The organism is Pseudomonas sp. A125 (assembly GCF_055409485.1).
Genome location: NZ_JBUZVP010000010.1, coordinates 55,096 through 112,340, shown reverse-complemented (window position 1 = coordinate 112,340; position 57,245 = coordinate 55,096). Strand labels below are relative to the sequence as shown.

Here is a 57,245-nt window from a genome sequence, read left to right as displayed (position 1 = left end):
ACTGACCCTGGCGATGCTCGCCTTGGGCCTGCTCTGCCTCGGGCTGGTATGGCGCTGGCTGGCACCGGACCAGACCGGCGTGAGCCAACTGCTGCTGGGCGTGGCCTCGTTGCTGGTGGCCGTGCCCGTGATGCGCTCGGCCTGGTACAGCCTGCGTTACCCGAGCCTGCATGGCATCACCGACCAACTGATCGCGCTGGCGATGCTGGGCGCCTGGGCCACCGGCGACCTGCTGACCGCCGCGCTGCTGCCGATCATCATGATCTTCGGCCATGTGCTGGAAGAGCGCAGCGTCATCGGTTCCCAGGAAGCGATTCACGCCCTGGGCAAACTGACCCGTAGCCACGCGCGTTTGGTGCAGGCCGACGGCACCATTCTGGAAGTCGACAATGGCATTCTGAAGACCGGCGATATCGTCGAAGTGCGCGCCGGTGACCGGGTGCCGGCCGACGGCGTGGTGCTGTCGGGCCAGGCCAGCCTCGACACCGCGCCGATCACCGGCGAATCGGTGCCGCTGGAGGCGAGTGTTGGCGTGCAGGTGTTTGGTGGCGCGATCAACCTCGACGGTCTGCTGCGCCTTGAAGTGACCCGCACCGGCAATGAATCGACCCTGGGCAAAGTCATCGCCCTGATGCAGAGCGCTGAACGCTCCAAGCCGCCGATCACTCGGCTGCTGGAACGTTACGCCGGCAGTTACATGGTGCTGGTGTTATTGCTGGCGGCGGTGACCTGGTTTGTCACCAATGACGCCCAGGCGATGCTCGCCGTGCTGGTGGCGGCCTGCCCGTGTGCGCTGGTGTTGTCGGCACCCGCCACGGCGATTGCGGGCATTGCGGTGGCCGCGCGTCACGGCATTTTGATTCGCAGCTCTGCGTTTCTCGAAGAGTTGGCAGACCTGACCTCACTGGTGGTCGACAAGACCGGCACCCTCACGTTTGGCACCCTGCGCTTGCAGTCCATCGAAACCACTGAGCCGGATCGGCAAGTGCTGCTCAACCTCGCAGCCAGCCTTGGCTCGGCCAGCAGCCACCCGGTCAGCCGGGCGTTGGCGGGGCTGGCGACTCAGGAACAAATGTTGGTGTTGTCGGATATTCGCGAGCGTCAGGGGCTCGGTGTGGTGGCGCAGACGGGGCAGGGCGAAGCCGCTCTTGGCCGACCGGAATTGTTTGAGCAACTGGGCATCGCGACCACGGCGGTCCCCAACCACGACGGCCCGATTGCCGGTCTGGCGCTGAACGGGCAATTCCTCGCCTGGCTGTTGCTGGCAGACAGCGTTAAGCCGGAAGCCCGCCAGGCGATGAAGGAGCTGCGTGAATTGGGCCTGGGTCGCCAACTGCTGCTGACCGGCGACCGACAAAGCGTGGCCGACAGCCTGGCGCTGGAAGTGGGCATCACTGACGTTGAAGCCCAGGCCTTGCCCGAAGACAAACTCAACCGCGTGCTGGGGGAAATCGGCAGCGGTTTCCGGCCGATGGTGGTGGGTGACGGGATCAACGATTCCCTGGCGCTCAAGGCCGGCGTGGTCGGTGTGGCGATGGGCGCGGGCGGGGCGGATATAGCCCTGGCGTCGGCGGACGTGGTGCTGATCGGCAGCGACCTGCGGCGCCTGGGCACCTGCGTGCGCTTGAGTCGCCAGTGCCGACACACGTTGCAGGTCAATGTGATTATCGGTTTGGGCTGGACGCTGGCCATCGTGGTGTTCGCCGCATTCGGCTGGCTGGGCGCGGCGGGGGCAATGATTGCGGCGGTGTTGCACAACCTCAGTACGCTGTTGGTGCTGGGTAATGCGGGGCGCTTGTTGCGGTTTCAGGAGCCCCTGTTGAAACTGGACGAATAAATTTCAAATTATTTTCAGTCTCGCTGTAACGCCATGAGGGCACCTCACTCTAGTGCTATGTCGAGACTGAACAATCCGTTCAGACCGGCTCCACTACCGATCATGAGGAATACACAATGAACATCAAATCCGCTGCTGCTGGTGCCGCCCTCGCTATCGCTGCTGCTGGCATGTTTGCCGGTGTTGCCACCCAGGTGCAGGCAGCAGACGCCCAGGTCCATTGCTATGGCGTCAACGCTTGCAAAGGCCAGAACGACTGCAAGACCAAAGACCACGCGTGCAAAGGCATGGGTTCTTGCAAAGGCCAGGGCTTCCTGTCGATGAGCAAATCGATGTGCGACGAGAAAGGCGGCAAAGTCGGCGAGTAACCGACCACCGAGTGCTACCGCAGCGGGCCCCCCGCCGCTGCGGACACTTTCCCCAGGAGTGTTTTTATGTCCGCCTCCCTTCCGAGCCTGGGTTACGGCCTGGGTCTACGCAGCGAGTACTACCAGCAGATCCTTGAACAATCGCCGGCCGTGGATTGGTTCGAAGTGATCTCCGAGAATTATCTGGTCCAGGGCGGCAAGGCCTTGTACTACCTGGATGCGATAGCCGAGCGTTATCCCCTGGTGATGCATGGTGTGTCCCTTTCAATCGGTGGGCCGCATGCCCTCGATGTCGACTACCTGAAACAACTCAAGCAGCTCTCCGAGCGCATCCGGCCGGCGTGGGTTTCCGATCACCTGTGCTGGAGCCGCGGCAACGCGCACCAGCTGCATGACCTGTTGCCACTGCCCTATACCGAAGAAAGCCTGTACCACGTCGCCGCTCGCGTACGGCAAGTGCAGGACGTGTTGCAGCGTCCCTTCGTGCTGGAAAATGTCTCCAGCTATGTGCGCTCCAAGGCTGACGAATTCACCGAGTGGGAGTTTCTCAACGCCCTGACGCATCTCACCGGCTGCCAACTGTTGCTGGACGTGAACAACGTATACGTCAGCTCGCGAAATCATGGGTTCGATGCTTGGGAATTTATCCGCAACCTGCCGCCCGAAAGCATCCGCCAACTGCACCTGGCCGGGCACATGGATTACGGCGATTACGTGATCGACACCCATGACCACCCGGTATGCGATCCGGTGTGGGCGCTGTATCAGCAGACCCTGGAGCACCTTGGGCCGGTCTCGACCTTGCTGGAGCGTGATGACCATTTCCCGCCGTTCCAGGAACTGCTCGACGAACTGAGCAAGGCCCGCGAGCTGGGCGCGAGCGCATTGGACAGGAGAGCGTTATGCGCCTGATCGATTGGCAACTGGCGTTTGAACAGCATTTGCTGGCCGAGGCTTCCACTGCCGAGAACGCCTTCAGCGCCACCTTGATCGGCGGCCCGACCCTGGACGTTGAGACAGGCCTGGCGATTTACCACAACGCCTATCACGCACGGTTGCAGGAAGTGCTGCGCGATGACTTCAGCGCCGTCTGGTATTGGCTGGGGGATGATGAGTTTGCGCAGTTGGGTGCGGCCTATATCCGCCTTTACCCCTCGGCCCATTACAGCCTGCGCTGGTTCGGCGAGCGTTTTCCCGGGTTTATCGTCGAGCATTACGCCGAGCAAGGTATGGCCCTGGCCGAGCTGGCGCGGCTCGAATGGGCATTCACCCTGGCCTTTGATGCGCCGCAGGGCGAGCCGTTGAGCCTGCAAGACATGGCAACCCTGCCGCCAGAAGACTGGCCCGAGCTGCAAGTGCAGTTGGCGCCCTCGGTGCAGCAGGTGCTGTGTGATTTCAACAGCCTGGGCATCTGGCGTGCGAGCAAGGGCGAGTGGGACTTTCCTGGCAGCGAGGCCTTGCCGCTGGCGCAGGTGTGCCTGGTCTGGCGGCAGCACAACGTGTGCCAATACCGCAGCCTGGAACCGGCTGAAGCGGGCGCGCTCAAGGGCATGGTCGCCAGCGGCTGGAATTTTTCCGAACTGTGCGCCGAGCTCGCAGTCACTTACCAGGAGGGCGCGCCATTGCAAGCGGTTACCTGGCTGAAACAGTGGATCCAGGACGGTTTGCTCCAGCGGCGGGCACCATAGAAAAGGGCTATTGATTCGATAGCCTGCTAATTTTTCCGTGGATGGTCTACCCTCATTTCAGACGTCTGAAACAAGGGGGGACTACTCATGCTCGCGCAACTTCCACCGGCCTTACAGAATCTCAAGCTACCGCTGCGTCTTCGACTCTGGGACGGCCATGAATTTAACCTGGGCCCGGATCCCAGTGTCACCATTGTGGTCAAGGACCCCATGATGGTTTCCAAACTCAGCCATCCGACGCTCGATTCGTTGGGCGAAGCCTTCGTCGAGGGCAAACTGGAGCTGGAAGGCTCCATTTCCGAAGTGATCAGGGTCGTTGACGAGTTGAGTCACGCCTTGGTAGATGACGACGGCGACACTCCTCCGGTGCGCTCGATCCACGACAAGGCCACTGACGCCGCCGCTATTTCCTACCATTACGACCTGTCCAACGAGTTTTACCAGCTGTGGCTGGACCGTGACATGGCCTATTCCTGCGGGTACTTCGAGACCGGCAGCGAATCCCTCGACCAAGCCCAACAAGACAAATTCCGCCACCTGTGCCGCAAGTTGCGGCTGCAGCCGGGGGAGTATCTGCTCGACGTGGGCTGCGGGTGGGGCGGGCTGGCGCGGTATGCGGCGCGGGAATTCGGGGTCAAGGTGTTTGGCATCACCCTGAGTAAGGAACAGCTCGAACTGGCTCAGGAGCGGGTAAAAGCCGAAGGCCTGGAGGACCAGGTTGAGCTGAGGCTGCTCGACTACCGTGACTTGCCCCAGGATGGCCGGTTCGACAAGGTGGTGAGCGTGGGCATGTTTGAACACGTCGGCCATGCCAATTTGGCGCAGTACTGCAAGCTTCTGTACGGGGCGGTGCGTGAAGGCGGTCTGGTGATGAACCATGGCATTACCGCCAAACATACCGATGGCCGGCCGGTGGGCCGTGGTGCCGGGGACTTTATCGAGCGCTATGTGTTTCCCAATGGCGAGCTGCCGCACCTGGCAATGATGACCGCCGAGATCAGCGAAGTCGGGTTGGAGGTGGTCGACGTCGAAAGCCTGCGCCTGCATTACGCGCGCACGCTGGACCACTGGAGTGAGCGCCTCGAAGACAACCTGGAAGCGGCGGGCAAGATGGTGCCGGAACAGGCTCTGCGCATCTGGCGGCTGTACCTGGCTGGCTGTGCGTATGCGTTTGCCCGGGGCTGGATCAACCTGCATCAGATTCTGGCGGTGAAACCGCATGCCGATGGGAGCCATGAGCTGCCGTGGACGCGGGATGACCTGTACCAGTAAACCCCGGTACCTGTAGGAGCGAGCTTGCTCGCGAAACACTTGAGGACGCCGCGTTTATCCAGAATGAACGCGTCATCGTTAACGTTCTTCGCGAGCAAGCTTGCTCCTACAGGATCGGAGAAATCAGACGCGCGACCCGCATGCCCAGTTGTTGCAGGCGGTGGGTCTGGCGGTTTTCTTCCTGGCTGATTTCATGGGCCTGGGCGAAGTCTTCCAAGAGCATCTGCTCCACCTGGCTGGCAAACGTGTCATCCACCGTCAGCAACATCACTTCGAAGTTCAGCCGGAATGAGCGGTTATCCAGGTTCGCACTGCCGATGGCGCTGATTTCACTGTCTACCAACACCACTTTCTGATGCAGGAACCCCGGCGTGTAGCGGAACACCCGTACCCCGGCACGCACGGCTTCGATCGCATACAGGCTGGAGGCGGCATAGACGATGCGGTGATCCGGCCGCGATGGCAGCAGCAGGCGCACGTCGACGCCGCGCAGCACCGCCAGCCTCAGTGCGGCAAACACCGCTTCGTCCGGAATGAAATACGGGCTGGTGATCCACACCCGCTCGGTCGCCGCGTGAATCGCTTCGACGAAAAACAGCGAGCAGGTTTCATAGGGGTCTGCCGGGCCGCTGGCCAGTAATTGGCAGAGCACGCCGTCATCCGGGTAGGTATCCGGCAGCAGGAGCGGCGGCAGCTCCCGCGCTGCCCAGAACCAGTCCTCGGCGAACGATTCCTGCAAGCACGCCACCACCGGGCCGCTGACCTGCACATGGGTATCGCGCCACGGCGCCAGGGGCGGTTTCTTGCCCAGGTATTCGTCACCGACGTTATGCCCGCCGACAAACCCGGTAATGCCATCGACCACCACGATCTTGCGGTGGTTGCGGAAGTTGACCTGGAAGCGGTTTAGCCAGCCGCTGCGCGTGGCGAATGCCTTGACCTGCACCCCGGCGTCCCGCAGCGACTGCACATAACGATGGGGCAGGGCATGGCTGCCAATACGGTCATACAGGACGAAAATCAACACGCCTTCGGCGGCTTTTTCCTTGAGCAGGGCGTGCAGTTGGCGGCCGAGTTCGTCGTCATGAATGATGAAGAACTGGAACAGTACGGCCGTCTTCGCCGAACGAATCGCCTCGAAAATCGCACTGAACGTGGCCTCGCCATTGATCAACAGGCGCACCTGATTGTTCGCCAGGCACGGCATGCGCCCCAGCTTGGGCATGGCGCGCAGCGAGGCGTAGGCCTGGGAGTTGCGCGCGGCCAGCGCCTCTTCGACCCACGGGCGCCAGTTAAGCTCGGTGATTGCCTTGTGCATTTCCTGGTTGGCCTGGCGCCGTGCCTGAATATAGGCGTCGAAAGTACTGCGCCCAAAGATCAGGTAGGGAATCAGCGTCAGGTAAGGGATAAACATCAACGACAAGGCCCAGGCAATCGAGCCTTGGGCGGTCCTGACGGTCAGCACCGCGTGGATGGCCGCGAGGGTGCCCAGAAAATGCAGAGTGGCAATGAAATAGGCGAGCAGGTGCGGGCCAAAGAAATCCATGGACAACGGTACTCCTGACAAACGAGTGCCTAACAGACCATGTTCGGCCACGAATGTCGCTATTTTATTTGCTGTGCAACACTGGCGCTTTTGCGGCGTCTAACGCCGACAATTGCCCAGGAGTTACCCGATGAATGCTCGTCTGCTTGGTTTGGCCATGGTTATTGGTTTATCGCTGCCTGTGGCGGCGCAAGCGCAGATGTTGGCGCCGGGTTTGTGGGAACTGACCACCAGCAACATGAAGGTCGATAACCAGGACCTGCCGGATTTGTCGCTGATCCTTGGTCAGCTCAAGCAACAGATGACTCCGGAACAACGCGCCATGCTTGAGAAGCAAGGCATCACCATGGCCGGTAAAGGCGTGCAGGTATGCCTGACACAAGCCCAGGTGGCGTCCGATTCCATCCCGCTGACCGACCCGCAATCTGGCTGCAAGCAGGAAGTGACCGACAAGACCGGCAACCAGTGGAAATTCCGTTTCAGTTGCCCGAAAGCCCAGGGCACCGGCGTAGCGACATTCCAGAGCCAGCAGGAATTCACCACCACGGTGAACGGCACCTTCAACGCCACCGGCGTTCAGCAAAAGGGCAGCCTGGACACCCACGCGCAGTGGTTGGGCAGCAACTGCGGCACGGTCAAACCCCGCGCTTAACTGGGAGCGCCCCGATAAAAAATGTAGGAGCTGGCTTGCCTGCGATTGCGGTGTGCCAGTCAACCTGATTGGCACTGATAAACCGCTATCGCAGGCAAGCCAGCTCCCACATTTGATTGGATTGTCAGTTCCTGATTCTCTTCAGCGCTGAAAATGCAGCGGCAAACCCTGGCAACTGTCGTGTACGCGCCCGTCGTGCCAGGCCAGGTGGCCGGAGACCAGCGTGGTGCTGACGCTGTGCCGGAAGCTGCGCCCGGCAAAAGGTGTCCAGCCGCAACGGGCCAGGACCGGCTGGCTGCTGACGGGCTTGCCGTGGGGTTCGGGTTTGATCAACACCAGGTCGGCCCAATAGCCTTCGCGCAGGTAGCCACGGTCGGGGATGGCAAACAGGTCCGCGACGCGATGGCTGGTTTTCGCCACCAGTGTGGCCAGCGGCAGCAAGCCGTCGGCGACCAGTTCCAGCAGCGCCGGCAAAGCGTGTTGTACCAGCGGCAAGCCTGACGGCGCTTCGCGATACGGCAGCTGTTTTTGCGCCCAAGTGTGCGGCGCATGGTCACTGCCGATCACATCCAGACGATCACTCAACAATGCCTGGCGCAAGGCGTTGCGGTCGGCGCGTGTCTTGATCGCGGGGTTGCATTTGATCTGGTGGCCGAGGCGCGCGTAGTCGCGGTCATCGAACAACAGATGGTGCAAACAGACTTCCGCCGTAATGCGCTTTTCCGCCAGGGGTTTGTCTTCGAACAGTACCAACTCGCGTGCGCTGGTGATGTGCAACACATGCAGGCGTGTGCCGTGCCGCTTGGCCAGATCCACCGCTAAGGAGGACGAGCGATAGCAGGCCTCGGCATCGCGAATCAGCGGGTGAGCCACGGCAGGAATGTGCTCGCCAAAGCGCTCGCGCATCCGTTGTTCGCTGGCGTGAATACTCGGCGTGTGCTCGCAGTGGGCCAGCAGAATCGTCGGCACGTCGGCGAACAGGCGCTCCAGAATCTTCGGATCATCCACCAGCATATTGCCGGTGGAGGCGCCCATGAACACTTTGACGCCGGCGACTTCGCGCGGGTCCAGCGCCGCTACGGTGTCGAGGTTGTCGTTACTTACCCCGAAGTGGAATCCATAGTTGGCCACCGAATGCAGCGCGGCGCGGCGCTTCTTGTCGGCCAGCGCGTCCAGGTTCAAGGTCGCCGGGCTGGTGTTGGGCATGTCCATGAAACTGGTAATGCCACCGGCCACCGCCGCACGGGACTCGCTGTAGAAACTGCCTTTGTCCGGCGCACCGGGCTCACGGAAATGCACCTGGTCGTCGATCATCCCCGGCAACAGCCACTGGCCCTGTGCGTCGATTTCTACCGGGGCATTGGCGTTGTCGATGCTGCTGGCGATTTTCTCGATGCGGCCATTGGCGACCAGCAGGTCAGCCTCCAATTCCTGGCCTTCGTTCACCAGGCGGGCGTTGCGGATCAGCAGGCGGCTCATGGTCAGAACTCGTTTTGCAGGGCTTTGTAACCGCGCACCAGGTCGACGTTGGTGCGCGCCACGTCTTCGGAAAATTCCGAGGCGCTGACGCTCACCGGCGGGAACTGGGACAGGTCGGTGTTAGGGCCGATGCGGGTGGTGGAGGGCACGTAGAACGCGGCGGGCAAATCGCGGCCGTCGACGACCGAGTTGTGCCGCACCACGCAGCCGTCGCCGACGACGCAGTTGAACAGCACGCTGTTGAATCCGATGAAAACCCGGTCACCCACGGTACACGGGCCGTGGACGATGGAGCGGTGGGCGATGGAGGTGAACTCGCCAACGGTCACGGCGGCGCCGGACTTGGAGTGGATCACCACGCCGTCCTGGATATTCGAATTGGCGCCAATAATGATTGGGTCCATCTCGCCATTGGCGTTGACTTCATCGGCGCGGATCACTGCGTACGGTCCGACAAATACGTTTTCGCCGATGATGACCTTGCCGCAGATGATTGCGGTTTTGTCGACGTAGGCCGATTCGGCAATCACGGGCAGATCACCGGAAGGGTTTTTGCGGATCATGGGTCTGGTTCCTTGAGAGGCGCGGTGATGATGTTTACGTAGCGGCCGTCGATGGCGTTGTAGAAACAGGTGGGCCGGCCGGTGTGGCAGGCCGGGCCTTGTTGGTCGACGATCAGCAATACAGCGTCGCCGTCGCAGTCCAGGCGCGCTTCCACCAACTGCTGCCAATGGCCGGAGGTCTCGCCTTTGCGCCACAGTTGCCGGCGCGAACGGGACCAGTAGCAGACCTGCCCGGTGGCCAACGTTTCGTCGAGGGCCTGGCGGTTCATCCAGGCCAGCATCAACACCTCGCCGCTACCGTGTTGCTGGGCGATGGCGGCAATCAGGCCATCGCTGTTCCACGCCAGGGCGTCGAGCACGCTACCGAGTGGAAAACGGCTGCCGATGGCAGCCCCCTCCAGGTCGAGCATGCTCAGGGTCATGGCTTGCTCAGGGCCGCGCACAGGGTATTGAGGTTGTATTCGAACAGGCCGGTAAAGGTGCTGGCCGGGCCTTCGGCTGCCAGCGCGTCGGAGTACAGGGTGCCGCCGATTTGCGCGCCACTTTCGTCAGCGATCTGCTGGAGCAGGCGTGAGTCCTTGATGTTTTCCATGAACACGGCCTTGACCTTGTCCTTGCGGATCTGGGTGATCAGCGTGGCAACTTCGGCAGCCGACGGTTCACGTTCGGTGGACAGACCTTGGGGCGACAGGAACTCGATACCGTAGGCCTGGCCCAGGTAACCGAAGGCGTCATGGGAAGTCACGATGCGGCGATTGCCCGGCGGCAGTGCGCCGAACTTGGCCTTGGCTTCAGCCAGCAGGCGGTAGATTTCTTTGAGGTACACCTGGCTGTTGTGCTCGTAGTCCGCCTTGTTGGCCGGGTCGGCGGCGATCAGCGCCTTGGTGATGTTGTTCACGTAGATAACGGTGTTGGCCAGGTTGTGCCAGGCGTGCGGGTCGGGAATGGTCTCGCCGTCTTCTTCCATGGTGTGGGACAGCACGCCTTTACTGGCGGTGACCACGGTGGCCTTGGTCTCGGTGCTGGTGACCAGGCGATCCAGCCACGGCTCAAGACCCAGGCCGTTCTTGATGATCACCCGGGCCTTGAGCAAGGCCTTGGCGTCGTCCGGGGTCGGTTCATAAGTGTGGGCATCGGCGTCGGGGCCGACCATATTGCTGATCTGGATATGATCGCCACCGACCTGATGGGTCATGTCGTCAAGAATACTGAAGCTGGTAACCACCTGAAGTTTGTCGGCAGCCTGGGCCGTCGCGAACGACAACGGCAGCAACACACTGAACAGCACGAGTAGAGCGCGCATCGGGAAACACCTCATTGGGATGTAAGCAAAGGCGGGCGGCGCAGCAAGCCGTGCACCGGACCGAAGACCACAGACAGCAGGTAAAAGCCGCCAGCCACCAGCACAATGGCCGGGCCGCTGGGCAGCGAGTAGTAGAACGACAACAACAAGCCAAGCCACACCGACAGGCATCCCAGCACCGCTGATATGGCGATCAACACCGGCAGGCGCCGGCTCCAGAAACGTGAAGCAATCGCCGGCAACATCATCAAGCCGACCACCATCAAGGCGCCGATGGCCTGGAAGCCGATCACCAGGTTCAGCACCACCAGTGTCAAAAACAGACCGTGGGCCAGTGGGCCGAGACGGCTGACGGTTTGCAGGAACAGCGGGTCGAGGGTGTCCAGCAGCAGTGGTTTGTAGATCACCACCATGGCGATCAGGCTGAAGCCCGAGACCCAGAGCATCCCGGTAAGGGTCGGGCCGTCTACCGCCAGCGCCGAGCCGAACAACAGGTGCAGCAGGTCCAGGCGCTTGCCGGCGAGGCCAAGGATCAGCACCCCGCTGGCCAGGGAGATCGGGTAGATAGCCGCGAGGCTCGCGTCTTCCTTCAGTCCCGTGCGGCGGGTGATCCAGGCGGCGAGGCCGGCCATGCTCAGGCCCGCGCCCAGGCCACCGATGGTCAGCGCGGGCAGGCTCAGGCCGGCAAACCAGAAGCCCAGGGCGGCGCCGGGCAGGATGCCATGGGACACCGCGTCACCGATCAGGCTCATGCGGCGCAGAATCAGGAATACCCCCAGCGGCGCAGTGCTGCACGCCAATACCAGCCCGCCGATAAGCGCGCGGCGCATAAAAACAAAGTCGAGAAACGGCATCCACAGGTGGGCAGCGAAGTGCATCAGGCCACCTGCATTTGCGGCTGCGGGCGAATCAGTTCTTTGCTTGAACCGAACACGCAGCCGCTGCTTTTGATCTGCACCACTTGCTGGGTGTGCTGGCGTACGGAGCCGAGGTCATGGCACACCACGACCACCGTGCGGCCCGCGTCGTGCCAAGCGTGGATATGTTTCCAGCACAGCGCCTGGCCATCTTCGTCGAGGGCGGCGTGGGGCTCATCCAGCAACAATATCGGCGACTCGGCCAGGCTCATGCGGGCGAGCAGGGCGCGTTGCAACTCGCCACCGGACAAGGCCATCAACGGTCGATGTTCCAGGCCGCTGAGGCACCAGTCTTCGAGTACGGCGCCCAGGCGTTCGGTGCGTTGTTGCGGGGTTTGCTTGCTGCCCCAGAAGCCGGCGGCCACCAACTCTTCGAGGTTGATGGGGAACTGACGGTCGAGGTTCTGTTGCTGGGGCAGGAACGACAGGCCGCCGCGGCGTGGAACATCGAGGGTCACCTTGCCGGCCAGCGGTTTCTGCAGGCCAGCGATAACTTTGAGCAGGCTGCTTTTGCCGGTGCCGTTGGCGCCGATAATGCCGGTGAGGCTGCCTTTTTCCAGGGTGAAATCGATAGCGGGGGTCAGGGGTTGGCCGGGGGCGCCCCAGCGCAACGCGGTGCAGGTGATCATTCGGAAGGTCTCGTCCAGCGGCTTTCGGCCACGGCATCGTGCGCGTGCAGGCTTTCGGCGTGGATCACTTTCAAGTGGAAGGCAATGACCGCATCCGAGCGTTTCAAGGCGAGGTTAAGGCGGCGAGCGGCGTCTTCGCAGAACATCAGGTTCTGCCCGTTGGCCAGGGCGAAGGCTTGTTCGTCCGCACGCTTTACGGCGGTTTGTACCGCGGTGCCGAGGGCGGCTTCGGTCTCGTCGATCAGTTGCGTCAGCGCCAGCGTTGGCTGATCGCCGTGCAGGCGGACCTGCAATAGCGCGCTGCTGCGTTGGCTGTGGGGCGTGGCGACGATGCCGTTGGCACTGCCCAGCCAGGTCAGCACATCTTCGTGTTGCAGCGGTGTGCCGCCGAAGTCTTCGATAAATTGCTGCTGAATCAATTGCCTGGCGAGGGCAGCCGAGCACGGGCAGGTTGAAGAGTAAGTAACGTCAATTTTTAGTTCCACGTGGAACATCTGGTTTTCCAGACGCGCTTCGATGCTCACCGGATAGCTTTTCCAGCCGGCCAAAGGGCTGACCAACGCCGGGCGTTTCAGCAGCAGATCCACATGAATCCGCAGGTAGGCATTTGTGGATAAACCTTCATGACTCTCGAGAAAACGTTGCAATACACTGCGCAGCAGTGCTGGCGTAAGCGGCTGCTGTTCAAGCATCTCCAGCGCCAGGTAAAGCCGCGACATATGAATGCCACGCGCCTCGCCGTCGTCCAGGCTGACGCCTGCATCAGCCGTGGCGCTAAGGCGCTGGCCGTCGATCTGAATGGGCAGGGCAATGCCGCACATGCCCACCCAATCGAGCGGCAAGGCTTGGCGTGAAGCCTGCGCGGCGATATCGGGCAGAGTCAGCGCGTTCATGAGCAGGTCCATCGTTGGAAATAAAAAGACATGTTATATTATTACTATTGAGTCGACGAAAGTTTTTCTGCTCTGTCTTTTATTCAGTCATGTCGAGTACGGAAGCTCCTTTATTTGCGGTGTAAGTCATGCACAGACGTCAACTCCTCAACCTGCTGCTGGCCAGCGCGGTGTTCACCCTGCCCTTGGACGTGTCTGCCGCGCAGATCCGCAATGCACGGCTGTGGCGTTCGGATAACAAGCTGCGGCTGGTGCTGGACCTCAGCGGCCCGGTGCAATACAAAACCTTCACCCTGACGTCGCCGGAGCGGCTGATCATCGATTTGAGCGGCGCGAAGCTGACTGGCGATTTCAGCCAACTGGCCCTGACCAACAGCGGCATTACCTCGATTCGCTCGGGGCACTTCGGCCAGGGTGATACACGGATCGTGCTGGACTTGAAGGCGCCGATGCAGCTCAACAGCTTCCTATTGCCGCCACAGGATGGGCAGGGTCACCGCCTGGTGCTGGACCTGACCAGCGCCACCCATGCGCCTCAACAAATCGCGGCAGCGCCGGCGGCCTTGGCTGCACCCTTGGCGGCACCGGTGGACAGGGCGCATCCGAAACGCGACATCATCGTGGTGGTCGACCCTGGCCATGGCGGCAAGGACCCTGGCGCGATCGGCTCAAAGGGCCAGCGCGAAAAAGACGTGGTGCTGTCCATCGCCCAACTGCTGGCCAAGCGCCTGAAGCGCGAGAAGGGCTTTGATGTGAAGCTGGTGCGCAACGACGACTTCTTCGTGCCGCTGCGCAAACGCGTGGATATCGCCCGCCAGCACAAGGCCGACATGTTTATCTCGGTACACGCCGACGCGGCGCCACGGCTGACGGCGTCCGGCGCCTCTGTCTATGCGTTGTCCGAAGGCGGCGCCACGTCCGCCACCGCGCGGTTCATGGCACAGCGGGAAAACGGCGCGGACCTGTTGGGCGCCACCACCTTGCTCAACCTCAAGGACAAGGACCCGATGCTCGCCGGGGTGATTCTCGACATGTCGATGAACGCCACCATTGCCTCCAGCCTGCAGCTGGGCAGCTCGGTGTTGGGCAGCCTGCAAAGCATCACCACGCTGCATCAAAAACGCGTGGAGCAGGCCGGCTTTGCGGTACTCAAGTCGCCGGACGTGCCGTCGATCCTGGTGGAAACCGGGTTTATCTCCAACACCCAGGACGCCCAGCGGCTGGTCACCGCGCGTCATCAACAAGCGGTGGCAGACGGTTTATTTGAAGGGCTCAAAAGCTACTTCCAGAAGAACCCGCCGATGAACAGCTACATGGCCTGGGTTCAGGAACAGAAAACCGGCCAGGTCTAACAGCCGGTAATCCGGCTACAGGTGAACTTGGCGCTGGCACCACCGGAACTGGAAAACCGGTTGAGGGTGGTCCAGCCCACTCGCCGCGTGTAGCCCACCCACGCTTCACCGTCGGACGCCAACCCGGTAAAGAATGTCAGCTGCCCGTAGCGGCTGTTGGTCTGTGCCCAATAGCGTTTGCCGACCACCTCGAAACCCCGCAAATACGTGGTGCTGCCTGCCGTCGCGACGCTGTAGGCATTGCCCTGCGCGTCGACGCACGCCAGCAGGTTGGCGCTGCGCGTGCAGTTTGCCAGCAGGCTGGGCACTTGGGCGTTGGCCTGGCTCGCCACTAGCAGCAACACACCGCACAACAGGTATTTCATAGAGGCTCTCGGGGCGTTATTCGGCTGCCAGCATTGCGCCCTTCGTCGTCACGAGCAAGGGGGATTGGCTTATTTGCATTGTTATACTATAACATTAAAAAACAGCCTGACCCGTGAACTACCTCCGATGACCGAACAAGACCTTCTCGCCCAACCGTCCGCCGACTACATGAGTGAAACCCAGCAAGCCTTCTTCCGCGAGCTGCTGCTGGCCCAGCGCAACGAGCTGCAAGCGCGTATCGACGCTGAATTCATGGTGCTGCGCGAACAGGAACCCAACAGCGACCCCGCTGATGTGGGCAGCGCCGAAGAACAGCGCCAATGGCAACTGCGCCTGCTGGAGCGCGAAAAGAAGCTGTTGGACAAGATCGACGAAGCCCTGGAACACCTGGCCCGCGGTGAATACGGCTGGTGCCGTGAAACCTGCGAACCCATCGGCCTCAAGCGCCTGCTGCTGCGCCCCACGGCCACCCTGTGTATCGAAGCCAAAGAACGTGAAGAGCTGCGCGAACGCCATCAACGGGCGATTTGACCGGCCAACCCTGATGAGGAATACCTGATGCCCAATCGTCTCCCCGTTACTGTGCTGTCCGGATTCCTCGGCGCTGGCAAAAGCACGCTGCTCAACTACGTCCTGCGCAACCGCGAAAACCTGCGGGTGGCGGTGATCGTCAACGACATGAGCGAGATCAACATTGATGGCAGTGAGGTCCAGCGCGACGTCACCCTCAATCGTTCCGAAGAAAAACTGGTGGAAATGAGCAACGGCTGCATCTGCTGCACGCTGCGTGAAGACTTGCTGGATGAGGTCGGAAAGCTCGCCAAGGAAGGTCGGTTTGATTACCTGTTGATCGAATCCACCGGCATTTCCGAACCGCTGCCGGTGGCCGAAACCTTCACCTTTCGCGACGAAGACGGCCAGAGCCTGGCGGACATCGCCCGGCTCGACACCATGGTCACCGTGGTCGACGGCATGAACTTCTTGCTCGACTACCAAGCCGCTGAAAGCCTGGCTTCACGGGGCGAAACCCTGGGTGAAGAGGACGAGCGCTCGATCACCGACCTGCTGATCGAGCAGATCGAATTCGCCGACGTGATCCTGATCAGCAAGATCGACCTGATCAGCAGCAGCGAGCGTGAGGAGTTGATGGCGATCCTTGAGCGCCTGAATTCCCAGGCGGAAATCATTCCGATGGTCATGGGTGAAATACCGCTGGCGAAGATCCTCAACACCGGCCGTTTCGACTTCGAGCGTGCTTCCCAGGCCCCCGGCTGGTTGCAGGAGTTGCGCGGCGAGCACGTGCCGGAAACTGAAGAATACGGTATCGCGTCCACGGCTTATCGCGCCCGTCGCCCGTTCCATCCACAGCGCTTTTTCGACTTTATCGACCGGCCTTGGGTGAATGGAAAACTGCTGCGCTCCAAGGGCTTTTTCTGGCTGGCCAGTAAACATCAGGACGCCGGTAGCTGGTCGCAGGCAGGCGGCCTGATGCGCCATGGGTTTGCTGGGCGCTGGTGGCGCTTCGTGCCGAAAACCCAATGGCCGCAGGACGAGGAAGGCGTCGCCGCGATCATGAACAACTGGCAACTGACCACCGGCGATTGCCGCCAGGAACTGGTGTTTATCGGGCAGAACATCGACTTCGCGCAGATGACTGCCGAGTTGGATGCCTGCTTGCTCACTGATGATGAAATGGCCACCGGCGTCGAAGGCTGGCGCTTGTTGGCTGATCCTTTTGGCCCTTGGTTCGAAGAGGCAGCCTGATGCTGGCACCGACACTGAAATTGCGCCCGGTGATTCGCCAGGTCCACGGCGAAGCCCCGGCTGTGCTCACCGATATCCTTGAAGACGGGGTAAACCTTGCCGTGTGGCAGCGCCAGTTACCGCTGCACATCGCCGAGTTCGGCGCGTTGCTGGTGGCGCTCAATGAGCCGTTGGCCGAGTCGCTGGTGGTTGAACTGAACAGCGAAGATGCCGAGCCAAACTTGCAGGATTTCGCCTCAGGTTGCCGCGATCTTGAAGGCTACGAAGGCTTTATCGCCGATGTCTCGTGGCTGGTCAGCGCCTTTGCCTGTTTGCTGGGCGCCAAGCGCATCGGCGTACGTTTACGGCTGTTGGACAAGGCCATGTGCCCGCGTTTTCACGTGGACCGTGTGCCGGTGCGGCTGATCACCACCTACGCCGGCATCGGCAGCCAGTGGTTGCGTGAAGGCGTGATGGAGCGGCGGCACCTGAGCCTGGCGAGCGCGGAGCCGGATGAACGCATTGAGCAAATCCACTGCGGTGAGGTGGCTTTGCTCAAGGGCGAAAAATGGCACGGCAACGAAGGCTTTGGCTTGATCCACCGCTCGCCGCAACTGCAAACCGAGCAGCGACGGTTGATTCTGACGCTGGATTGGTTGGCGTAACCGGGTAGGATCAAGCCTCTCTACACGGTCTGAATGATGCCCAGCATGCTGCAGAACATCCCCACCCATGTGATTGCCGGGCCATTGGGCGCCGGCAAGACCAGCCTGATCAAAAACCTGCTGGCCCAACGCCCGGCCAACGAGCGCTGGGCGGTGTTGATCAATGAGTTCGGGCAGATTGGCCTGGACGCAGCGTTGCTGACCCGTGATGACGACGGTATCGCCCTCGGTGAAGTGGCGGGTGGCTGCCTGTGTTGCGTCAACGGGGCGCCGTTCCAGGTAGGGCTGGGCCGTTTGTTGCGCAAGGCCAAGCCCGACCGGGTGTTTATCGAGCCATCCGGGTTGGGGCATCCGGCCCAACTGCTCAAGCAACTGCGGCAAGCGCCCTGGCAGCAGGTGCTGGCGGTGCAGCCGTGCGTGCTGGTGCTCGACGCCCAGGCGTTGGCGGTGGGCAGGCCGTTACCGGTGGCCCAGCGCGAAGTATTGGCCAGCGCCGGGCTGCTGGTATTGAACAAGCAGGAAGCGCTGAGTGACGCACAGCGCGTGGCGGTTGAAGCACAATTGCCCGAGCGGCCTATCTACTGGACGCAGCAGGCGCAACTGCCGTTGGCGCAGTTACCGGGCTTGAACGCTCAAGCCGTAGCGGCTGTGGATAACGCCGAGGTGCCCAGGGGCGTGGGGCAAATGCCGGCGATCTGGACGGATCCGACAACGCCGATCTGTCTCAGTCAGGGCCAGGAGGATGGCTGGAGCATTGGCTGGCGCTGGCACCCAAGCCAAGCATTCGACCGGCAGCACCTGCAACAATGGCTGGAGACGTTGCACTGGCGGCGGGCGAAACTGGTTATCCACAGCCTGGACGGCTGGTTGTCGGCCAACGCTGTGGATAACAGCGCTTTGGCCTGGCAGCCCAGCGAATGGCGTCGGGATTCGCGTATCGAATTGATCTTCAGTGAAGCGCAGGATGTGGCGCAGTTGCAGCGTGCGTTAGCCGCTTGTCGTCAGTGACGGGTCTTGCTGCTGCCATGCTCCTGGCGCCACTGGCTTAACTCGATGATCTCGGCGCTGGGCAGCGGCGTCTTGATCTCGAACGGGTAGGGCGCCAACTCGATTTGCGCGCTGTGGGCGCCGAATTGGGTGATGGTCCCCGGGTGCCGCGTTTCGCCGGTCACGGTGAATTCAAAGTTGTAGATCCGTGCCAGGCGCCGGCGACCGCTGGCATCTTTTACAAAACCGATGCGCTTCAACGCCACCGCGCCATCGAGCAGCTCGATGTCGAGCTTGGCGCAGTGCTGCTTGACCCGTTCCAGCGCCCGCTCGCGCAGGCCGTGGTTGTGCCACAGCCAGGCGGCACCGGTCGCCAGCAGCATCAGCACGAAGATATTTCCGAGGGTCAGCATTCGATGAGCTCCAACAAAGTAAGGCCAGCTTAACTGCGTCTCCGGCCTGTCGTACAGGCCGCGTTTAGTCGCATACTGCGCAGCCAGAATTTCAACCGCTTTACGGAAATCCCCTGCATGAAACGTACGCCCCATCTGCTTGCGATCCAGTCTCATGTGGTCTTTGGCCACGCCGGAAACAGCGCCGCCGTGTTCCCCATGCAACGGGTCGGGGTGAACGTGTGGCCGCTCAACACGGTGCAGTTCTCCAACCACACTCAGTATGGTCAGTGGGCGGGAGAAGTGTTGGCGCCGCGGCAAATTCCTGCGCTGGTGGAAGGCATCGCGGCGATCGGTGAGCTGGGCAACTGTGACGCGGTGCTGTCGGGTTACCTGGGCAGCGCCGCCCAGGGCCGGGCGATCCTGACCGGCGTGGCGCGGATCAAGGCGATCAACCCCAAGGCCCTGTACCTGTGCGACCCGGTGATGGGCCATCCGGAAAAGGGCTGCATCGTGCCCCAGGAAGTCAGCGACTTCCTGCTGGACGAAGCAGCGGCCATGGCCGACTTCCTGTGCCCCAACCAGCTGGAGCTGGACAGCTTTGCCGGGCGCAAGCCGCAGTCGCTGTTCGATTGCCTGGGCATGGCCCGTGCGTTGCTGGCCCGGGGCCCGAAAGCAGTGTTGGTCAAGCACCTGGATTACCCCGGCAAACTGCCGGACGGCTTCGAGATGCTATTGGTAACGGCCGACGGCAGCTGGCACCTGCGCCGGCCGTTGCTGGCGTTCCCGCGCCAGCCGGTGGGCGTGGGTGACTTGACCTCAGGCTTGTTCCTGGCGCGGGTATTGTTGGGCGACAGCCTGGTAGCAGCCTTTGAGTTCACCGCTGCAGCGGTGCACGAAGTGCTGCTGGAAACCCAAGCGTGCGCCAGCTATGAGCTGGAACTGGTGCGAGCCCAGGACCGGATTGCCCATCCACGGGTTCGCTTTGAGGCAACGCCGATAGGGCTGTAGGCAAATTCCTGATTGAGCGAGGCTAAGGGCGTCCGGTACCATCGGCCGTCTTTTTGCCCTCTGCGCCCCTCAAGGAAGAACCATGTCGCTATCCCTATTCCCTTCGGCACGCGCCTTCACTGCGCTGGCGCTGGCTTCCCTGCTCGGCGGTTGCGCCCAAGGCACCTACACCGATTCGACCGAGCCTGACGCGGCGAAGTTGCGGTTCATTTCCAACACCTCGAACACCACCGTCGATATTTATGATGAGCAGCACTGCAAGGGCCAGACCACTGGCATGCTCAACAACATCTTGATGGTCGACACCAAGCGCCGGGTAGACATGCTCGTGCCGCCGCCGGCCAAGGCCCGTGGGCTGCTGGAGTTCAAGCTGGAGCCGGGCAAAAAAACCATGCTGATGATCAACACCATCGGCGGCGCGTCCGTCTGCGGCAAGGCGTTCAGCTTCACGCCCAAGGCGGGTGAGGAATATGAAGTGACCTTCAACGCGGTACAGGGCGGTTGCTCCACACTGTTTCAACGCCTTTCACGGTTTGACGGCAAGGACGTGCGTATCCCGCAACCCCTGTTCGAAACCGGGATGCCGGCGTGCCAAGGCCAAAGCCCGATATTCGGTAAGGCGATACCTGAGACCCCGCAGCGCAAGGTGTTGATCGAGCGTATCGTCGAATCCCGCGTGCAGTCGGTGATCGCCACCGAAGCGGCCAGCCCGGACCGCCCGCAGACCTCGCCTCAAGAACTTGATGCATTGATCGTCAAGCGCAAGGCGGCAATGGGAGCGTTTAGCTTGCCAGAGGACTACTGGGCCCAGTATCGGCAGAACTATGCACTGTCCAATCAAGAAGCGGCCGGTCGCCAGGCGCGGGCGCTGGGGCTGTACAAGGATGTGTACAGCTTGCGCTTGGGCGGTACCGAAGATGCGACCCTGGAGCAGTGGATGCAGCCTGAGGACAGCGCCATAAAAGAGCTGGTGAAGGCGAACGATACGCTGATGGACAAGTATTACGCGGATGCCAAAAAAAGCGTGATGCTTGACGAGGTCAATCACCATCTTGAGCGTATGGCGCAGTTGGATCAGCGCTTTGGTGTATGTGCACATTTTGACAAGTGCTGGCGCTACTAAGAACACCTTAGAGCCAATGTGTGTGCGGGCTTGCTCGCGAAAGCGGTGGCCAGTCAATATATTCGTTACTGACATACCGTATTCGCGGGCAAGCCCGCTCCCACACAAGCCCGCTCCAACATTTTGACTGGGTTTACAGCTGGGGACCTAGGGAGCTTCGGCCTTGATTTCCTGGTAGCGCTTCTCCAGCTCCTGGCGAATCTGCCGGCGTTGCTGGGCCTGCACAAACCGGCGCTTGTCTTCGCTGTTCTGCGGTTGCAGCGGCGGCACGGCGGCTGGCTTGCGCTGGTCATCCACCGCGACCATGGTGAAGAAGCAGCTATTGGTATGGCGCACCGAGCGCTCGCGAATATTTTCGGTCACCACTTTGATCCCCACTTCCATCGACGTGTTGCCGGTGTAGTTGACCGAGGCCAGGAAGGTCACCAGTTCGCCGACATGGATCGGCTCGCGAAAAATTACCTGGTCCACCGACAAGGTCACCACATAGCGGCCGGCATAACGGCTGGCGCAGGCGTAGGCCACTTCGTCGAGGTACTTGAGCAACGTGCCGCCGTGCACATTGCCTGAGAAGTTGGCCATGTCAGGGGTCATCAATACTGTCATCGACAGCTGGGTGTTTCCGGGTTCCATAGCACACTCACGGGTTGTAGGCATTGGGTGGGGAGGCACCTCTGCGGGTGCTGGAATCTTTGCAGAGCCATTCATAACGGGACGCTGGGGCCTGGCTTGCCGTCACGCCAGGGGCGATCTGTTTCCATATATTGCACCGGCTTTCTGCCGCAAGTCGCGGTGTTACCCTTCAAAAACCCCTCTCATGGGTAATTCTTACGATCAAGGCAGACTTTTCTTTCCGTTCATTGCGACCTTTCGGGGCCAGTGCGTGGAAATGGGAAAAGCGCCAGTACCCCTCAAGGAGCCCCTCGCCATGCACGCCATCAGCTTTATCCAGGACCTGGCCGTGATCATGCTGGTGGCCGGGGTGGTGACGATCCTGTTCCATCGGCTCAAGCAGCCGGTGGTGTTGGGGTACATCGTCGCCGGCTTCATCATCGGCCCGCACACCCCACCGTTTGGCTTGATCCACGACGAAGACACGATCAAGACCCTGGCCGAGCTTGGGGTGATCTTCCTGATGTTCTGCCTGGGCCTGGAGTTCAGCCTGCGCAAGCTGTTCAAGGTCGGCGCCACGGCGTTTATTGCGGCGTTCCTGGAGATCATCCTGATGATCTGGATCGGCTACGAAATCGGCCGCTGGTTCGACTGGAACACCATGGACTCGCTGTTCTTGGGCGCCATCCTGGCGATTTCCTCGACCACCATCATCGTCAAGGCGCTCAATGACCTGAAGATGAAAAACCAGCGGTTTGCCCAGTTGATCTTTGGCGTGTTGATCGTCGAAGACATCCTCGGCATCGGCATTATCGCCTTGCTGTCTAGCATCGCTGTCAGCGGCACGGTCAGCTCCGGCGAGGTGTTCTCCACGGTCGGCAAGCTCTCGTTGTTCATGATCGTCGCGCTGGTGATCGGGATTTTGCTGGTGCCGCGTTTGCTGGAGTACGTGGCCAAGTTCGAAAGCAACGAGATGCTGCTGATCACCGTGCTGGGCCTGTGTTTCGGCTTCTGCCTGCTGGTGGTCAAGCTGGAATACAGCATGGTGCTGGGCGCGTTCCTGATCGGCGCAATCATGGCCGAATCCCGACAGTTGCTGAAGATTGAGCGCTTGATCGAACCGGTTCGCGACATGTTCAGTGCGATCTTCTTCGTGGCAATTGGCCTGATGATCGACCCGCAGATCCTCCTGCAATACGCCTGGCCAATTGCGGTAATTACCGTGGCGGTGGTGCTGGGCAAGATGCTGTCCTGTGGCCTGGGAGCGTTTATCGCCGGTAACGATGGTCGCACTTCGTTGCGGGTGGGGATGGGTCTGTCACAGATTGGCGAGTTTTCATTCATCATCGCCGCGCTGGGCATGACGTTGCAGGTCACCAGTGACTTCCTGTACCCGGTGGCGGTGGCGGTTTCAGCGATCACCACGTTGCTCACGCCGTATCTGATTCGTGGCGCCGACCCGCTGTCACTGAAGATAGCCGCAGTGATGCCCAAGCGCATGAGCCGGGTGTTCGGGATGTATGGCGAGTGGCTGCGCAGTATTCAGCCGCAAGGCGAGGGCGCGATGCTGGCGTCGATGATCCGCAAGATCATTTTGCAGGTGGGGGTGAACCTGGCGCTGGTGGTGGCGATCTTCTTTGCCGGCAGTTTTTTCGCGGCGCGCATTGGCGGTTATCTGCAAGGCTGGGTCAGTGACCCGAGCTGGCAGAAGGCATTGATCTGGGGTGGTGCGTTGTTGCTGTCGCTGCCGTTTTTGATTGCGGCGTACCGCAAGCTCAAGGCGCTGTCGATGCTGTTGGCGGAGATGAGCGTGAAGCCGGAAATGGCCGGGCGGCATACCCAGCGCGTGCGCCGGGTGATCGCCGAAGTGATCCCGATTCTGTCGCTGCTGGTGATTTTCCTGCTATTGGCAGCCTTGTCGGCCAGCATCCTGCCGACCAACAAGTTGCTGGTGCTGATCGCCGTGGTGACGGCGGCAGTGGCCGCGGTGCTCTGGCGCTGGTTCATCCGCGTGCATACGCGGATGCAGGTCGCCTTGCTGGAGACTCTGGATAACCATAAGGACACGCCGGGGCACTGAGTGGGCCCGGCGGGGGGCTGCTTCGCAGCCCGGCGCGAGCAAGCTCGCTCACTACAGGTAACGGGTCTTAGCTTTCCAGCCAGACGTCCCGTGCCCAGTGCCACACCGATTCCCAGGTTTCTTCGGTGACCAGTTCTTCTTCGCCGGACCACAGCACCACGGTGCCGTCTTCTTCGACGCAGTAGTAGTCGTCGCCGTCCTGGCAGATCGGGATCATGCTGCGGTCAACACCGGCGTCCCAGGCGTTGGCGGCAACGTCTGGCAGGTAGGTGTGGGACTGTGGGTCGGTGACGGTCACCGGCTCCAGGCTGCCGTAGACCACATCGCTGACGGTCAACAGGAATTCACGGAAGACGAACGGGATATCGATGAACAGTTGTTCCTCGATTTCCACCAGTTGGTCTTCGTCAGGCAGCTCCAGAGGAACCGGTACCGGTTCGTTGGCTTCACGCAATTGTTCGATAACTTCTTCCACGGCCGGGATCCTCTTGCTAGATGGCGCGGTTTATAGGGGCGTTTTATACAGTAGCTCGCTATAAGTGCAACCGTGAAATAGAAAACCCCGGACAAGTCCGGGGTTTTTGTTACAGCGCACTCAAAGCGTGCAGGGATCAGCCGTTCTGGCGGATACCGGCGACCAGCCAAGGCTGGTTGTCGCCCTGTGGACGTTCCATGTTCCAGCTTTCGCTGAACACTTCGCCCTGGTCGAAACGCGAGGTTTTCGACACGCCGCTGAAGGTCAGGGTGGCAATGGTCTTGTCGGCGCGGTCATCCACACCTTCAAGCTGCACTTTCAGGTCTTCGATGTAGGTCGACTGGAAGCCGTCACCCAGGTCAGCACGTTCGCGCTTGAGGAACTCAAGCAGCTGCGGGGTCACGAACTCGGCGATCTTGTCCATTTCGTTGGCGTCCCAGTGTTGCTGCAGGGACTGGAAGTGGCTGCGGGCCGCTTCGACGAAACGTTCTTCGTTGAACCAGGCTGGCGCGTTGATCACCGGGCGAGCGGCGGCAGGTGCGGCCGAACCACCGAACATCGAGTTCAGGGCAGGCTTTTGCTCGAACACTTCACGCTGCATCGGCGCGCCGGCTGGAGCCATGTGCTCCTGCTGCTTGCGGCGACGGGCGGCAATAAAGCGGAAGATCAGGAAGGCGATGACCGCCATGATCAGGATGTCGAAGAACTGCATGCCCTGGAAGCCGCCGCCCATGAACATGGACGCGAGCAGGCCACCGGCCGCGATACCGGCCAGAGGGCCCAGCCAGCGCGAAGCACCGCCAGCCTTGGCAGCAGCGCCTGCGGCACCGGCAGCGCCAGCGGTCGCAGCTGCGCCGCCCATGCCGCCGCCGGATGGGGCCATTTGGCTGGTCTGGTGGCTCGGCGCCGAACCCATGGATTTGCCGCCACCGAAGCGCTTGGCGTTGGCGTCGAGGCTCATCGTCAGGCCGATGCACAACGCCATGGCGATGCTAAGAAAACGTTTCATAAAGGGAATTCCCATTTGTGGATTGCACGCGCGCCATGTTGCACAGGTGTGATGTCAGTGGCTAGCGGCAGAGTGTTTCGGGCTTTTGCGTAGGGCCAGTACCGAATCGTCTGTAGGACTTATTACAGATATTGGCCCCACCGCTGCCAAATACAAGGGCGGGGCAACATCCTTCATGTTCTACAGTTGTTTCAGATTGCTTCGAGCTTGGCGTAGCCCATCATCAGCCACTTGCTGCCTTCGGCGAAGTTCACCTGCACCCGGGCCTGGGCACCGGCGCCTTCGAAGTTGAGGATCACACCTTCGCCGAAGATCGCATGCTTGACCTGCTGGCCAAGGCTGAACGGCGTCTCGGGGATTTCCGAACCGGCAAACATGCTGCTGGAGTTCTGCTGCTGGCCGCCGCCGAACGGTCGGCTGACGCTGTTGGACAGGCGCACTTCCTGAATCAGCCCTTTCGGCACCTCGCGTACGAAGCGCGACACCTTGTTGTAGGTCTCGCTGCCGTACAGGCGTCGGGTTTCGGCATAGGTCATCACCAGGTTCTGCATGGCCCGGGTGATGCCTACATAGGCCAGGCGGCGTTCCTCTTCGAGGCGGCCGGGCTCTTCCAGGCTCATCTTGTGAGGGAACAAGCCTTCTTCCATGCCCACCAGGAACACGTACGGGAATTCCAGGCCCTTGGCGCTGTGCAAGGTCATCAGCTGGATGCTGTCTTCATGCTCGTCGGCCTGGGTGTCGCCGGCTTCCAAAGACGCGTGGCCGAGGAATGCCGCCAGTGGCGTCAGGTCTTCGTCTTCTTCGTTGTTTTCGAACGCACGCGCGGCGCTGACCAGCTCCTCAAGGTTTTCTACCCGGGCCTGGCCTTTTTCGCCTTTTTCCGCTTCGTGGTACGCGATCAGGCCGGACTGCTCGATCACGGTCTGGGTCATCAGGTGCAGGGGCATCTCCATGCACTTGGCGGCCAGGTTCTCGATCAGCTCGACAAACCCGCCCAGGGCGCCGGCTGCACGGCCGGTCAGGCCCTTGTTGGCGATCAGCAGGCGCATCGCTTCCCACATCGACACATCGCTGTGGCGCGCGTGGTCGCGAATCGCCTCGACAGTCTTTTCACCAATGCCACGGGCCGGCACGTTGATCACCCGCTCCAGCGCCGCATCGTTGCCGCGACCTTCCAGCAAGCGCAGGTAGGCCATGGCGTTCTTGATTTCGGCGCGTTCGAAGAAGCGCTGGCCGCCATAGATGCGGTACGGAATGCGCTCGCGCAGCAAGGCTTCTTCCAATACCCGCGATTGGGCGTTGGAGCGGTAAAGAATCGCGATATCGCTGCGGGCCAGGCCGGTTTTCAGGGCGCTTTCAATGGTTTCCACCACGTAGCGCGCTTCATCGTGCTCGTTGAAGGCGGCGTACAGGTTGATCGCCTCGCCTTCGCCGCCGTCGGTCCACAGTTCTTTGCCCAGGCGCCCGGTGTTGTTGGCGATCAAGGCGTTGGCGGCCTTGAGGATCCCGGCAGTGGAGCGGTAGTTCTGCTCCAGGCGGATGGTTTCGGCGTCTGGGAAATCGTCGCTGTACTGGTAGATGTTCTCGATTTTCGCGCCGCGCCAGCCGTAGATCGACTGGTCGTCATCGCCCACCACCATCAGGCTGTCGCCGCCTTTGGCCAGCAGGCGCAACCAGGCGTACTGCACGGCGTTGGTGTCCTGGAATTCGTCCACCAGGAGGTGGCGGAAACGTTTCTGGTAGTGCGCCAGCAAGCCCGGGTTGTCGCGCCACAGGTCGAGGGCGCGCAGCAGCAGCTCGGAGAAGTCGATGACGCCGGCGCGCTGGCAGGCCGCTTCATAGGCTTCATAAATGCTGCGCATGGTGGCCAGGAACAGGTCGCCGCTGGCCTGGATATGTTGCGGGCGCAGGCCTTCATCTTTCTGGCCATTGATAAACCACTGGGCCTGGCGGACCGGCCAGCGTTGTTCATCCAGGCCCAGCTCGCGGATCACCCGCTTGACCAGCCGTTGCTGGTCGTCGCTGTCGAGAATCTGGAAGGTCTGGGCCAGGCCGGCTTCCTGCCAATGGGCCCGCAACAGGCGGTGCGCCAGGCCGTGGAAGGTGCCCACCCACATGCCGGCCGGGCTGATACCCATCAACTGCTCGATGCGATGGCGCATCTCGGCAGCGGCCTTGTTGGTGAAGGTCACCGACAGGATGGAATGAGGTGAAGCGTTCTCAACCTGGATCAACCAGGCGATACGGTGCACCAGCACTCGGGTTTTACCGGAGCCAGCACCGGCCAGGACCAACTGACGGCCAACGGGGGCGGCTACGGCCTGGCGTTGGGCATCGTTGAGGGAGTTCAGCAAAAGGGAGAGATCATCGCGCATCGGCGCATTCTAGGGTGCCCGGGGGAGTCGGGCAAATGCCAATGCCGGATGGTCACGGGAAAATTTCAGCCAGGATATTTGATAAGCCGCAAATCTGTTCACGGTGATGACCGGTCGGTCAAGCGCTGCAGCCCGCGCCCCGTCTCACTCAAGCTGTCTGGCTCCAAGGTTTGCGGGCAATTATTGCAATATTTTTATGACGTGGAGCAGTTTGGCCCAGGCACTTGCTTGTGTATGCTCCGTGCACGTTTCGGGCTCACCATTATAAGAACACTGCCTATGACCCTTAGCATCGACCTGGCTGGCCCTTCGTTGGCGCCGGCGCAGGTTATCCGCAAACAGTACGCCATGGAAATGGCGGTCGAGCGCACGCGCCTGCTTTACCAGGGCTCCCTGCTGCCTACCTTGTTAATGCTGGTGAACGGACTGGTCTGCGCCTGGTTGCTCTGGAGCCCGCCGCGTTATCTGCTGGACAGTATCTGGCTGGTGTGGCTGCTGGCGCTGGTAGCCTTGCGAGTGATTCAGGTGGCGGCGTTTGACTCGGCGATGCCGAGCCGCCAGGCGCAGCCGATCTGGCGGCGCATGTTCATGCTCGGCTCGGCGGTCAGTGGCCTGACGTTGGCCAGCGCCGCCATTGCCCTGGTGCCGGTAGACAGTTTTGCGCAACAGGCCTGGGTATTCGGCCTGCTGGGTGCGGCGACCTTGTCCGCCAGCGTTGCCTACGCCGTCAGCCTGCCGGCGTTCCTGTCGTTTGCCGTGCCCTGCCTGGTGCCGGCCATCCTCTATTTATTCTGGAGCGGCGACCCGCAGCAGCAGGGTTGGGGCTTTTTGGGCCTGATTTTGCTGGCATCCCTGAGCCTGGTGGCGTGGCAGGTCAATCGCCTGATTCAACGCGGGTTGCTGCGGCGCTTCCAGAACCAGGCGCTGATCGAGCATTTGCAGCAAGCGCAGCAGCGCAGCGCCCAGCTTAACCAGGAGCTGGTGCGCGAAGTGGAGCAGCGGCGCCAGGTCGAGCGGGAACTGCGCGAAGCGCAGATCGGCCTGCAACACCGCGTCGATCAGCGCAGCCAGGAGCTTGATGCCGCCAGCCTGGCCCTGAGCAAAAGCGAAGCGCGCCTGGCGATGGCATTGCAGGCCAGCGAGTTGGGCCTGTGGGACTGGAACCTGCAAACCGACGAGGTCCACCACACCCAACTCAAGGAGTTGTTTGGCCTTGAGCCGGAATACGTCACGGCGATGCTCAGTCATCTGAAGCCGCGGTTGCACCCGGACGACTTGCCGCTGCTCAAGCGCGCGCTGGTGGAGCACCTTAAAGGCCGCAGCGAGGACTACCTGGTGGAATACCGGGTGCGCCATGGCGCTGGCCATTGGGTGTGGATTCAGGACCGTGGCCGCGCCGTGGAGCGCTCGCCAAGTGGGCGTGTTACGCGGATGCTCGGCACCCGCCGGGATATCAGTGCGGGCAAAGTGCTGGAGGAGCAGCAACGACTGGCATCGACGGTATTCGAGGCGGCCAGCGAAGGCATTGTGATCCTGGACCCGGGCTACGTGCTGGTAGCGGTCAACCAGGCGTTCAGCCGCGTCACCGGCTTCGACATTGACGACATGATCGGCCGTAATGTCGTCGAGCTGCCCAGCAGCCGCGACGCACGGCGCCACTTTCCGGTGATCCGTCAGGCGCTTCTCAGCCACGGCACCTGGCAGGGCGAGCTGGTGGAAACCCGCAAGAACGGTGAACTGTACCCACAATGGCTGCAATTGAATGTGGTGCGCGATATTCGGGGAAACGTAAGCCATATCGTGGGCTTCTTCGCTGATTTGTCCGCGCGGCGCGAATCCGAGGAGCGCATGCGCTACCTCACGCATTACGACGAATTGACCGGTCTGGCCAACCGCTCGCTGTTCCGCGAACGCCTGCGCGAAGCCCATCAACGGGTACGCCAGGGCGGCCGCAGCCTGGCCCTGCTGCACATCAACCTGGACCGTTTCAAGTTGCTCAACGACAGCCTCGGCCATGAAGTGGCCGACCAGTTATTGCAGAAGATGGCCCGCCGCCTGATCAATGCGCTGCCCGAGGCCGACACCATTGCGCGCCTGTCGGGGGATGAATTTGCCGTGTTGTTCGACGCCTACGGCAACCTGTCGAGCCTGGCGCGGGTGGCCACGCGGCTGCTGGCCAAGTTGCGGGTGCCGGTGACGGTGGAGGGGCACGAGCTGGTGGTCAGCGCCTCGATGGGCGTCAGCTTGCTGCCCGACAATGCGCGGGAAATATCCGCACTGGTCAGCCAGTCGAACATGGCCATGCAGCACGCCAAGCATCTGGGCGGCAACAACTTCCAGTTCTATACCGACAGCCTGCAAGCCAGCACCCTGGAGCGTTTGCAGCTGGAGAACCACCTGCGCAAGGCGATTGAAGAGCGCCAGCTCACGGTGTTCTACCAACCCAAGCTGTGCCTGGCCAATGGCAAGCTGAATGCCGCCGAGGCGTTGATACGCTGGGAACATCCGCAGTGGGGCATGGTGCCGCCCGGTGACTTTATCGGGCTGGCCGAAGAAACCGGCTTGATCGTGCCGCTGGGTGAGTTCGTGTTGCGCCAGGCGTGCTGGCAAGCCTGTGAATGGCAGCGCCAGGGGCTGGAGCCGATTCGTGTGTCGGTCAACCTGTCGGTGCACCAGTTGCGCCAGGGCAAGCTGGTCAGCCTGGTGCGCCAGGTGCTGGAAGAAACCGGTCTGGACCCGCAGTACCTGGAACTGGAGCTGACCGAAAGCCAACTGCTGGACAGTGTCGAGCACATCATTTTGACCTTCCAGCAACTGCGCGACCTGGGGGTGAAGCTGGCCATCGATGATTTCGGCACCGGCTACTCGTCCCTCAGCTACCTCAAGCGCATCCCTGTGGATTACGTGAAGATCGACCAGACCTTTATCCGTGGCCTCGGCCAGGGCCGCGAAGATGCCTCGATCACCCGCGCAATCATCGCCATGGCCCACGGGCTGTCGCTCAAGGTGGTGGCCGAGGGCGTGGAAGATCAGCAGCAGCTGGATTTCCTGCGGGCCGAACACTGCGACGAGGTGCAGGGCTATTTGATCAGTCGGCCGATGGAAGCGGATGGCCTGGCGGATTTGTTACGAAAAAATGCAGATATTCCGTAGTTGAGCCCAAGCCGCTCGCGGGGCTACATCGAGCCTGCCCGCTGATTCAGCGGGCAGCAGCGTGATTAAGTGATGCATCGAACGGGCAAATCGGTAATTCTTGTAGTATAACTACAAGCTTGCTACATCCCTGGCGTCTGCCAATAACAAGAGTCCAGCCCTTTGAACCTGTTGCAACATATCGCCCAGTCGCGCCACCTGTTACGCAAATCGGAACTCAAGGTTGCCGATCACGTGCTGCTTGACCCTGCGGCTGTGATGCACAGTTCCATGGCCGACCTGGCCCACAGCGTGGGCATCAGCGAGCCGACCATCGTGCGCTTCTGCCGCGCCATTGGTTGCTCCGGGTTCCAGGACTTGAAGCTCAAGCTGGCCCAGAGCCTGGCAGCGGGTGCGAGCTTTGGCCAGTTTGCGATTCACGAAGACGATTCCGTCGCCGACTACAGCCTGAAAATTTTCGACACCACCCTGCACACCCTGATGGAAGTGCGGGAAAAGCTTGACCCGGTGGAGCTGCAAAAAGCCGTGACCGCCATGTCCCAGGCCCAGCGCGTGGAGTTCTACGGTTTCGGTGCGTCGGGCGCGGTGGCGGCGGACGCCCAGCACAAGTTCTTCCGTTTGCTGCTGACCGCGGCGGCCTATAGCGACCCGCACATGCAGGCGATGTCGGCGGTGACGTTGAAGCCCAGCGACGTAGCCATCTGCATTTCCCAGTCCGGCCGCTCCAAGGACCTGCTGATCACCGCCAACCTGGTGCGTGAAAGCGGCGCAACCCTGATTACCCTGTGCCCCAGCCAAACGCCATTGGCGGAGCTGTCGACCGTCAACCTGGCGATCGATGTGCACGAAGACACCGAGATCTACACCCCGCTGACCTCGCGTATCGCCCACCTGGTGGTGATCGACGTGCTGGCCATGGGCGTGGCCATGGCGCGCGGCCCGAGCCTGGTCAACCACCTCAAGAGCGTCAAGCGCAGCTTGCGCAGCCTTCGGTTGTCGCCCAAGTCGGTCAAGGCCCTCGACGACTGACTCACGGGCATACTCGGTCAAAATGTGGGAGCTGGCTTGCCTGCGATAGCGATCTGTCAGTTGCCATCTTCATTGGCTGATGCACTGTTATCGCAGGCAAGCCAGCTCCCACAGTTGATCGTGTTTGAGCCCCGCAAGATTCATCGTCCTGTCATCCCCGTGCCGCTAAACCGTCATTGCCCGAGCCCATCCTGAACTCCCCGTACTCGCATTGGGAGACTCGAAATGGCTCGGCAATACGAAGAAAGCAACAGCACCGTCAAGACCCGTCGCCAACAGGAAGACCAGCGCCGCATGGCCTTCCGTCGTGCAATTGAAGACCGTTGCGACCAGCGTCAATTGCAACAGAGCATCAGTGACTACCCGGAACTCCACTGGCAGGCACCCGCGGCTGCCCAGCGAAGCGTTCAGCCAGCGCGCTGATCTGTAGCCGCTCGCTGCGGATAAAGCCCAGGAATGCATGGGCCACCGGTGACAGGCGCTTGGCCTTGGCCTGCACCAGGCACCAGCTGCGGTACAGCGGCAGTTCTTCCACCGGCAGTTCCTTGAGCCCGCCGGTGGCCAGCTCCAGGTTGACCGCGTGGCGCGTCAGCAACGCCACGCCCAGCCCGGCGGTTACGCACTCGCGCTGGGCCTCGGCAGAAGACACTTCCACCGTCTGGGTGAAGTGCACGCGTTTCTCCTTGAAGTACTCCTCGCAGGCCATCCGCGTTCCGGAACCCGGCTCGCGCAACAGCAGCGTATAGGGCTCCAGGTCCTGCAAGCGCAACGGCCCCTGATGGCTCAACGGATGATCGTGGGGCGCTACCGCGACAATCGGGTTGTTCAGGAATGGCAGGAATTCCAGGCCCATGTCCTGGGGCACCATGGACATGATCACCAGGTCGTCGCGGTTGTCCGAAAGCCGGCGAATCACCTGGGCACGGTTGACCACCGTCAGGTGCAGGTTGACCTCCGGGTGCTGGCGCTTGAAGGCGGCAAACAGGTGGGGCACGAAGTACTTGGCGCTGGATTCCACCGCCAGTTTCAGCTGGCCTTGCAGCGAGCCCTGCATGTCGGAGAGCTGCATGTCGAGGTTTTCCAGGCGCCCGAAGATGTCCCGGCTGGCCCGTTGAAGCGCTTCGGCCGCTTCAGTCATATAGAGCTTTTTGCCGACGTAGTCGAACAGCGGCTGGCCCAGCAGCTCTTCGAGCTGCTTGATTTGTAGGCTAACAGCCGGCTGCGTGAGAGACATTTCCTCAGCTGCACGGCTGTAGGAACGCAAATCACAGACTTCATTGAAAATCTGCAACTGACGCAATGTCATACGCATCAATGACTTACGCATTATTCGAAGACTCCCGCCGACCACCGTTGCGAGGACTATAAGTCTTTACTTATACACAACCCAATTATTATTGATTTTTGTTAATCCCTGCAGGGGCATAGTGTGTGTCTCGCGACTGGCTTGAAACATTTAGTCACGCGCCGACCCGGTTCAGGGTCGAAGTAGGTAGCAATCGGCTCAAGGGAATTTCCAAGTGATAAAAAAGATCCTGATCGCCAACCGTGGTGAGATTGCCGTACGTATCGTGCGTGCCTGCGCCGAGATGGGCATTCGTTCGGTCGCGGTCTATTCCGATGCCGATCGCCATGCGCTGCATGTAAAGCGCGCAGATGAAGCCCACAGCATCGGTGCCGAGCCATTGGCCGGTTACCTGAACCCGCGCAAGCTGGTGAACCTGGCGGTGGAGACCGGTTGCGATGCGCTGCACCCCGGCTACGGCTTCCTCTCGGAAAACGCCGAACTGGCGGACATTTGCGCCGAACGTGGAATCAAATTCATCGGCCCGTCGGCAGAAGTGATTCGCCGCATGGGCGACAAGACCGAAGCTCGCCGCAGCATGATCAAGGCCGGCGTGCCGGTCACTCCCGGCACCGAAGGCAACGTTGCCGACATCGCCGAAGCCCTGACCGAAGGCGAACGCATTGGTTACCCGGTGATGCTCAAGGCCACCTCCGGTGGCGGCGGTCGCGGCATTCGTCGCTGCAACAGCCGTGAAGAACTCGAACAAGCCTTCCCCCGTGTTATCTCCGAGGCCACCAAGGCCTTCGGTTCGGCGGAAGTGTTCCTGGAAAAATGCATCGTCAATCCCAAGCACATCGAGGCGCAGATCCTCGGTGACAGCTTTGGCAACGTGGTGCATTTGTTCGAGCGCGATTGCTCGATCCAGCGTCGTAACCAGAAGCTGATCGAAATCGCCCCAAGCCCCCAGTTGACCCCTGAACAGCGCGCCTATATTGGCGACCTGTCGGTGCGCGCAGCCAAGGCCGTGGGCTACGAGAACGCCGGCACCGTGGAGTTCCTGCTCGCCGAGGGCGAGGTGTACTTCATGGAGATGAACACCCGGGTGCAGGTGGAACACACCATCACCGAAGAAATCACCGGCATCGACATCGTGCGTGAGCAGATCCGCATCGCGTCGGGCCTGCCATTGTCGGTCAAGCAGGAAGACATCCAGCACCGTGGTTTTGCGTTGCAGTTCCGCATCAACGCCGAAGACCCGAAGAACAACTTCCTCCCAAGCTTTGGCAAGATCACCCGTTACTACGCGCCCGGCGGTCCCGGCGTGCGTACCGACACGGCGATCTACACCGGCTACACCATCCCGCCGTTCTACGACTCGATGTGCCTGAAGCTGGTGGTGTGGGCGTTGACCTGGGAAGAAGCCATGGACCGCGGCCTGCGCGCCCTGGACGACATGCGCCTGCAAGGCGTGAAGACCACCGCCGCCTATTACCAGGAAATTCTGCGTAACCCGGAGTTTCGCAGCGGCCAGTTCAACACCAGTTTCGTGGAAAGCCATCCAGAGCTGACCAACTACTCGATCAAGCGCAAACCCGAAGAGCTGGCCCTGGCCATCGCCGCCGCCATCGCCGCCCACGCAGGCCTGTGAGGAATATAAGAATGAGCAAGAAGATCTTCGTTACCGACACCATCCTGCGCGACGCCCACCAATCGTTGCTGGCGACCCGCATGCGCACCGACGACATGCTGCCGATCTGCGACAAGCTCGACAAAGTCGGCTACTGGTCCCTGGAAGTCTGGGGCGGCGCGACGTTTGACGCCTGCGTACGCTTCCTGAAAGAAGACCCGTGGGAGCGCTTGCGCCAACTGCGTGCGGCATTGCCCAACACACGCCTGCAAATGCTCCTGCGCGGCCAGAACCTGCTGGGCTACCGCCACTACAGCGACGACGTGGTCAAAGCCTTCGTCGCCAAGGCCGCCGTCAACGGTATCGACGTGTTCCGTATCTTTGATGCGATGAACGACGTACGCAACCTGCGGGTGGCCATCGAAGCGGTGAAAGCGGCCGGCAAACATGCCCAGGGCACTATCGCCTACACCACCAGCCCGGTGCACACCGTCGAGGCCTTTGTGGCCCAGGCCAAGCAGTTGGAATCCATGGGTTGCGACTCGATCGCGATCAAGGACATGGCCGGCCTGCTGACTCCATATGCCACTGGAGAACTGGTCAAGGCGCTGAAGGCCGAGCAGAACCTGCCGATCTTCATCCATTCCCACGACACGGCCGGCCTGGCTGCAATGTGCCAACTCAAGGCCATCGAAAACGGCGCCGACCATATCGACACCGCCATCTCCAGCTTCGCCTGGGGCACCAGCCACCCGGGCACCGAGTCGATGGTCGCGGCCCTTAAAGGCAGCGAATTCGACACCGGCCTGAGCCTCGAGCTGCTGCAGGAAATCGGTTTGTACTTCTACGCCGTGCGCAAGAAGTACCACCAGTTCGAAAGCGAGTTCACCGCGGTCGACACCCGTGTGCAAGTCAACCAGGTACCGGGCGGGATGATCTCCAACCTGGCCAACCAGTTGAAAGAGCAGGGCGCGCTGAACCGCATGAGCGAAGTGCTGGCCGAAATCCCGCGGGTGCGTGAAGACCTTGGCTTCCCGCCGCTGGTCACCCCGACTTCGCAGATCGTCGGCACCCAGGCGTTCTTCAACGTGCTGGCCGGCGAGCGCTACAAGACCATCACCAACGAGGTGAAGCTGTACCTGCAAGGCGGCTACGGCAAAGCGCCGGGCACCGTGAACGAAAAACTGCGGCGCCAGGCCATCGGCAGCGAAGAGGTGATCGACGTTCGCCCGGCCGACCTGCTGAAGCCGGAAATGACCAAGCTGCGCGGTGAAATCGGCGCCTTGGCCAAGTCTGAAGAAGACGTGCTGACCTACGCGATGTTCCCGGACATCGGCCGCAAGTTCCTTGAGGAGCGTGACGCCGGCACCTTGAGCCCGGAAGTGCTGTTGCCGATTCCAGAAGCCGGCGGTGTAACCCGTGCCGGCGGCGAAGGCGTGCCGACCGAGTTCGTGATCGACGTGCACGGCGAAAGCTACCGCGTGGATATCACCGGGGTTGGCGTCAAGGCCGAAGGCAAACGCCACTTCTACCTGTCGATCGACGGCATGCCCGAAGAAGTGGTGTTCGAACCGCTCAACGAGTTTGTCAGCAGTGGCGGCAGCAAGCGCAAGCACGCTACCGAGCCGGGCCATGTGAGCACGGCGATGCCGGGCAATATCGTCGACGTGCTGGTCAAGGAAGGCGACATGGTGAAAGCCGGCCAGGCCGTGTTGATCACCGAAGCGATGAAGATGGAGACCGAAGTCCAGGCGTCTATCGCTGGCAAGGTCACCGCCGTTCACGTGGCCAAGGGCGACCGGGTCAACCCGGGCGAAATCCTGATTGAAATCGAAGGCTGATCAACAGCCTTCAAGACTACCGCTTAAACCTCGGGGGGGGCATGTGCCCCCTTTTTTTCGCCTGCAATAATCAAAAAGCCAGGGTCCATTGGCCTTTCACGCCCTGGTTGCGGCTATGGCTGCCAGCCTCTGCGGAATAGGCCAGGCCCACGGTGTGCTGCGCCGAAAGCGCCAGGTCGACGCCGGCCTGCACGGCCAGGCTGTCGCGGCCCAAGGAGGTGCCTTGTAGGGTGAAGTCACTGTTGAAGCCTGGCCGTTTTACCCAGGCCAGGGACTGGCGCACTGTGCTGCTCACGTCGCCGTAAAGATGCTTCCAGCCTGTGCTCAGGTGCGGTTTGAGGGTCATCCAGTTGTCCAGCTCAAAGGCGCTGGCCACGCGTAAGCCGAAGGTACTGCTGAAGTTTCCCTGGGTCTGGGCACCGACATTGAGCGCAGTGAAACGACCTTTTTCCGTGTAACGGTCGCGGTGGTAACGCTGATAGCCGAGCCCGGCAAAGGGTTCAACGCTAAAGCCGCCCTTGTCCAGTTGGTAGCCCAGCTCGGTGAAGGCGTTCTGGCTGTGGGCGGTGTATTTGCCTTGGGACTGCTCGCGGTAACCGGCGAAATCAACGTCCACCGTGCGTTTGGTTTCACCGGCATGACGGCTGTAGATCACACCCAGGCGCAGGGCCAGCGGCCCGTCCTGGCGCACGGCGTAACCGCCCAGGTGCCAGCTGTCGAGTTCGCCCTTGAAGCGGGCGGCCCTCAGCTCGCTGGCAGACTTGGCGCCCATCACACCCACTCGCCAGCTGTCGTCCAGCGCCCAGTCGCCGCCCAGTACCAGGCCCCGGGTGCGATGCTGCAAGCCGGCGCTGGCGTGTTGCCCTTCAAGCTTGCCGGCGCTGCCCAGGGCATGAAGCCAGAGGCGGCCATGGCCTTGGTCATTGCCGGCGTTGCGCTCGTCACTCAATTGGCGCATGGCTGAAAGCAGGCTGGTATTGAGCGGTGTCATGCTGTTTTGCGTCGCGCTGGCAAGGTTGGCATTCTGGCTGCCTGCCAGTTGCTCCAGCACTTCCCCCAATCGCCCGGGCTTAAGGTTGGCCAACCTGCGGCTGAGGTTTTCCAGTTCGTATTCTTGCCACTCGTTGAGCTCTCCCGATTCCAGCAGGGTGGCCACGCCATGGTCCAGCACCTGGGCGACACGCTGGCCGTTGCGCGTGGTTGCATGATCGGCGAAGTGGAAGTCGCCGGCGGGCACGGGCTGCACGGGGCGGTGTTGAGTTTTTTTTCCATCAACCGGTATCTCGATCCACTCGCTGTCTGGATCGATATCCTCGCGCGCGTGGGCGAATTGAGCGCTGCTGAACCCCAGCGCGAAGATGACGGCGAGTGCGAGTTGTTTTTGTATGAGTGGCATGTAAACCCAACCTCTTGATGTATGAGGTTGGGGAATTTAGCGAGGTAAAGGGCAGATAAATGTCAGGCTAACCACCCCTCGTTTGCCGGAGATGTCTCTAGCGGGCAGCGATTAAAAGCTCATCTGCCACTGCCCGATCAAGCCATGATTGCGGCTGTTGCTGCCGATTTCGCCGCTGTAGCCAACACCCAGGGTTTGGCGGGCCGAGAGGCCTACATCCAGCCCGGCTTCGAGCAACAGGCTGTCGCGGTCCAGCGCGCTGCCTTCCACGTTGAACGCGGTGCCGCCCATCAGGAAGGCCTGGCGGGTGCTGCTGTCGACATCGCCGTAGGTGTGTTTCCAGCCCGCGCTGACCCGAGGCGTGAGGCTGATGCCGTTGTCCAGCTGGCTAAGGTGGGCCAGGCGCAGGCCGAAGGTGCTGCTGAAATTGTCCTGGGTTTGCCCGTCGACATGCAGGGCCGCGGCGCCGCCTTTTTCGTTGTAGCTGTCACGCTGGTAGCGCTGGTAGCCAAGGTTGGCAAACGGCTCGGCGCTCAGGCGCCCGCTGCCCATCGCATAACCCAGTTCGGCGAAAGCTTGTTGGCTGTTGGCGTCGTAGTCACCTTTGGGACGATCGCTGAAACCGTCGAAGGCCACGGTGCGTTTGCTCTCGCCCTGGTGCCCGCTGTAGGCAGCGCCCAGGCGCAAGGCCAGCGGCCCGCTCTGACGCATGGCATAGACCCCGGCGTGCCAACTGTCGATGCTGCCGTCGACGCCGGTGGTGTCCAGGTCGGTCTTCGAATAACCGCCCAGCACGCCCACGCGCCAGTCCGAGCCGAGTGCCCAGTCGGCCCCCAGCACACTGCCCTTGGTACGCTGGGTCAGGCCGTTGCTGGCGTGGTCGCCGTCGAGCTTGCCGTAGCTGCCGATGCCTTGCAGCCACAGGCGGCCCCGGGCATTCGGGTCGTTAAGGTTGCGGGCGCTGGCGGGCACGCCGGTGGCGGCCAATACGGGCGTGTCTTGTTGCTCAAGGCCCACCAGCAAGCCTGCGCCGCCGCCCAGTTGGTGCATGGCGTTGAGCATGCTGTTGCCGACCTGCGCACTGGCGCCGAGGGTCGCGCTGGTCAGGTTGGCGGTGCTGCTGCCCGCCAGTTGCTCGATGGCAGCACCGGCGCTGCTGTTGCTGGTGTTGAGCAAGGCGTTATACAGCGGGTTGTTGTTGCCCAGGCTCGCCAGGGCGTTGGCGGCGCTGGCGCCGTTGCCGGTATTGGCGAACTGATTGAAGGCCACGTCGTTGCGGGTGTAGGTCAGGCCAACCTGGGTAGGGCTGTAGTCCAGCGAGGGGGTGAGGAAGGCATAGTCGCTGGTGACCTTGCCGAACGTGCCATTGATACTGCCGGCTTGCAGCACCGTGTAGTGGCTCTGCCACGGGTAGGTGCCGGTGCCGGGGTTGACCGCCAGGGTCGCGCCATTCAGGTAGGCGGTGCCCCCGACCTGGACCGGTGCGCTGCTGCCGTCGGCGTTGACGCCATAGGCCAGGGTCGAGCTGCTGGTCATGGTCAGGTCGCGGGTGATGGTGGCGGTGCCGAGTGCGGTGTTGGTCTGCAAGGTGCCTTTGACCAACAGGCTGCCGACGCTGCCGCCACCGGCGTAAATACCGCCTTCATCGACGGTCAGGTTGCCGGCGATCCCGCCCTGGTTGATCAGTTTGGCGCCGCTGAAAATCTCGCCGCCATCGCTGAAATCGCCGCTGCCGGTGAGGGTCCAGGTGCCTTGTTTCACGTCCAGCCATTCGAAGTTGCGGCTATTGCCAAAACTGCCGCCGGCGGCGTCGTCCATGGTCAGGCGGTCGTAGCCGCTGCCGCCATCTACCACGCCGACAAAGCGGCTGCCGCCGAGCAGGGTCAGGTTGTCATTGCCGCCGCCCAGATCCAGGGCCAGGCCGTTGCTGCCGCTGATCAAGCCTGCGTTGACCACCGTGTCGGCAAACTCACCGACGAACTTCACACCAAAGCCGTCCAGGCCCTGGATGGTGCCGTGGTTGATCAGGGTTGTGGCTGCCAGTCCCGGGCCATCGCTGCCATCGTCCACCAGGATTGCGTTGTTCGCGCCGCTGACCAGCGCGCCCACACCGTTGAACACGTAGCCACCGCCGAGGGCGATGCCTTCGCTGCCGTTGGCAAAGCCATTCTTGTCGACGCCACCGGCGCCTATGCCCTGGATGACGCCGTAGTTCTCGATGTGCGCGATCTTGTCGATATCCACACCGTCACCGTCACCATCCGGCTGCAGCCCGGAGAAAGCACCCGTGATGGTGCCGTGGTTGATCACCGTGCCGTCGCCGTCGGAGCCAAAGCCCGAGCCGTTGCGGCCGATCACCGTGCCGTAGTTGGTCAGCGTGGCGCCCAGGTCGGTGGTGATGCCGTGGCGCCCGCCGGAAATCAGGCCGTAATTGGTCACCGTCACGCCGGTGGCGGAGTCGATGTCGACGCCGTCGAACTTGTCGTCCCGGGAGAAAGTGTCGCCGGTAGAAATCTCGCCGTAGTTGGTGATGGTGGCATTGGCGCCGGTCTTCATGCCGTCGCTGGCATAACCGTGAATCAACCCGCCGAGGCGGTTGATGATGGTGGTTGTGACGTTGGGGCTGCGGATCGCATCCAGGTCCAGCCCTTGGCCGGTGGCGGAGCGAATGGTGCCGCTGTTGTCGATCAACAGGCTGCCGCTGGCGAAATTGCTGTCGATGCGCAGCGCGTCGTTGGCACCCTGGATCACCCCGCCGGCGCGGTTGTAGAGGCTGTAATTGCGCGCGCCGGTGAGGTCGCCGCTGCTGTCGATGGCACGCCCGCCGGTGGAAGTGATGCTGCCGGAGTTATCGATCAGCACACCCTTGCCGCTGGTGCTGTCCTTCAGGGTCACGGCCACTTTGCTGGTGGTGATGCTGCCCGGTGCCGAAATGGTCAACGAGTCACTGCCACCCAGGGTTTGCCCGGTGGTGGTGGGCGTGTCGATCTGCAGCGTCTTGGTCGGAGCAGGCGCCGCGTCGGCAAAACCGCTGCTGACCAGCAAGCCGAGAGTGAGCGCAAGACGCTGGGGCGAAGGGGGCATGGCGGGCGACCTTGTTTTTGGAAAAGAGTCGACCTGTATAGCGGAGGTTTTTTACAGAATGATGGCGGGGATGTGACTGAGGCGGTGCGTCGTTGGTGATCCAATGTAGAGCGGGCTTTCTGTGGTGAGCGGGCTTGCCCCGCGCGGGGCAGGCCCGCTCACCACAGAGATATTCAGCAACCTTGCAAGCCCGGCCCACAGGGTTCGGCAGTGTGGGTGGCTCAGGTACGGCATTCCACCAGCGTCTTCAACTGTCCCGAACCGGTCTGGTTTGCATCCGACAGCCATGCTTCAAACCCGGCCCCAATCGCCGGCCATTCCCCATCCAGGATCGAATACCACGCCGTATCCCGGTTCCGGCCCTTGACCACCGTGTGCTGGCGAAACACCCCTTCAAAACTGAACCCCAACCGCTCGGCGGCATTTTTGGAGCGAGCGTTGGCGTTGTTGCACTTCCATTCCAGCCGACGATTACCCAGCTCAAACGAGTGCCTGGCCAGCAGGTACACTGCCTCGGTGCTTTTCGGCGAACGTTGCATCGGCGCGCCGAAGGTCACGTGGCCGATTTCGATGCGCCCCTGTTCCGGGACGATGGACATCAGGCTGAGGATGCCTTGCACGTCGCCGCTGGCGCGGTCGATCACGCTGAAGAAGTACGGGTCGCTGTGGGTCGCGTGGTTGTTCAGCCAGGCATCGAAGGCGGCGCGTTCGGGGAATGGGCCATAAGGCAAATAATCCCACAGCTTCGGATCGGCACCGGGGCCTTGCAGGGCTTTGAACAGGCCATCGCCGTGGCGCGCCGGGTCGAGTTTTTCCAGGCGGATAAAACGCCCTTCGATAACGGTGACGGTGGGCGCCGGGACACCTTTCCAATCGGCCAATGATGTCGACATGAAGCTCTCCTTAAAGACCTTTGCGAAACTGGATAAAGCCGGGGCGCTCGGCAATGCGTTCATACAGCTGGATGGCAGTGGCGTTGGTCTCGTGGGTCAGCCAGTGCACCTTGCAGCAACCATCGGCCTTGGCGGTGGCGTAGACAAATTCAATCAGTTTACGGCCTATGCCCGTACCACGCTGGGCCGGGTCTACCAGCAAATCCTGCAGGTAGCAGGAGTTTTCGATGCTCCAGTTAGAGCGGTGGTAGATGAAGTTGACCATGCCCACCGCCTTGCCGTCTTGCCAGGCCAGGGCCGAGTGGGTCGGTTCATTGGCATCGATCAAGCGTTGCCAGGTGTTCTGGCTGACGGCGTCGGGCAGTTCGGTATTGTAGAAGCGCAGGTAGGCGTGCCACAGGGGCAGCCAGGCGGCGTGGTCGGCGGCGCTCACCTGGCGGATTTCGATCTGGCTCATGTTGGCTCCTTGGGAATAAAGCGGGCGAGGGTCTGGTCGCGCACGTCGGCGCTGGCAGCCAGGCCGTCACGCACACCGGCGATGTCGGCCTGGCTGCGGTTCTGGCTGAGTTTGCGTTTGCCTTCCAGGCGCTGGATCGGCAGGGCAAAGCCAACGATGGCCTTGAGCATGCCGTCGATGTAGTCGGCCGGCGCATCGCTGACTTTCCACGGCTGGGCGCGGCGGCCTTCATGGCGGTCGGTGAGGGCGCTGACCAGCTTGAGCAGGGGCTGGGCGTCGGTGAACACTTCGCCACTGCCGTAGGCATGCACCGCCAGGTAATTCCAGGTGGGTACCACTTTGCCGTGCTCGGCCTTGGCCGGGTAAAACGCTGGGCTGATGTATGCTTCGGCGCCGGCAAATATCACCAGAGCCTCGCTGCCATTGTGCAGGTCCTGCCATTGGCGGTTGGCCTTGGCCATGTGCCCGTAAAGGGTGCCATTGGGCCCTTCATCAGGGTTGAGCAGCAGCGGCAAGTGGCTGGCTTGCAGCCCTTGCTCGCCAAAGGTCACCAGTTGCGCCAGGCGTGTGTGCTGGATCAGTTGGTGAATTTCGGGCAAGTCGTCGAGGGCAAAGGCGCGTGGAGTGTACATGAAGATTTTCCTTGGCGAATGCCTGCATCCTAGGCAGGCTATTGGTTCGTTGTAAGAGCCATCTTTGGTCCATTTCATAGGTCCAATTTGCCGGAGTGTGTGCGATGCCCCCGATAGAGCCACCGCTGTCATTCAACCCTGCCGGCATCGAGTTGGATCGCCGTCAGGGCCTGACGCGCCAGCTTTACCAGGCCCTGCGCCAGCGCGTGCTGGATGGGCGGCTGGTCAGCGGGACTCGGTTACCCGCCAGTCGCGACCTGGCCGCCGCGCTGGCGATCTCCCGTAACAGCGTGGTGCGTGCCTACGATCAGCTGTACGCCGAGGGGTTTATCGAGGGCCGGATTGGCGACGGCACCTACGTGGCGCAGTTACCGACTACCCCGGAGGTCGCAAAAAAACTATCCACAAAACTGTCCACAGGCTTACCCACAGGCTTATCCCCAGGTTTATCCACAGACTGGCTGGATCTGCCGGTCATTCCCGCGCCTGGAGTTATCCACAGCGCTGCCTTGGGACTGGTGGAAAACAATCATTTGCAACTACCGCCAACGGGCCCGCCGCGAGCTTTTCGCGTGGGTGTACCGGCGTTCGATCTGTTCCCGTTTGACGTCTGGGCCAAGCTGAATGCGGCTTTCTGGCGCAAGCCCGACTTGCAACAACTGTGTTATGGCGACCCGGCCGGGGATGCGCGTCTGCGCGGCCTGGTTGCCGCTTATCTGCGCAGTTCCCGAGGTGTGCAGTGCACGCCTGAGCAAATAGTGATCACCAGTGGCGCGCAACAGGCAATCAGCCTTTGTGCACAGCTGCTGGTGGAGCCCGGTGATGGCGTGGCCATCGAGAACCCCGGGTACCGCGCGGCAGGCCATGCCTTCGCCGTCGCCGGGGGCCACTTGCAGGGTGTGCCGGTCGACAGCGAGGGCATCGATTGCACCGCGCTGAATGCGCTCGCCGGTTGTCGACTTGCCTACGTCACGCCGTCCCATCAATACCCTACCGGGGTGGTAATGAGCCTGGCCCGGCGCCTGGAGCTGCTGGCGTGGGCCGAGCGCACCGGCGGCTGGATCGTAGAGGACGACTACGACGGCGAGTACCGCTACAGCGGTGCACCGCTGGCGCCGCTGGCAGCGCTGGATCGCAGCGGCCGGGTGCTGTATGTCGGCACCTTCGGCAAGGTGGCCTTCCCGGCGCTGCGCCTGGGCTACCTGGTGTTGCCGCCGGCCATGGTGCAGGCTTTTGCCCGGCGTCGCGCGGTCGACATGCGTCACTCCGAGGTCAGCACCCAGGCTGTGATGGCCGAGTTCATGGCCGCCGGGCACTTCCAGCGGCATGTCAGGCGTATGCGCCGCGCGGCCCTGAGCCGGCTCAACGCGGTGTTGGCCGAGTGGCCCGAGGGCATTGAGGGTGTCGGCCCGTTGCCGACCGTGGCGGCGGGGCTGCATTTGACGGTGCGGGTCGACAGCCTGGCCCGGGAGCAGGCACTGGTGGAACAGGCGGCCTCGGTGGGGGTGGAGGTCAATGGTTTGAGCAGCTATTGGTTGCCGGGCTCCTGCACGCCAGAGGACCAGCGTGCGGGGCTGGTGCTGGGGTTTGCGGCGGTGCCCGAGGCGCGGATCAGCCAGGCGTTGAAGTGCTTGGCCCAGGCGTGGCGTCAAAGGCCGGCGCCAGTGGGTTGAGAAACAGCAACCGGGCCAGGTGAGGGCCAATTTCACTGCGATACACGCCAATGCGCTGTTGTTCCGAGTCGCCCAGCTGCTCGAATGCGCCTCCCAGGCGCCGTTGCTCAAGGGTCTTCAAATGAGCGGCGGTGTAATGTTCATTGGCTGCGCCCGGTTCGCTGTAGTGAAAGTGCGCGTACCACAGCACCTGGTCGGTTTTTTTGTCGCGAATCTCGTACTCCTGAAGGTAATCCTTCCTGGGGCCCTTGAGCCTGCGGCGAGTCGCCAGGGTTTGGATGGTGATCTGCTTATCGATGTACAGCAGCTCTACATGGGCCGCTGTGGGGGGCCGTTTCTTGAGCATGTCGAGCTTGATCTCCCGGCCGGCGCGGTAGAGCTTCTTGACCGCCTCTTCCAGTTGCTGGCGCACGGTTCGGGAGGCTCTGTCATCGGTCTCGTTGGTGGCATTGGCGGCGTGTTCCACGGCATTGGCCGCTGCCTCCAGCGTTTCTGCCTGGCGCCACACTTTCTCCTCGATCTCCACGGGCAACCGTCGGGTTTCCCCCGACAAGCCCCATGTACGCTCGATAAAATGGTCGGCGTCGTCGAGTAACGCCTGGGCTTTTTTGAGGCTGGCCTTCAGCCCCATGGCCGGTGGCGCGGGTGCCGGGCTGTGTTCAGATACGCGCTGCACCCACACCCCTGGGGTTTTCTCATGGAAGGTGGCGACGACTTTGCCGGTCAGGGGCGCCTTTACCTCCACCAGGCTTGGGTCATCGGTGCGCGGCTCGCCGATCACCACTTGCCGGGAGCGCGTCTTGATGATTTTGCGTTGGGGGGCCGGGGGAGCGTCGGTCGTTTTGGACTTGCTCTCTTGAGCCCTTCTCTCGCGCAAGGTAATGACCAGTTGCCGAGCGGCTTGCTGGGCAAACTCATCAATTTGGCGGCGCGTGGTTTCCAGGACCTCGCTGTTTATAGAACCCGCAAACTCGCCTGGCAGGTCCAGGCAGTCTTGATGGATCACGGCAAATTGGTCGACCAGGCTGTCCAGTGCGCCAATCCGCTCGTGGAGCGGGGTCGTCTCGGGTAACGCCTGCATGGCGCGCACGCTGATAATCGCCAGGCTGGCTTCGTCGACAATGCGATTGACCACCTCGCGCGCGCCGCTCTGGGCGGCCTCGGGAGTGTTCTGCACGGCCAGGTAGCGCGTCAGCGAGATTCGCGTGCTTTTGAGGTCGACGGGCTTATCGCCGGGCAGTTGCCGGCGGGTTTCTTCAGCCACTTTCAGCGCGTCCGCGCCCAGTCCTCGCAACGCCTCCATGTGAGCGTCCAGTTGTTCCAGTTGCTGCAACAGCTGGCCGGCGAGGTCGTACAGCCGCCGGTGATCGTCGATGAAGGCAGCGTCGTTTTGCAGCTGCGGGCCGAGCCTGTCCCGTAGCGCTTGATATTCGCCATTGCATACGTCCATGGCAGAGCGCATCAGCAAGAGTTGCTGCCCGAGATAGCGGGTCATTTTCACCGGATAGTTGGCGACGGTGTCCAGGATGTTCAGCGATTTGAGGCGGGAAATCGTCACTTCATATTCTTCGCTGCGCTGGTAGACCTTGTTGATAAATTCATCCTGTGCGGCCTGCGCCGAGGTGCCCGGTACAGCCTTACTGTCGGCCAGTGCCTTTTGCAGGTTAATGGTCTTTTGAAGGCTCTGATCGTCGAAGTCTTCCAGTTGCTGGCGCAATTCTGAGATTTTGGGCGGACGCAGCCGGCGATTTTTCTTCAGCCGGCTGCGCAAGCCCGCCCCGCGCAGGCGCAGGCGCGTATCGACAAACCATTGGCCCAGGCGGTTATTGACCAGCACCGGCCCCAGGCGCGTTGGCTGGCGGTGGTCGACAATGATCACGCAGTCGTTGTCATCCACCACGACCTGAAACCAGCGTTGCCCTACGGGGGCATACCAATGCTCGTCCAGCGGGTACAGGTGCTGGTACGGACCTGGATCTTTATGTTGCGCGCCGAGCTCTTTGGGTTTGGCCAGGCTGAAGCCGTCCAGGGTTTGAGCAAGGCTTGAGGGGGTGCGGATCAGCGCGCCTTGGGTGTGCAGCGACGACTCGTGGCCGACGGGCAATTGAGCGGTTTCAAGGGTCGTCTTTTGGGGCGCTGACGGCAGGGTATTGGGTGTGGGCTCTTCAAGGGCCCGCTCTTGCGGGGCTTGGCGTTTAACTGCTGAGGGGCGTCGACTGGCGAGGTGCAGCGCCAGCGCCATCCCCAGGTTAAGCAGGATGTCGGTCACGGCTGTCGATTGGCGTTGGTCATCACCCTCTTCCCGGGCGGTGACCACCTGTTCCAGGTCTTGCATGATTTGCCCGATCCACGCCGCGGTGCCGACGGTTTTGCCGAGAAATGGCAGCGCCGCGTTGAATATCAGCCAGCCCGTGTTCTTGATGCTTTCCCAGCGGCCTTCGGCATTGGATACCGATTGCCGATCGGCCGTGGTCACCAGTGCGTTGGCATTGGCATTGAACAGCTCGGCCAAGGTGTTATCGCCCAAAACCTCGTCGCTCAAGGCAATGGGGCCGCTCAACACCAATGCGACGAGCGGTTCTATCAGCAGTTTGGACACCACCCAAGGCGCGGTCAGAGTGCCTGGAAATACAAATTGGGCGTAGCCCAAACGCGTGGTGTCGGGCAGCCAGGCCAGTACGGCCTGGCGCAGGGGGGTATTTTGTTTGATGGCGTAGAGCAAGTTGGTGCGCGAGGCAAATTGGATCAACGGCTGGTCGGACATCGGCCGGTAGAGCAGGCAGGGCCCGTCCTGGGCGTTCTGCGGGCCGATCACAAACATGTTGGCGACCTTATCGGCCCGTCGGCTCAAGCGCAGGGTCGGGATGAACGCCAAGGGGCGCACTACGATGGGCTGGCCGTCGACGCGGCGCAGGTCGGCGGCGCTGGTCATCACCGCGCAGACATAGCGGTAACCCAGCTCGTCCACGCCGAACTGGTTTCGGATCTTGTATTGCAACGCCAGCAACGGCAGTTGGATGCGTAGCTGATCGCCAAACAGGGCCTGGCGACGTTTGGACTCCGTCGGGTCGTCGAGCAAGGTTTGCTTGATCAGTGCCGGGTACTGCTGGCCGACATTGACCTGCGTAATCAGGCCTTCCAGGTAGGTGACGGTCATCCAGCCCGGGGTGGCAGTGCCATTTTCATAGCTGACCGTCTTGTTGCCCAAGGGCAGCGAAACCAGGTTTTGCAGAGCCAGTTCGATCAGGTTAAACGTGACGGTATCCACCAGCCCCGGTGCGGTGAACAACCCCACGACCACTTGGCTGGTAACGGTAATGCGGATATTGAGCAGGTTGAGGCTGGCGGCTTGGGGGTGGTCCTTGAGCATCTGTTTGCGCAGGGCTTGCAGGGTGTAATCACGGATGGGTGCAATGCCGTCCTGATAGCAGCGCTTGTGCTGGCGACCATTGAGTTGCGCCAGGTCCAGCACGTAGCGGTTATACAGGGACAGGTCGGTGAGCGGTGCGTTCATGACCCACTCGGGCAGTGCGTCACGGATCCAGTGCAATTTGGCCAGGTCCTGGACCGGTAGTTGGTTGGCGTCCAGGAGCATGTCCCGCTCCACGGGATCCGGGGCGGCCACCACGTCTTCGTCTACCGCCGAAAGATCAGAAATCGCATCGATTTGCAGGCTGATCAGCGTGCAAGCCAAGTGCTCGAAAAAATTCCCCTCAGGCTCGAACAGGCGCCAATGCAGCGCCAGCCGGTGAGGATTGATGGCATGGCGGGTGAGGGCATTTTCCAACGCCTGCACGCTGGAGAATTTCTCGTGTCCGGATCCCAGCGAGTAAGTGAGGATGATTGTCTGCTGTTCATGGGTGCCGATTAATACCGCAACGGGCGTCAGGCTGAGGTGCACGTTTTGGTCGTCCTGGCCCTGGTCGACATCAACCAGGTAGGTACGCGTGCCGTATTTATCGTTGGGCAGGCGCTGGGCGTAGTCGGGGTACTGGTACACCAGCTTCGCCATGGCGCGTTCGTCATCGTCCCAGTCGCCACCCTTGAGGTCCCACACGTTGCGCAAGGCGCTGGCCAGCGCCTGCCAACGAGTGCCGTTGGGGCCGTTGGTGGCGTTCCAATAATCGAGTTGTTGTTCCTGATAGGCAAAAAACAGCAAGGGCGCCAGTTCGTTGATCAAACGGCCAATGGCATCGATACGTACCGGCAAGTGAATATCGGGTCGGCTGTTGGAACGGTATGTGAGGTAATGCTCACCGTCGATGTACAGCGCACGGGTGCCGGCCAGGGCATGCTGGGCCAAGGATCCGCCAAGGGTTTCATAGCGCGGCGGGCCCGGGATAATTTGACCTTTGACGACCTGCCATGAGGGCGCGACAACCACCGCCAGGTTCGGGTCGATATCCAGTTGGGGATAAAGCTCTTTGAGCGCGGGGCGCAGGGCCGCGGCGGCGACGTCGCGTACCGACGGGCCGGTGGTCAGTTGGGTGACCAGGGTGTTGGTGTCGAGGGTGCCATTGTCTGAAGAAGGTTCGGGCATTGGGGGCGATCCGTGGGGCAAGGGAGTGCCGCACGGTAGCCAGCCTTTGACGGGGTGGAGTGTTAGTTAGTTAGCGGCACCGCTGGGTGCCGCCGCAGCGTTGCTCAGGTGCCGGACTTGATCTTGGTCCAGGCGCGGGTCCGGGCCCGTTCGGCGTCGCGTCCCAGCGGCTTGAGGGTATACAACGTGGCCATGGCCGCCTCGGTCGGGTACAGGTTGGGGTTGCCGCGAATCGCCGGGTCCACCAGCGAAGTGGCGTCCTTGTTCGGGTTGGGGTAACCGACAAAGTCGCTGATCGGGGCGATCACGCCAGGTTGCAGCAGGTAGTTGATAAAGGTGTAGGCGTCGTCCGGATCTTTCGCGCCTTTAGGGATGGCGAGCATGTCGAACCAGATCGGCGCGCCCTCTTTAGGCAGGCGCATGTCCACGGTCACGCCATTCTTGGCTTCCTTGGCGCGGTTGGCGGCTTGGGAGAAACTGCCGGAATAACCGACGGCCACGCAGATGTCACCGTTGGCGATGTCGGCCATGTACTTGGATGAGTGGAAATAGGTGATGTAAGGGCGGATCTTCATCAGTAGGGCTTCGGCTTTGACATAGTCCGCCGGGTTGCTGCTGTTGGGGTCCAGGCCCAGGTGCTGCAGGGCCAGGGGCAGGATCTCCGACGGCGAATCCAGCAGCGCCACGCCGCATTGCTTGAGCTTGCTGATGTTCTCTACGTTGAAGATCAGGTCCCAGCTGTCCACGGGGGCGTTGGCCCCGAGTGCGGCCTTGACCTTGTCCGGGTTGAAGCCGATCAGGATGGTGCCGTACATGTAGGGCACGGCGAATTTGTTACCCGGGTCGTTGGCCTCGATCAGCTTCATCAGTTTGGGATCGAGGTGGTTCCAGTTGGGCAACTTGCTGCGGTCCAGCGGCTGAAACACCGAGGCTTCGATCTGTTTGGCCAAAAATACGTTGGACGGTACTACCACGTCATAGCCGGAGTTGCCGGTCAGCAGCTTGGCTTCCAGGGCTTCGTTGGTGTCGAAGATGTCGTAGACCAGCTTGACGTTGGGGTGCTGCGCCTTGAAATCCTCAAGCGCCTTGGGGGTGATGTAGTCGAACCAGTTATAAACCCGCAGGGTTCGCTCTTCGGCCTGAGCGGTTGCACTCAGGACGGCTGCGCCGAGGACAAGATACTTGAGTATGTTCATCGTGCTGACCCCTCGAAACCTTCAAGAACGTTGACGGCGTTGATGCCGATTTCTTCGACGGCGTAGCCGCCTTCCATCACAAACAGCGTGGGCTTGGCGAGTTGCGCGATGCGGGCGCCCATGGCCAGGTAGTCCGGGCTGTCGAGCTTGAACTGCGAGATCGGGTCGTCCTTGAAGGTGTCGACGCCCAGGGACACGACGATGACATCAGCGCCGTAGCGTTCGATCTCCCGACAGGCCTTCTCCAGAGCCGCACTCCACGTCTCCCAGCCGGAACCTGCGGGCAGCGGATAGTTGAAGTTGAAGCCTTCACCAGCGCCTTCGCCCAGCTCGTCGGCATAGCCCAGGAAGAACGGAAACTCCGCCTCCGGGTGGCCGTGGATCGAAGTGAAGAGCACGTCGCTGCGCGCATAGAAAATCGACTGGGTACCGTTGCCGTGGTGGTAGTCCACGTCGAGGATTGCCACCTTGGCGCAGCCTTGGTCGAGAAATGCCTGGGCTGCGATTGCTGCATTGTTGAGGTAGCAATAACCGCCCATCAAGTCGCTGGCGGCATGGTGCCCCGGTGGACGGCACAGCGCGAAGGCACTGAGGGCGCCTTGCTGGATCGCCTGTTGCGCCGTCAGCGCGACTTGCGCTGCGCTGTAGGCCGCCTGCCAGGTGCCGGCGGTGATCGGTGCGCCACCGTCGAAGCTGTAGTAGCCAAGCTGGCCGTGCAGGCTGGTGGGAAGGACACGGCGCAAGGTGCGTGCGGGCCAGGTGTAGGGCAGCAGGTCGCCGTCCTGGCCGAATTCGGTCCAGCGTTGCCAGGCACCTTTGAAGAAGGCCAGGTAGTCGGCGCTGTGGATGCGTTGCAGCGGGGCCAGGCCGAAATCCTCTGGCGCCTGCACCGCGCCCAACTCGCGGTCCTTGACCCGCTGCAGCACATGGTCGGCGCGCGAGGGCATCTCAAAGCAGGGCATCAATTGCCCGTCCATCAGTTCGCAGCGGCCATGGTGCAGGTGGTGATCGTCCGAGTAGATCGTCAGCATATTGTTGTTCTCCGCAGGCTGTGTCGATGCATGCAGTCTTGCGGCGGGCGGGGTTTATGAGAACGGCAGGAGCGGCCAAAAGGGGATAAATATGGCCAAAGTGTGTGACCGCAATTCGCCCCGAAATGGCGCGGCCACGCCCCAGCAAGTGGCTTCAGGGGCGGAACTGGCTGGGTGCTACGCCGCTCCAGCGTACAAAGGCGTGACGAAAACTCGCGGTTTCGCTGAAACCCAGCGCCTCGGCAATTCGGTAGATGGGCAGTTCATCCTCGCCGAGCAATCGCTTGGCTCGCTCGAAGCGTAGTTCGTCCAGCAACTCCTGATAGCTGCAGCCCAAGTCATGCAGGTGCCGGCGTAGCGTGCGGGGAGAGCAGTTCATCTGCTCGGCCAGGCCGTCGAGGCCCGGCGCGGCGCTGAGTTGGCTGGCGAGCAGGTGGCGAATCTTGGCCAGCCAGGCCTGGCGCCCGGTGAACTCGGTGTTTTGCTTGCGGCAGCGCTCGGCCATGGCCTGGTGGGTGACGGCGTCGGCTAATGGCAGGGGCTGCTCCAGCCAGCTTCGGTCGAAGGCAAACGCGTTGGCAGTGGCGCCGAATTGTAGCGGGCAGGCGAAGCTTTCGGCGTAGCGCGCGCGGTAATCCGGGGCGTCGTGTTCAAAGCGCGCCCCCAGCAGCGGCAGGGCGTGCCCCAGCAGGTCGTCGCAGATCACCTTCACGGAGGCCAGGCAGAGTTCGACGTTGAACATTTCCAGTGCCGGGTTTTCCCGGTAGTCCGCGGCGCTGAACCAGATACGCGTGCCGTCTTCCTCCAGGTCCAGCTCAAAAAGTGTTCCCAGCAGCGCCGGATACCGCAGCGCCAAGCGCAAAGCGTCACCGAAGGTGGCACTGGTGAGCAGTGCGTAACCGAGCATGCCATAGGAGGAAACGTGCATTTGCCGACCCAGCTCCAGGCCGATATCCCGGCGCAGGGCCACGGCGTTGGCGCACACGCGCATTTCCTGATTGGTAGTGATGCGGGTGTCGGCGCGGCTCAAGTCCACCGGGCAGATACCGCTGCCGGCCAGTAGGGTTTCGGCGGGGAGGCCGTCGGCCTTGAAGGTGCGCAGCACCAGCGAGACGGCATTGAGGGTGGTGAGGTGGGAGTGCAGCATGGGAGCTTCCAGCCAGGGGATGGCTGGAAGTGGAGCAAGTTATATGCCGGTCAGCTCAGTTCGCCGCACAGGTCGAGTTCGACCAGGCGCCGCACTTCGGCGGTATCCAGGCCTGCGCCGAGCAGCGCATTGAGCTTGCCGAACGCCGCTTCACGGGTCATCCCGCCACCGGACAACACGCCCACGCCACGCAAGCGGCTGCCGGCTTCGTACACATCCAGCTCAACCCCGCCTTCATGGCATTGGGTGATTGCCACCACGACCACGCCGTTGTCCTGCGCGCGCTTGAGGCTGGCGAGGAACTCGGGGTTGTCGCTCGGCCCGGTGCCGCTGCCGAAGCATTCCAGCACCAGCGCCTGAATACCGCTGCCGATCAGTGCATCCAATTGCGACGCAGCAATGCCCGGCACCAATGGCAGCACGCCCACATTGGCCTGCGCCTTGGCCTGGCGGTAATGCAGCGCCGCTGGAACCATCTGCGCCTGGGCCACGCCGCCGTTGCGCTGCAATGCGGCAAACGGATGGCGACCGAAACTGCGTATTTTCGCGCAGCGGGTGGGGGCCATCAGTGCACCGTGAAAGTACAACTGCACGCCTGGCGCCAGACCGTCGCCCAGTGCAGCCAGCGCGCCGCTGACGTTCTCCCAGGCATCGCTGTCGGGCACACCGGCAGGCAGCATCGAGCCGGTAAACAGCACCGGCGCCGGCAAGCCCAGCAATTGGAAGCTCATGGCCGCCGCGCTGTAGGCCAGGGTGTCGGTGCCGTGCAGGATCAGCACGGCGTCGCAGCCGGCATCCACCGCCTCCACCACGGCGCTGCGCAGGCGCTGCCAGTAGGCGGGCGTCATGTTGGCGCTGTCGATCAGCGGGGCCATTTCGCGAAAGCGCCAGGTGGGCAGTTGCTCGTTGGCAAGCTGTTCGCGCATGCGTACTTCAAAACCCGAGGCAGGCGCCAGGCCGTTGGCGCTGGCCTGCATGCCGATGGTGCCGCCGGTGTAGAGCACCATGATGTTGTTGGCTGGTTGCATCGAAGAATCTCCTGAACGAAAAACGCCGCCGGGCCCAGAGCATGCCCAAGGCCGGGCGGCGTGTCATCTATCTAGGTTTAGCGTTGCGTTTGAGCGCTCGGTTCAGCCGATGCTTGAGCCGCTGGCTCAGGCTTGACCGGGTTGGCCGGCCAGGCCTTGCGGTCCAGGTCCAGGTCCGGGAACTTGCTGGAATCAAACACCGGCGTCTTGATGCCTGCAGCGCGTTGGCCGTCGTAGTCATTCAGGATACGCATGGCGATCTTGAACAGGAACGCCAGGGCGAACAGGTTGACGAACGCGAGCATGGTCATGGTGATGTCGGCGAAGGCGAACACGGTGCCGAGGTTCTCGATGGAACCCCAGAAAATCAGCACCAGCACCAGCGCACGGTAGCCCATCAACACCTTGCGGTTGTCGCCCACAATGAAGCGCAGGTTGCTCTCGCCGAGGTAGTAGTTGTACATGATCGAGGTGAACACGAACAACGCCAGGGCCACCGAGATGAACATCCGGCCCCAGTCACCGACCACGGCCGCCAGGGAGTTCTGGGTCAGGGCAATGCCGTCGCCTTCAAAACCCGGGGTGTAGAAACCCGAGAGCAGGATCAGCAGCGCGGTGCACGTGCAGATCACGAAGGTGTCGAGGAACACGCTGAACGCTTGCACCACGCCTTGGGCGATCGGGTGCTCTACCGACGCCACTGCGGCCACGTTAGGCGCGCTGCCCAAACCGGCTTCGTTGGCGAACACGCCGCGTTTCACACCCATGATGATCGCGCTGCCCACCAGGCCACCGAAAGCCTGGTCGAGGCCGAAGGCGCTCTTGACGATGGTCGCGAGCATGGCCGGCACGTGGTCGAATTGCAGCACGATCACGTACAGGGTCACCGCGATGTAGACCAGGGTCTTGACCGGCACCAGCAGGTCGGCGATCGAGGCGATACGCTTGATCCCGCCGATGAACACCAGGCCCAGCAACACAGCCAGGGCCAGGCCGGTGTAGGTGGTGTCCAGACCAAATGCGTTGTTCAGCGAGTGAGTCACAGCGTGGGCTTGCAGGCCGTTGAAGGCGAAACCGAAGGTCACCAGCAGCAGGAACGCCATCACCATGCCCAGCCAGCGTTTGTGCAGGCCGTGCTGGATGTAATACGCCGGGCCGCCACGGTAGGTGCCTTCAGCGTCGGTACGTTTGTAGAGCTGGCCGAGGGAGCACTCGATAAAGCTCGAAGACATGCCCACCAGTGCGGTGACCCACATCCAGAACACGGCACCCGGGCCACCCAGGGTCACGGCAATGCCGACGCCTGCGATGTTGCCGGCACCCACACGCCCGGCGAGACTGAGCATCAGCGCCTGGAACGAGCTGAGTTGGCCGGCGCTGCTTTTCAGGCTGTCGCGAAACACCGAAAACATGTGGAAAAAGTGACGCAACTGAACGAAACGCGAGCGGATCGTGAAGTAACCACCGAGCCCGACAATGAGCACGATCAATACTTTCCCTGAGAGGAAGTCGTTGATGACTTCTAGCATGGAGTGTTCCTCGCTGATTTTTCTAATGGCAAACGCAGGACGGTCCGACGCATCGCTCGGCACCAGGCAGTGCACGATGCTTCGACCCCAATCCTTTTGCGGGTGTTGTTATTCATGCGGTTTCGCGCTTCCCAGGGTCTCGTTACCGACGACCGCTGACGCGAAGAGGGGCGGCACTATACCTAGGCGAGCGTGATCCGTCTGCTTGAAGCGATTAAAGGTTTCAGAAAAATGCTCCGGCTTAGTGCACATACTCTGTGGGAGCGGGCTTGCCCGCGATTGCGGCGGGTCAGTTATGAAAATGTCGACTGGCAAGGCCTCATCGCGGGCAAGCCCGGCTCCCACAGTGTGCGGTGGTGTTTGATGCTTTGCATTTCAAAATTTTCAGGCAAAAAAAAGGGCCTGAAGAACGAGCCTTCAGGCCCTCAAAAGGTGAGAGGTGTCTAGTCCCTCAACCTGGTGAGCGGTGCAACAAACGTTAGGCCTTCAGAGGCACCAAACGTGGGGCAATCATGTTTTCGGGGCGCAGGATGTCGTCGAGCATGGCGTCGTCGAGCAAGCCTTCTTCACGCACCAGTTCCAGCACGCCGCGGCCGCTTTCAAGGGCGATGCGGGCGATGCGGGTGGCGTTTTCATAGCCGATGTATGGGTTCAGCGCGGTGACCAGGCCGATGGAGTGTTCCACCAGCTCGCGGCAGCGGGCTTCGTTGGCGGTGATGCCGACGATGCAGTGCTCGCGCAGCATGTCCATGGCGCGTTGCAGCAGGCGGATCGAGTCGAAGATCTTGTAGGCAATCAGCGGCTCCATCACGTTCAGTTGCAGTTGGCCGCCTTCGGCCGCGATGGTCAGTGCCAGGTCGTTACCGATGATTTGGAACGCCACCTGGTTGACCGCTTCCGGGATCACCGGGTTGACCTTGCCGGGCATGATCGAACTGCCTGGCTGGCGGGCCGGCAGGTTGATTTCGTTGATGCCGGTGCGTGGGCCGCTGGACAGCAGGCGCAGGTCGTTGCAGATCTTCGACAGCTTCACCGCGGTGCGCTTGAGCATGCCGGAGAACAGCACGAAGGCGCCCATGTCGGAGGTGGCTTCGATCAGGTCGGCGGCCGGTACCAGCGGCTGGCCGCTGATGGTGGCCAGGCGTTGTACGGCCAGGGCCTGGTAACGCGGGTCGGCGTTGATGCCGGTACCGATGGCGGTGCCGCCCAGGTTGACTTCAGTCAGCAGCTCTGGCGCCAGTGTCTTCAGGCGGGCCAGGTCTTCACCGAGGGTGGTGGCGAAGGCGCGGAATTCCTGGCCGAGGGTCATCGGCACAGCGTCTTGCAGCTGGGTGCGGCCCATTTTCAGGACGTGGCTGAACTCGACGCCTTTGGCGGCGAACGCCTGGATCAGGCTGTCGAGGCTGGCCAACAGTGCGTCATGGCCCAGCAGCAGACCCAGGCGGATCGCGGTTGGGTAGGCGTCGTTGGTCGACTGCGCCATGTTCACGTCGTTGTTGGGGTGCAGGTATTGGTATTCGCCCTTGCTGTGGCCCATGGCCTCCAGCGCGATGTTGGCGATGACTTCGTTGGCATTCATGTTGGTTGAAGTGCCAGCGCCGCCTTGAATCATGTCCACCACGAACTCATCGTGGAAATCGCCGCGGATCAGGCGGGCACAGGCTTCGCTGATGGCAGCGTGCTTGGCTTCACTGAGCTGGCCCAACTCACGGTTGGCGTCAGCAGCGGCTTGCTTGACCATCGCCAGGCCGACCACTAATTTCGGGTAATGCGAAATCGGAACACCGGAGAGACGGAAGTTATTCACCGCTCGCAGGGTCTGGATGCCGTAATACGCTTGAGCGGGTACTTCGAGTACGCCAAGCAGGTCTTTTTCTGTGCGGAAAGATGCAGCGGAGGACATGACGGAAATCATCTCGATAAGGACCCGGGCTAGGCCGGAACGCTGTGAATGCTAGGCTTGCACAAGGTTTTGGGCCAATGCTGTTAAACACTGGCCTATGCATAAACGGCATAATGTCGGTGTGACCCCGTTACCATGACGGACGTGTGTGCCAAAATGGTGCGTGCCCCGGGAGGATGTGATGAACCTTGAAAGCAAATGGCTGGAAGACTTTAGCGCCCTGGCTGCCACCCGCAGTTTCTCCCAGGCGGCGGAGCGGCGCTTCGTCACCCAGCCGGCGTTCAGTCGGCGCATCCGTAGCCTGGAGGCCGCGCTGGGGCTGACCCTGGTCAATCGCTCGCGCACGCCGGTCGAACTGACGGCGGCGGGGCAGTTGTTCCTGGTGACTGCGCGTACCGTGGTCGAGCAACTCGGCGAGGTGCTGCGCCATCTCCATCACCTGGAAGGCGGGCAGGGCGAAG

At 61.8% G+C, this 57,245-nt stretch carries 48 protein-coding genes (2 of these 48 only partly in view); 21 read left to right on the top strand and 27 right to left on the bottom strand.

The features are described 5' to 3' along the window. The 5 genes from ACZRN6_RS15690 to cfaB form a co-directional block, all read left to right on the top strand. Nucleotides 1-1,837 carry the 3' portion of a cation-translocating P-type ATPase gene (locus ACZRN6_RS15690; protein ID WP_464008365.1) on the top strand. Its footprint begins 59 nt before the window's first position, so 1,837 of the gene's 1,896 nt are visible here — the last part of the coding sequence; the start codon falls outside the window, past its left edge; it ends in the stop codon at nt 1,835-1,837. A gap of 116 nt (nt 1,838-1,953) precedes the next feature. After that, nucleotides 1,954-2,205, top strand: coding sequence for a BufA2 family periplasmic bufferin-type metallophore (bufA2, locus tag ACZRN6_RS15685; protein WP_201125750.1), 252 nt, complete (start codon nt 1,954-1,956; stop codon nt 2,203-2,205). A 66-nt stretch (nt 2,206-2,271) separates the two neighbouring features. Then, on the top strand, nt 2,272-3,117 hold the full coding sequence (bufB, locus tag ACZRN6_RS15680; RefSeq protein ID WP_464008364.1) for an MNIO family bufferin maturase: 846 nt from the start codon (nt 2,272-2,274) through the stop codon (nt 3,115-3,117). Further along, on the top strand, nt 3,108-3,893 hold the full coding sequence (locus tag ACZRN6_RS15675) for an HvfC/BufC family peptide modification chaperone (protein WP_464008363.1): 786 nt from the start codon (nt 3,108-3,110) through the stop codon (nt 3,891-3,893). Before bufB ends, ACZRN6_RS15675 begins: the two co-directional genes overlap by 10 nt. Nucleotides 3,894-3,980: 87 nt before the next feature. Next, on the top strand, nt 3,981-5,165 hold the full coding sequence (gene cfaB, locus ACZRN6_RS15670) for a C17 cyclopropane fatty acid synthase CfaB (RefSeq protein ID WP_464008362.1): 1,185 nt from the start codon (nt 3,981-3,983) through the stop codon (nt 5,163-5,165). A gap of 106 nt (nt 5,166-5,271) precedes the next feature. Here the strand turns inward: cfaB and cls are convergent, their stop codons facing one another. Continuing rightward, a complete protein-coding gene (cls, locus tag ACZRN6_RS15665; RefSeq protein WP_322148475.1) occupies nt 5,272-6,711 on the bottom strand; it encodes a cardiolipin synthase in 1,440 nt (479 codons plus the stop codon). A 130-nt stretch (nt 6,712-6,841) separates the two neighbouring features. Here cls and ACZRN6_RS15660 point away from each other — a divergent pair, with 130 nt between their 5' ends. Further along, nucleotides 6,842-7,363, top strand: a complete 522-nt coding sequence (locus ACZRN6_RS15660) for a DUF3617 domain-containing protein (protein ID WP_322148473.1) — start codon at nt 6,842-6,844, stop codon at nt 7,361-7,363. A 141-nt stretch (nt 7,364-7,504) separates the two neighbouring features. Here the strand turns inward: ACZRN6_RS15660 and ACZRN6_RS15655 are convergent, their stop codons facing one another. The 7 genes from ACZRN6_RS15655 to folE2 are packed head-to-tail and all read right to left on the bottom strand — an operon-like array spanning nt 7,505 to nt 13,147. Next, on the bottom strand, nt 7,505-8,842 hold the full coding sequence (locus ACZRN6_RS15655; protein WP_464008361.1) for a dihydroorotase: 1,338 nt from the start codon (nt 8,840-8,842) through the stop codon (nt 7,505-7,507). Between the two features lie 2 nt (nt 8,843-8,844). Further along, nucleotides 8,845-9,405, bottom strand: a complete 561-nt coding sequence (locus ACZRN6_RS15650) for a gamma carbonic anhydrase family protein (RefSeq protein WP_322148471.1) — start codon at nt 9,403-9,405, stop codon at nt 8,845-8,847. After that, a complete protein-coding gene (gene hisI / locus ACZRN6_RS15645) occupies nt 9,402-9,827 on the bottom strand; it encodes a phosphoribosyl-AMP cyclohydrolase (protein ID WP_322148470.1) in 426 nt (141 codons plus the stop codon). The genes ACZRN6_RS15650 and hisI overlap by 4 nt, the downstream gene beginning before the upstream one ends. Next, entirely contained in the window at nt 9,824-10,708 is an 885-nt protein-coding gene (locus tag ACZRN6_RS15640) for a metal ABC transporter substrate-binding protein (protein ID WP_464008360.1), read from the bottom strand. The genes hisI and ACZRN6_RS15640 overlap by 4 nt, the downstream gene beginning before the upstream one ends. 11 nt (nt 10,709-10,719) lie before the next feature. Further along, nucleotides 10,720-11,586 (bottom strand): metal ABC transporter permease, encoded by an 867-nt coding sequence (locus ACZRN6_RS15635; protein ID WP_322148468.1) that lies wholly within the window; start codon nt 11,584-11,586, stop codon nt 10,720-10,722. Continuing rightward, nucleotides 11,586-12,254, bottom strand: a complete 669-nt coding sequence (locus tag ACZRN6_RS15630; RefSeq protein WP_322148467.1) for a metal ABC transporter ATP-binding protein — start codon at nt 12,252-12,254, stop codon at nt 11,586-11,588. Before ACZRN6_RS15630 ends, ACZRN6_RS15635 begins: the two co-directional genes overlap by 1 nt. Next, nucleotides 12,251-13,147 carry a GTP cyclohydrolase FolE2 gene (gene folE2 / locus ACZRN6_RS15625; protein ID WP_322148466.1) on the bottom strand — a complete coding sequence of 299 codons (897 nt, stop codon included), beginning with the start codon at nt 13,145-13,147 and terminating at the stop codon, nt 12,251-12,253. Before folE2 ends, ACZRN6_RS15630 begins: the two co-directional genes overlap by 4 nt. Nucleotides 13,148-13,275: 128 nt before the next feature. Between folE2 and ACZRN6_RS15620 the strand changes: the two genes are divergently transcribed. After that, a complete protein-coding gene (locus ACZRN6_RS15620) occupies nt 13,276-14,499 on the top strand; it encodes an N-acetylmuramoyl-L-alanine amidase (RefSeq protein ID WP_464008359.1) in 1,224 nt (407 codons plus the stop codon). On the opposite strand, the gene ACZRN6_RS15615 is transcribed toward ACZRN6_RS15620, so the two are convergent. Further along, nucleotides 14,496-14,864 (bottom strand): glutamine synthetase, encoded by a 369-nt coding sequence (locus ACZRN6_RS15615; protein ID WP_464008358.1) that lies wholly within the window; start codon nt 14,862-14,864, stop codon nt 14,496-14,498. The genes ACZRN6_RS15620 and ACZRN6_RS15615 overlap by 4 nt on opposite strands. A gap of 127 nt (nt 14,865-14,991) precedes the next feature. Here ACZRN6_RS15615 and dksA point away from each other — a divergent pair, with 127 nt between their 5' ends. The 4 genes from dksA to ACZRN6_RS15595 are packed head-to-tail and all read left to right on the top strand — an operon-like array spanning nt 14,992 to nt 18,281. Continuing rightward, nucleotides 14,992-15,396, top strand: coding sequence for an RNA polymerase-binding protein DksA (gene dksA, locus ACZRN6_RS15610; RefSeq protein WP_464008357.1), 405 nt, complete (start codon nt 14,992-14,994; stop codon nt 15,394-15,396). A 27-nt stretch (nt 15,397-15,423) separates the two neighbouring features. After that, nucleotides 15,424-16,629 (top strand): zinc metallochaperone GTPase ZigA, encoded by a 1,206-nt coding sequence (gene zigA, locus ACZRN6_RS15605; RefSeq protein WP_464008356.1) that lies wholly within the window; start codon nt 15,424-15,426, stop codon nt 16,627-16,629. Beyond that, entirely contained in the window at nt 16,629-17,273 is a 645-nt protein-coding gene (locus ACZRN6_RS15600) for a DUF1826 domain-containing protein (protein WP_464008355.1), read from the top strand. Before zigA ends, ACZRN6_RS15600 begins: the two co-directional genes overlap by 1 nt. Before the next feature lie 45 nt (nt 17,274-17,318). Next, nucleotides 17,319-18,281, top strand: a complete 963-nt coding sequence (locus ACZRN6_RS15595) for a CobW family GTP-binding protein (protein WP_464008354.1) — start codon at nt 17,319-17,321, stop codon at nt 18,279-18,281. Here ACZRN6_RS15595 and ACZRN6_RS15590 read toward each other — a convergent pair. Continuing rightward, nucleotides 18,275-18,673, bottom strand: a complete 399-nt coding sequence (locus ACZRN6_RS15590; RefSeq protein ID WP_017476780.1) for a DUF3301 domain-containing protein — start codon at nt 18,671-18,673, stop codon at nt 18,275-18,277. The genes ACZRN6_RS15595 and ACZRN6_RS15590 overlap by 7 nt on opposite strands. Nucleotides 18,674-18,790: 117 nt before the next feature. Between ACZRN6_RS15590 and pdxY the strand changes: the two genes are divergently transcribed. Together pdxY and ACZRN6_RS15580 are read left to right on the top strand one after the other, a co-directional pair. Beyond that, nucleotides 18,791-19,663, top strand: coding sequence for a pyridoxal kinase PdxY (gene pdxY / locus ACZRN6_RS15585; RefSeq protein WP_464008353.1), 873 nt, complete (start codon nt 18,791-18,793; stop codon nt 19,661-19,663). Nucleotides 19,664-19,745: 82 nt separating this feature from the next. Next, complete coding sequence (locus ACZRN6_RS15580) at nt 19,746-20,786, top strand: hypothetical protein (protein ID WP_464008352.1); 1,041 nt, start codon at nt 19,746-19,748, stop codon at nt 20,784-20,786. 147 nt (nt 20,787-20,933) lie between these two features. Here the strand turns inward: ACZRN6_RS15580 and ACZRN6_RS15575 are convergent, their stop codons facing one another. Beyond that, nucleotides 20,934-21,419, bottom strand: coding sequence for an acyl-CoA thioesterase (locus ACZRN6_RS15575; protein WP_464008351.1), 486 nt, complete (start codon nt 21,417-21,419; stop codon nt 20,934-20,936). Between the two features lie 295 nt (nt 21,420-21,714). Between ACZRN6_RS15575 and ACZRN6_RS15570 the strand changes: the two genes are divergently transcribed. Further along, entirely contained in the window at nt 21,715-23,478 is a 1,764-nt protein-coding gene (locus ACZRN6_RS15570) for a cation:proton antiporter (protein WP_464008350.1), read from the top strand. Nucleotides 23,479-23,545: 67 nt separating this feature from the next. On the opposite strand, the gene ACZRN6_RS15565 is transcribed toward ACZRN6_RS15570, so the two are convergent. The 3 genes from ACZRN6_RS15565 to uvrD all read right to left on the bottom strand — a co-directional run bounded on the left by ACZRN6_RS15565 (nt 23,546) and on the right by uvrD (nt 27,337). Further along, nucleotides 23,546-23,953 carry an SMI1/KNR4 family protein gene (locus ACZRN6_RS15565; RefSeq protein ID WP_003213456.1) on the bottom strand — a complete coding sequence of 136 codons (408 nt, stop codon included), beginning with the start codon at nt 23,951-23,953 and terminating at the stop codon, nt 23,546-23,548. A gap of 136 nt (nt 23,954-24,089) precedes the next feature. Further along, nucleotides 24,090-24,962 carry a Tim44 domain-containing protein gene (locus ACZRN6_RS15560; protein ID WP_177090096.1) on the bottom strand — a complete coding sequence of 291 codons (873 nt, stop codon included), beginning with the start codon at nt 24,960-24,962 and terminating at the stop codon, nt 24,090-24,092. Nucleotides 24,963-25,153: 191 nt separating this feature from the next. Continuing rightward, complete coding sequence (gene uvrD / locus ACZRN6_RS15555) at nt 25,154-27,337, bottom strand: DNA helicase II (RefSeq protein WP_464008349.1); 2,184 nt, start codon at nt 27,335-27,337, stop codon at nt 25,154-25,156. 279 nt (nt 27,338-27,616) lie between these two features. On the opposite strand from uvrD, the gene ACZRN6_RS15550 reads away from it, so the two are divergent. The 3 genes from ACZRN6_RS15550 (at nt 27,617) to ACZRN6_RS15540 (ending at nt 31,942) form a co-directional block, all read left to right on the top strand. Next, a complete protein-coding gene (locus ACZRN6_RS15550; RefSeq protein WP_464008348.1) occupies nt 27,617-30,490 on the top strand; it encodes a putative bifunctional diguanylate cyclase/phosphodiesterase in 2,874 nt (957 codons plus the stop codon). Nucleotides 30,491-30,652: 162 nt separating this feature from the next. Next, nucleotides 30,653-31,519 (top strand): transcriptional regulator HexR, encoded by an 867-nt coding sequence (gene hexR / locus ACZRN6_RS15545; RefSeq protein WP_003213447.1) that lies wholly within the window; start codon nt 30,653-30,655, stop codon nt 31,517-31,519. Between the two features lie 225 nt (nt 31,520-31,744). Then, on the top strand, nt 31,745-31,942 hold the full coding sequence (locus tag ACZRN6_RS15540) for a PA3496 family putative envelope integrity protein (protein ID WP_003213445.1): 198 nt from the start codon (nt 31,745-31,747) through the stop codon (nt 31,940-31,942). Here the strand turns inward: ACZRN6_RS15540 and ACZRN6_RS15535 are convergent. Beyond that, nucleotides 31,872-32,846, bottom strand: a complete 975-nt coding sequence (locus ACZRN6_RS15535) for a LysR family transcriptional regulator (RefSeq protein WP_464008347.1) — start codon at nt 32,844-32,846, stop codon at nt 31,872-31,874. The genes ACZRN6_RS15540 and ACZRN6_RS15535 overlap by 71 nt on opposite strands. 193 nt (nt 32,847-33,039) lie before the next feature. Here ACZRN6_RS15535 and ACZRN6_RS15530 point away from each other — a divergent pair, with 193 nt between their 5' ends. Beyond that, nucleotides 33,040-34,455, top strand: coding sequence for an acetyl-CoA carboxylase biotin carboxylase subunit (locus tag ACZRN6_RS15530; protein ID WP_322148450.1), 1,416 nt, complete (start codon nt 33,040-33,042; stop codon nt 34,453-34,455). Between the two features lie 11 nt (nt 34,456-34,466). After that, entirely contained in the window at nt 34,467-36,275 is a 1,809-nt protein-coding gene (gene oadA, locus ACZRN6_RS15525; RefSeq protein ID WP_322148449.1) for a sodium-extruding oxaloacetate decarboxylase subunit alpha, read from the top strand. A gap of 70 nt (nt 36,276-36,345) precedes the next feature. Here the strand turns inward: oadA and ACZRN6_RS15520 are convergent, their stop codons facing one another. The 5 genes from ACZRN6_RS15520 to ACZRN6_RS15500 all read right to left on the bottom strand — a co-directional run bounded on the left by ACZRN6_RS15520 (nt 36,346) and on the right by ACZRN6_RS15500 (nt 42,737). Further along, nucleotides 36,346-37,671 carry an autotransporter outer membrane beta-barrel domain-containing protein gene (locus tag ACZRN6_RS15520; RefSeq protein ID WP_464008346.1) on the bottom strand — a complete coding sequence of 442 codons (1,326 nt, stop codon included), beginning with the start codon at nt 37,669-37,671 and terminating at the stop codon, nt 36,346-36,348. A gap of 111 nt (nt 37,672-37,782) precedes the next feature. Next, entirely contained in the window at nt 37,783-40,755 is a 2,973-nt protein-coding gene (locus tag ACZRN6_RS15515) for an autotransporter outer membrane beta-barrel domain-containing protein (RefSeq protein WP_464008345.1), read from the bottom strand. A gap of 221 nt (nt 40,756-40,976) precedes the next feature. Then, on the bottom strand, nt 40,977-41,648 hold the full coding sequence (locus ACZRN6_RS15510; protein ID WP_322148446.1) for a GNAT family N-acetyltransferase: 672 nt from the start codon (nt 41,646-41,648) through the stop codon (nt 40,977-40,979). 10 nt (nt 41,649-41,658) lie between these two features. Further along, nucleotides 41,659-42,105, bottom strand: a complete 447-nt coding sequence (locus ACZRN6_RS15505; protein WP_322148445.1) for a GNAT family N-acetyltransferase — start codon at nt 42,103-42,105, stop codon at nt 41,659-41,661. Then, nucleotides 42,102-42,737 (bottom strand): FMN-binding negative transcriptional regulator, encoded by a 636-nt coding sequence (locus ACZRN6_RS15500; protein WP_322148444.1) that lies wholly within the window; start codon nt 42,735-42,737, stop codon nt 42,102-42,104. Before ACZRN6_RS15500 ends, ACZRN6_RS15505 begins: the two co-directional genes overlap by 4 nt. Nucleotides 42,738-42,841: 104 nt before the next feature. Between ACZRN6_RS15500 and pdxR the strand changes: the two genes are divergently transcribed. Continuing rightward, nucleotides 42,842-44,410 carry a MocR-like pyridoxine biosynthesis transcription factor PdxR gene (gene pdxR, locus ACZRN6_RS15495; protein WP_464008344.1) on the top strand — a complete coding sequence of 523 codons (1,569 nt, stop codon included), beginning with the start codon at nt 42,842-42,844 and terminating at the stop codon, nt 44,408-44,410. Here pdxR and ACZRN6_RS15490 read toward each other — a convergent pair. From ACZRN6_RS15490 to aspA, 7 genes are all read right to left on the bottom strand, one after another. Further along, on the bottom strand, nt 44,349-48,950 hold the full coding sequence (locus ACZRN6_RS15490) for a dermonecrotic toxin domain-containing protein (RefSeq protein WP_464008343.1): 4,602 nt from the start codon (nt 48,948-48,950) through the stop codon (nt 44,349-44,351). The genes pdxR and ACZRN6_RS15490 overlap by 62 nt on opposite strands. Before the next feature lie 104 nt (nt 48,951-49,054). Beyond that, nucleotides 49,055-50,146: a polyamine ABC transporter substrate-binding protein gene (locus tag ACZRN6_RS15485; protein WP_322148440.1), complete on the bottom strand. Its 1,092-nt coding sequence runs from the start codon at nt 50,144-50,146 to the stop codon at nt 49,055-49,057. After that, complete coding sequence (locus ACZRN6_RS15480; protein WP_464008342.1) at nt 50,143-51,177, bottom strand: histone deacetylase family protein; 1,035 nt, start codon at nt 51,175-51,177, stop codon at nt 50,143-50,145. The genes ACZRN6_RS15485 and ACZRN6_RS15480 overlap by 4 nt, the downstream gene beginning before the upstream one ends. A gap of 154 nt (nt 51,178-51,331) precedes the next feature. Next, nucleotides 51,332-52,324: an AraC family transcriptional regulator gene (locus ACZRN6_RS15475; protein WP_464008341.1), complete on the bottom strand. Its 993-nt coding sequence runs from the start codon at nt 52,322-52,324 to the stop codon at nt 51,332-51,334. 50 nt (nt 52,325-52,374) lie between these two features. Then, complete coding sequence (locus ACZRN6_RS15470) at nt 52,375-53,352, bottom strand: asparaginase (RefSeq protein WP_322148437.1); 978 nt, start codon at nt 53,350-53,352, stop codon at nt 52,375-52,377. A 77-nt stretch (nt 53,353-53,429) separates the two neighbouring features. Continuing rightward, complete coding sequence (locus tag ACZRN6_RS15465; protein ID WP_322148436.1) at nt 53,430-54,881, bottom strand: alanine/glycine:cation symporter family protein; 1,452 nt, start codon at nt 54,879-54,881, stop codon at nt 53,430-53,432. 478 nt (nt 54,882-55,359) lie between these two features. After that, nucleotides 55,360-56,784: an aspartate ammonia-lyase gene (gene aspA, locus ACZRN6_RS15460; protein ID WP_464008340.1), complete on the bottom strand. Its 1,425-nt coding sequence runs from the start codon at nt 56,782-56,784 to the stop codon at nt 55,360-55,362. 181 nt (nt 56,785-56,965) lie between these two features. Here aspA and ACZRN6_RS15455 point away from each other — a divergent pair, with 181 nt between their 5' ends. Further along, on the top strand, nt 56,966-57,245 hold the 5' end (the start) of the coding sequence (locus ACZRN6_RS15455; protein ID WP_003213413.1) for a LysR substrate-binding domain-containing protein. Its footprint extends 629 nt past the window's final position; only the first 280 of its 909 coding nucleotides appear in the window; its start codon is at nt 56,966-56,968; its stop codon lies off the right edge, out of view.

Excerpts from the sequence above, each read along its gene's own strand:
- ACZRN6_RS15550 (WP_464008348.1), top strand. The coding sequence starts at position 27,617 with ATGACCCTTAGCATCGACCTGGCTGGCCCTTCGTTGGCGCCGGCGCAG.
- cfaB (WP_464008362.1), top strand. The coding sequence starts at position 3,981 with ATGCTCGCGCAACTTCCACCGGCCTTACAGAATCTCAAGCTACCGCTG.
- ACZRN6_RS15535 (WP_464008347.1), bottom strand. The coding sequence starts at position 32,846 with ATGCGTAAGTCATTGATGCGTATGACATTGCGTCAGTTGCAGATTTTC.
- ACZRN6_RS15500 (WP_322148444.1), bottom strand. The coding sequence starts at position 42,737 with ATGTACACTCCACGCGCCTTTGCCCTCGACGACTTGCCCGAAATTCAC.
- ACZRN6_RS15575 (WP_464008351.1), bottom strand. The coding sequence starts at position 21,419 with ATGGAACCCGGAAACACCCAGCTGTCGATGACAGTATTGATGACCCCT.
- ACZRN6_RS15465 (WP_322148436.1), bottom strand. The coding sequence starts at position 54,881 with ATGCTAGAAGTCATCAACGACTTCCTCTCAGGGAAAGTATTGATCGTG.
- hisI (WP_322148470.1), bottom strand. The coding sequence starts at position 9,827 with ATGACCCTGAGCATGCTCGACCTGGAGGGGGCTGCCATCGGCAGCCGT.
- ACZRN6_RS15640 (WP_464008360.1), bottom strand. The coding sequence starts at position 10,708 with ATGCGCGCTCTACTCGTGCTGTTCAGTGTGTTGCTGCCGTTGTCGTTC.
- ACZRN6_RS15660 (WP_322148473.1), top strand. The coding sequence starts at position 6,842 with ATGAATGCTCGTCTGCTTGGTTTGGCCATGGTTATTGGTTTATCGCTG.
- ACZRN6_RS15650 (WP_322148471.1), bottom strand. The coding sequence starts at position 9,405 with ATGATCCGCAAAAACCCTTCCGGTGATCTGCCCGTGATTGCCGAATCG.
- ACZRN6_RS15480 (WP_464008342.1), bottom strand. The coding sequence starts at position 51,177 with ATGCTGACGATCTACTCGGACGATCACCACCTGCACCATGGCCGCTGC.
- dksA (WP_464008357.1), top strand. The coding sequence starts at position 14,992 with ATGACCGAACAAGACCTTCTCGCCCAACCGTCCGCCGACTACATGAGT.
- ACZRN6_RS15630 (WP_322148467.1), bottom strand. The coding sequence starts at position 12,254 with ATGATCACCTGCACCGCGTTGCGCTGGGGCGCCCCCGGCCAACCCCTG.
- ACZRN6_RS15590 (WP_017476780.1), bottom strand. The coding sequence starts at position 18,673 with ATGCTGACCCTCGGAAATATCTTCGTGCTGATGCTGCTGGCGACCGGT.
- folE2 (WP_322148466.1), bottom strand. The coding sequence starts at position 13,147 with ATGAACGCGCTGACTCTGCCCGATATCGCCGCGCAGGCTTCACGCCAA.
- ACZRN6_RS15600 (WP_464008355.1), top strand. The coding sequence starts at position 16,629 with ATGCTGGCACCGACACTGAAATTGCGCCCGGTGATTCGCCAGGTCCAC.
- bufA2 (WP_201125750.1), top strand. The coding sequence starts at position 1,954 with ATGAACATCAAATCCGCTGCTGCTGGTGCCGCCCTCGCTATCGCTGCT.
- ACZRN6_RS15560 (WP_177090096.1), bottom strand. The coding sequence starts at position 24,962 with ATGAAACGTTTTCTTAGCATCGCCATGGCGTTGTGCATCGGCCTGACG.
- aspA (WP_464008340.1), bottom strand. The coding sequence starts at position 56,784 with ATGTCCTCCGCTGCATCTTTCCGCACAGAAAAAGACCTGCTTGGCGTA.
- pdxR (WP_464008344.1), top strand. The coding sequence starts at position 42,842 with ATGCCCCCGATAGAGCCACCGCTGTCATTCAACCCTGCCGGCATCGAG.
- ACZRN6_RS15615 (WP_464008358.1), bottom strand. The coding sequence starts at position 14,864 with ATGAAATACCTGTTGTGCGGTGTGTTGCTGCTAGTGGCGAGCCAGGCC.
- pdxY (WP_464008353.1), top strand. The coding sequence starts at position 18,791 with ATGAAACGTACGCCCCATCTGCTTGCGATCCAGTCTCATGTGGTCTTT.
- ACZRN6_RS15475 (WP_464008341.1), bottom strand. The coding sequence starts at position 52,324 with ATGCTGCACTCCCACCTCACCACCCTCAATGCCGTCTCGCTGGTGCTG.
- ACZRN6_RS15655 (WP_464008361.1), bottom strand. The coding sequence starts at position 8,842 with ATGAGCCGCCTGCTGATCCGCAACGCCCGCCTGGTGAACGAAGGCCAG.
- ACZRN6_RS15485 (WP_322148440.1), bottom strand. The coding sequence starts at position 50,146 with ATGAACATACTCAAGTATCTTGTCCTCGGCGCAGCCGTCCTGAGTGCA.
- bufB (WP_464008364.1), top strand. The coding sequence starts at position 2,272 with ATGTCCGCCTCCCTTCCGAGCCTGGGTTACGGCCTGGGTCTACGCAGC.
- ACZRN6_RS15635 (WP_322148468.1), bottom strand. The coding sequence starts at position 11,586 with ATGCACTTCGCTGCCCACCTGTGGATGCCGTTTCTCGACTTTGTTTTT.
- ACZRN6_RS15595 (WP_464008354.1), top strand. The coding sequence starts at position 17,319 with ATGCTGCAGAACATCCCCACCCATGTGATTGCCGGGCCATTGGGCGCC.
- ACZRN6_RS15490 (WP_464008343.1), bottom strand. The coding sequence starts at position 48,950 with ATGCCCGAACCTTCTTCAGACAATGGCACCCTCGACACCAACACCCTG.
- ACZRN6_RS15520 (WP_464008346.1), bottom strand. The coding sequence starts at position 37,671 with ATGCCACTCATACAAAAACAACTCGCACTCGCCGTCATCTTCGCGCTG.
- cls (WP_322148475.1), bottom strand. The coding sequence starts at position 6,711 with ATGGATTTCTTTGGCCCGCACCTGCTCGCCTATTTCATTGCCACTCTG.
- ACZRN6_RS15620 (WP_464008359.1), top strand. The coding sequence starts at position 13,276 with ATGCACAGACGTCAACTCCTCAACCTGCTGCTGGCCAGCGCGGTGTTC.
- ACZRN6_RS15570 (WP_464008350.1), top strand. The coding sequence starts at position 21,715 with ATGCACGCCATCAGCTTTATCCAGGACCTGGCCGTGATCATGCTGGTG.
- zigA (WP_464008356.1), top strand. The coding sequence starts at position 15,424 with ATGCCCAATCGTCTCCCCGTTACTGTGCTGTCCGGATTCCTCGGCGCT.
- ACZRN6_RS15510 (WP_322148446.1), bottom strand. The coding sequence starts at position 41,648 with ATGTCGACATCATTGGCCGATTGGAAAGGTGTCCCGGCGCCCACCGTC.
- ACZRN6_RS15515 (WP_464008345.1), bottom strand. The coding sequence starts at position 40,755 with ATGCCCCCTTCGCCCCAGCGTCTTGCGCTCACTCTCGGCTTGCTGGTC.
- ACZRN6_RS15505 (WP_322148445.1), bottom strand. The coding sequence starts at position 42,105 with ATGAGCCAGATCGAAATCCGCCAGGTGAGCGCCGCCGACCACGCCGCC.
- oadA (WP_322148449.1), top strand. The coding sequence starts at position 34,467 with ATGAGCAAGAAGATCTTCGTTACCGACACCATCCTGCGCGACGCCCAC.
- ACZRN6_RS15675 (WP_464008363.1), top strand. The coding sequence starts at position 3,108 with ATGCGCCTGATCGATTGGCAACTGGCGTTTGAACAGCATTTGCTGGCC.
- ACZRN6_RS15470 (WP_322148437.1), bottom strand. The coding sequence starts at position 53,352 with ATGCAACCAGCCAACAACATCATGGTGCTCTACACCGGCGGCACCATC.
- ACZRN6_RS15580 (WP_464008352.1), top strand. The coding sequence starts at position 19,746 with ATGTCGCTATCCCTATTCCCTTCGGCACGCGCCTTCACTGCGCTGGCG.
- ACZRN6_RS15540 (WP_003213445.1), top strand. The coding sequence starts at position 31,745 with ATGGCTCGGCAATACGAAGAAAGCAACAGCACCGTCAAGACCCGTCGC.
- uvrD (WP_464008349.1), bottom strand. The coding sequence starts at position 27,337 with ATGCGCGATGATCTCTCCCTTTTGCTGAACTCCCTCAACGATGCCCAA.